This window comes from Maledivibacter halophilus, from assembly GCF_900167445.1.
Taxonomy (GTDB): Bacteria; Bacillota; Clostridia; order Peptostreptococcales; family Caminicellaceae; genus Maledivibacter; species Maledivibacter halophilus.
Window position 1 is genome coordinate 173,015 of record NZ_FUZT01000007.1, and the last position, 48,449, is coordinate 221,463.

Genomic DNA, 48,449 nt, shown 5'->3' on the forward strand with positions numbered 1-48,449 from the left:
CTTCATTTCTCCAATTGAAAGATATTCAGCTAAAGTATTGCAATAGGGTGGAAAATATGCATAGTTTTGTATATATCTTGACTGATTAGCTGTAGTTTTATCTTTAGATTCCATCTCTTTTATAATAAACTCTTGAGGTGGTAAAGCCTCCTTTGTTCTATCCTCTATGCATTTCATTTTATATTTTGTTCGTTTATCCAACTTATTTCCACCAAAGAAAATATAAAATAGTCCTCCAAAAATAGGAAATAACATTATAGGTATAATCCATGCAATCTTATATGCCGGATTCATATCATTGTTTATAATACCTAATACTGCAATAATACTGATGAGTATATTTCCTCCATAGAAAAAGATAAAATAATCGCTGAATTTTAAAATTACACCTATCAAAACCAACAGTTGGATTATTAATGCAATAGCCAAAAAAACAATTCTATGAAATAAAAACTTTTTAATAAATTTCATCTATTATCATCTCTCAAAAATTATTTTACTTCCTAATACCATTAATATAAATCTAATTTTTTATGGTGCTTGTATAAAACAGGAATTTCCCACTATAGCAAAACTTTAGCCCATATATGTCTAAAATCCCCAAAAGGGTTGAGTATTTGTACATGTATAAACTAACTTTTACTATACAAACCCTATATATATATTGAAAAATATATTTTGATGCTTCCTTCAAAGTTTAATAATATTTTTAGGCATAAGCTTTAATAGTAAACAAATAAATACAAATTGTAAAATAATATATCCTTAATAATAGTAAAAATAAAAATGCTGATATTTTTAAAAAATCCTATGCCAGCATATAGATATTTTAAATAGTTCATCTTCATTTTATACTATATTTTATATAAATACTTTTATATGTCAATACTTTTTTAAGACTTTAAATACATCTTAAAAAATAATCCTTTATATTTATAATGATTGATTTGAATTTCTGCTCTATATATCTCTGATGTTGTTTTATAAATACAATAGTCATTATCAATAAAATAAAACATAAAATTATGATTGAAAAAAGTAATAAAGACTGCCAATACTGAACAACTCTTGCTGCATTTTCCCAATAGGGATAGGCAATACCTTTTTTATGCATTACCATAGTATATGGCTTAACCACTAAATCCAATATATTTTTAACGCTAAACCGCTTGCTATTATTTATCACTTCTTTTTGAGAATGTTGAAATCCGGTGTCTACAAGTGTATATCCAAATCCCGAGATAAACTCAGGTATTATAATCTCATAGCTATTTATTCCTAAATTGCTTATCTCTGAAAACCTATTATACGACATATAAATCCGTCCATTATCTTGATCTGCTATATTATTAAATGGATCTAATTCACTTCGAATCACCCCTGAAATTATATATATTTTGTCATCGATTTCTACTTCCATTCCTTCAATATCGACGGAGCCATATAATCTCCATGCTACTTGCTCATCTAAAATAACCTGGTTTTGAGATAAGTCATCTTCAGAGATATACTGTCCACTCCTAAGATATAGTGGATGAAAAAAGAAATATTCTCCACCTACCCCAAAGACAGTTGTATTCATTGTACCATGTGTAGTTTTTACAGTAATTTCACTTTGTACAGAATAAGCATCTATCCATGAGACCTCATCCAGTGAACTTTCCGATAATTTTTGATTAACAACTCTACGGAAATTATTAATATCCTGTAGAGTTGCACGATAATCTGAAGAAAAAAAACAGGAGACTTGGGAAAACTTTTGTTGGTTTTCCCCCTGCCACCTCTGTGCCCCCTGCTGTGAAATGGGTAAAGTGGAAAGGTGATTATATCCCATAGTAAGGAAGAAACACAAAATTGTTATCATCACATAAATCACCAGAAAAAGGGTGCATTTTTTGTTTAGTTTATATCTCATATTCACTTACCTGCCTCCGATAATTTATTTATTCATCATACGAACCTGAATTCCAGACTCTATAAGCTCTGTCGATGTGGTAATAACATAATCACCCCTCATCAATGCTCCTGATACAGCAACATTCTGATCATTTTCATCTAAAATTTTGACATTCACTCGTTTTGCAATATATCTACTACCAAAGGGGGTCTTTTTCGACCTTACTGTAAATACAAAATCCCCTCGACTATCTGAATGTAAAGCACTCCTTGGTATAACAAAATCATAATCAGCACTTGGCTGCTCAATAGACAATGAAAAGACATCTCCAGACTCTATTTCACCTTCAAGTAAAAATGTAAGCACCTTATTTTCATCAGGATTTGAAGGATCATTTTTTATTTGCTTTAAAGTTGCAGTAATATTACTATCCTCTACATTGGCTATATCTCCTATAGATAACATTTTACTTTGCTCCTTGGTAACTGAAAAGGAAAGGGAATAGCCTTGATCTATAGTCTCAATAACAGCCATAGCTGCATTAGGCGAAGTCATTCTTCCTGCAGCAATATTTATAGATTTAATAATACCATCCTTATCTGCCACTACTTTTCCATTAGTGACATCTGTTCTCAATTCGTTTACCAATTCCCGCTGCTTTTCAATATCTTCCTTTAGTTTTTTTGAATCCAGTTCTGCAATAGAAGCGGCCCTTTTATCACTTTTTTTATTGTTTTCAACAGACAATAACAAATCCTCTAATTCGTTCTGCAGCCGGAAAGCCTCCTCATCGGCAGCCTTCCATTTATCATATTTTTCTGATAAGCTATTATGATTTTCTCTTAATAGCTCTAATGACTCTTCTACCTCTGATAAATCATCTTTAGTATCTTTCAATTTTTCTTTTACTCTATTATAGTCTCTATTTTTATCTCGCATATCTTTATAGTCTTCTTCTAATCGCTCAAGTTCAAGCTCCCATTGATCTGTATCTATAGCAGGACCTTCTACATATGGTTCATGGTCTTTAATTTCGTCTTCTTTATCTTCTATTCTTCTAACTAATGATGTCAGCTCTGAATAGCCCAAAAGCTTAGTTTTCAGTTCATTAACTTTATTTTCTAAGGATTGAATATTTTCCTTCAAGGTCTTTATTACATCTTCACTAGCATTATTTTTCTCGGCATCTGAAAGTTCCTTTTTCTTTTTATCCAATGCCACTTTACTATTATCCAAATCATTATTTACACTATCATAATCAGGATATTTAGCAACTAAAATCTCATAATCCTCTTTAAGTCTTTGAAGATTTAATTTTAAACTGCTAAGACTTACTGGATTCCTTTCTCTAGATGGTCTGGCATTATCAATCTGATTTTCCTTATCTTCAATTTGCCGCTTAAGAGACTTCAGCATTTCGTCAGTAGCTCCTGAATAATCACTGAGCTCAGTTTGAAGTTCATTTACTTCATCTGTCAAATCCTCAAGCTCTTCTTCTTTCATATTTATTAAATGCTCCATATTATCTACCTGGTACTTGGATACATTGTTTGCATCACGCTTTATCATTGCCTCTTCAAGTTCCTGTTTTGTTCTTTCAATATTCCTATCTTCTTGAGTATAGTCTGGAGAAGGCCAATTGATTAACATCTTCTGATGCTGTATTTTTAAATCATCTAATTTATCCAAAGCCATTTCTAATTCTTCGCTTTCTTCATCATCAAGTAAGAACAAAACATCTCCCTCATTTACTGTATCACCGGCCTGTACTAAAACCTCCTGAACCTTTCGAGATTGACTAATCATCACTTCATAATTACCAATTGCCTCAGCAATACCAGAGCCCCTTATTACAGTTCCTATTTCTCCTTCTTTAACACTGTAAACCGAGACCTGTGGCAGTGACATATTCATTATGGTATTGGAGAAAAAGGTTAGTATCAACATTATAACAAAGAAGATAAATGCTGCTTTCTTTGGCCAAATTCTTTTTATATTTTTTTCTTCATTCATAATTTTTGCTCCTTTATATCTATCCTTTTACGGAACCAGAATGTGTAATGCCTTCTACCAAATATTTCTCTCCGTGAAGGAAAAGCAACAAAGGAGGAATCATATATATGGTAGCTACTGCAAATGCCAATCCTATTTCTTCGGTATTAATATTTGACAAATACACTGATAAGGGATGCTTTCCAACATCGGACAACAAGATAATTGGCTGCTCCACCATATTCCAATTATCTATAAATGCTAAAATAGCAACAGAATAAATAGCGCTATAGCACTGGGGTATACAAATTCTAGTAAAAATCTTCCATTCTGTGGCTCCATCAATCTTAGCCGACTCAATTAATGCCTCAGGAATTCGTCTCATAAATTTTGTCAAAAGGAATACTGAAAAAGGCGCAAATATTCCAGGTAAAATAATCGACCATCTACTATCTAGAAGTCCTGTCCAATCAGCCACTAGATAATTGGGTACCAGCATAACCTGATATGGCATCAACATCAATATAATATATATAAAAAACAGAATCTGATATACTCTACCACGACAGCGATAAAAAGTATATGCTGCAAAGGTTGCCATCGCCACTTGTCCAACTACTATGGGGATTACAAGAAAAGCAGAATTCCAAAATTTAAATAGATAATCTGGACTTTGCAGCAATACAGAAAAATACTGTGTAAAGGAAACCATATCTGGAATAAGCTTTAAATTGACTTTTTCAAATATATATACATTATCAGAAGTAACTTCTGAAAATACTTTTCCATAATTTGCCGACAATTCCCATTGCGACATAAAAGAATTAGTTATTGTCAGAAGGGTGGGCAAAATAAACAGTACTGCAAATAGAAATGCAATTAGAAACAATATCCCACGAGAAAAATAATGTCTCTTTTTCACCCTTCCACATCCTTTCCAAAATAATTCTCAATAATAAACAAAATACCTATAATAACAATCATCACTATTCCCATTAGAATTGCAGCTGTAGCCAATTTTTGATAATCCAATGCCTTAAATGTATTGTTCATAAAATGCTGCAGCATATATAAGCTATCATATGGATAATCACCTGTAAGCAGATGTATCTCTCTAAATACCTTAAAGGAATTTATCAAAGACAATAATGCAACAAAAAGTATTGTGGGAGAAATGAAACGCAATTTAATTTGAACAAACTTAAACCATGGACTTGCATTTTCAATCTCTGCAACCTCTAATAAGGTCTTTGGAATACTATTTAGCCCAGCCATGAACAATATCATATTGTAGCCAAGATTTTTCCATAAAAATAATATTATAATTACAAGTTGAGAATAATCAGATTTTAGCCAATTAATTGGTTCTAAGCCAAACACTGCAATAAAGCTATTTATAGGACCATTAAAATTAAAAACCACCTTCCAAACAAGGACTACTGAAGCAACAGGCACCATCATAGGACTAAGAAAAAAGGTTCGAAACTGACTTTTATAAGGAATTTTAGATTCTAATAGAAGGGCTAGAGCCAATGACAAAATAACTGCCAATGGAACAGCTAATAAAGAAAATATGGCTGTATTTTTTGCGGCAAGAATAAATGCCGAATTATCAAGTAGTGCACTGAAATTATCTAAAAATACAAATTTCTGTTCCATGGGATTATTAATTAGTGAATAATATATAATCACAATAAATGGAATCAAAAAGAATAGGAGAACTCCTAGGAGACTGGGGAGTAAAAATATAGATTCAATTTTTTTATTTTTCAATTTATTCCTCCTTTTGCTGTACCTATTCTTTCTTATAAGATACAGCAATATAATTTATATAATTCTAGGTTAATATCTGCATTTTCATATAGTTCAAACACCATAATATTAACTCAAAACTTCCCCAGTCAAAATTATACTAGAAGCAATTTAACAAATAGTTACTGCGCTTACATATAATAAATATTATTCTTCTTTATATTATATTTACAGCTGCTTTTAACTCTATCTATTTTCAGAAACATAGATTTTCGCCCTACTTTGGATTGCCTTTGCCACTTCTTCAGCAGAACGTTCACCTTCGAAAAAGGCCTTTGTTTCTTCTGAAATAATTCCCATCAATGTACCATCATAAAAAGAAGTTTTAGTAACAGAATTTATAATTTTGTTATATTCTTCTTTTTGTTCTTCTATTACCTCTGCCTTATCTAGCATTTTATTGTATGAAGACAAAAGCACAGGCGTTTCAAATTCAGCTAGAGCATCCTGATAATCTTCTTCTAATAATGATCTCAAGAACTGCCATGCCCCCTCTTTATTTTCAGAATCTGCAAATATCCCAAAGGAAAATTGAAAATCTGCAACACTTCCACTTCCCTCTTCTGTAGGAAATCCTATTATCTTTAAGTCCCCATTTAATTCATTGTCTGCTTTAACAAAATGTTTAGCATTGGTCATATACATTGTTGCCAATAGTCCTTTATTATCTAAAAGCTCTTTATTGGGATCCTTATATTCTCCAGGTCCAGCTTTCGAGAACTTCTTCACTAATTCAAGCAGTTTTATAAATTCAGGTGAATCAAAACTACATTCTCCTCTTTCAGCATCTACAAACTGATCCATTGTATACATAGTCAAGGAATGTAGTATTTGCGAAGAAGGCATATTTACAAATGGCTGCCCTATATCTTCATTTGAATCTAAGAACTTTTGTAATTCTTCAAGATTCCATGAAGTTTTATCTCCTATCTTAGACTCTTTTCCATACAATGTAGTAATACTAAAGTGAGGAGATAATCTGTACAATCCATTCTCTGTTGATAAGGCGTTGAAGGCCCCTAAAACAAGATCATCTTTACTAATAGTTTCATCATTTTCTAAGAACTTATTAAGGTCTTCCAAAAGCCCTTTATTTGTATAAGTCTCCAATGGTGTTTTCCCTAATTCAATTATATCTGGAGTGTTTCCTGCAATAATATCTGTATTTAACTTTGTTTCCCCTGCTGAATAATCATCGGGATTATTGTACTTAGAATAGTCTAAAACTTCAATCCTGTAATCGGGATTTGTACGATTAAAGTCTACTATTTTTTCCTCAATATGGGGCATTAAAATAAATGATGCTAAAGTCAATGTAGTCTTCTCTGCTTTCTTTTCACCCTTTACAATATTTACAATCTCTGCATTTTTACCTTTTTTTGCCAAGCAAATAAATTTATCTTGTTCTAAACTAGCAAAAAGTCTAACATAATTACCTACTACATCCACATCAGAAAAAGAAAATAGCTCTTCAAATTTATTAGTCTTACTATTATATCCCCTTACCATATCTGAAGAAATGGCAAAGAAGCTGTAAGTATCATTTCCCTTTACTATACTTCTAAAATCCTCTTCACTAACTATCTTTTCTTTTCCATAATCCTTATTATTGACGTCTATACTTTTAAACTCATATCCACCATCACCAAAGGTTGATAGCCATACATTGCCCTGTGAATCAGCTGAAATTCTTGGCCTTTCAGCAGGAAGCTCAAATAATTTTTCTCCCAGTGGACTCAAAACTATAACTTTATCCCTTTCTGTCAAATAAATATTATTTTCTCCATCTGAACTCATATACCTTATATCATTTTCGAATTCTGTGCGGAATTCTTCTGTACCATCCTTGTTAAGTTTAACAAGAGTAAATATATTTGTTTCATTATTTATTCCACCTACAGCTATTGATCCATCCGATGCAATATCAAAAATATTGTATGCTGCAGAACCATCTTTAGAAAGATTGATCTTCTTAAAATCTGTCCCATCAATGGCCATAGAACCAACAAAATTTTCTTCACCTGATAAGAACCATATTCTATCATTACTTAATTGAAAATCATAAGCATTTTCTGGTACATTATCTACCTGTTGAAAACTGCTTTGATAAATTTGTTCTCCATCTGTAGAAACTTTCTCTCCATCTTTTCCACACCCAACAAGGGAAAAAATCATTGCACAAATCAATAAAACAGATAAGTATCTCTTCATATTATTCTCTCCTTTACGTTATCACTGCTTGTTTCATTATAAATTACTTTGCAACTTTTTTAGCAGGGGGTTTATCAAGCACCTTTATATCCTTCATATTGTCATTTTCTGATAGGGGTATTATTTTAATGCCCTCTAATAATTCTTTTTTAGCATCATCATCTAAATCATCAAATGTATCGGCATCAATTACAATCCTATATACACCACCACTACCATCATCTATGAAATACATATACAGAAATTTTACAAGTTCATATGTATCTTTATCATTCATATAATCCTCATATTCTCTATAATAGTCAATGAGTTTTAAAGACTCCACTTTTAAGTCACTCTCTACCTGCTCAAGCTCATCATCATATTTTCTAGCTTCTTGTAATTTCTCTTTTACAATCTCCTCTGCACTAAGATCATCCCAATGTACCACTGTCAAAAAATCATGTTGTTTCTCTTTGTCCCATAAGATAATATCATCCCAATCTTTGACTTTTATCAATTCAAATCTTTCTTTATCATAGTCAAAATACACACTGCCTATATTAGATGCCTCTTGTTTTTCTCCCAACTCATTTGTATCTTCTGATTTTGACAATTCCTTAGCATCAGTTGCATTTTTCTCCATTGAATTTACTTTTTCAGAACATGCAACAATACTAAACATCAATGTACTAATTAATACTAATATAATTATTTTTTTCATTAAATCCCTCCAAAATAGAATTAAACTTTCTGAGCAAAAGACCACCCTATTTACTATACAAAATAGTTGTATTGTTTTTATATTATACTTGTAAAAAAGTTGTAAATTCTGTAAAAAAACACTTCTACCCCGCTAATTCACAATAATAAATTAGCAGGGTAGAAGTATCCTTTCTATAATAATCTTATTTTCAATAGATTTTAATTCGTTATATCATCCTATACTTCTAAATTAACTAAATATTCTAGTTCCCATATCATTGATTCTAATCACAAACCTAGCATATCAAATACTCAAAAAAACTCCCCTAACAAATGGAAGTATTTTGAGTATTTGATATACTAGAATTTTTTAATATATTCGATGGATTATAATGACTTACTGATTTGTTTTTGTCCAAACATTGTTCCAATAGCCATTACGATTGCAAAAATAATTAAATAAGCAACAACAGCCATCCTATGTGAAAAACAAGCAGCAACTATCATGAAAACACATCCAGCTAGAGCAGCAACTGGCATAATATATCTATTAAAAAAGTTGAAATCCTTTTCTTTCTTTATTATATTAATAAAAATAGGAATATATAAGGCATAGATTGTAACTATTGGTAATTCAGAAGAATCAAAACAAAAAAATCCAAACCAGGGCTCCGTTAAATTAGCTCCATAAAAAAATAATAACCAAATCCCACAAAGCAATAAACCAAAAATAGAAGAATTTGTAGGCATATTTGTAATACTATCTATTTGCTTAAATATATTTGCTTTAGGACCAAAACCTCTTTCAGCTACTGAATAAAGACCACGGGTACATCCAAGCATTAATCCATTTAGGGTTCCTAAGCAAGAAATAATAACAAATACAAAAATTAACGAACCACCTATATCTGAAAATATAGTTTGAAATGCCAGTTTAGCACCGGCTTCACCACCAGTCATCATAACTTCATTAGTTACAGCTCCAGCTAAACCAACATAATAAAGAATATATACAAGCATAATAATAAAGGTTCCTGCAACAAGTGCCAAGGGAAGATTTTTCTTAGCATTCTTTAATTCCGCATTGATGCTTGTAGCAATAATCCATCCTTCATATGCAAAGGCTGTTGCAACTACAGCTGTAAATAATGCATTAGAAGTATTAACTTCTTTTACTATTGTTGTAAAATTATATACTGTCATACCATTACTAATGCCTACGATTGTACCAACTATAGCCATCAAAAATAATGGAATGAGCTTTATAACAGTTGTAGAAACCTGAAATTTCCCCGCCAAAATCGGTGATAGTGCATTAAGTGCATAGCTGCTTATCAAAAATAAACATGCTATAGTCATACATTCTCCACCGGTTATTGAAAATCCAAATAATACACTAGTATATCTAGCTGAAACCCATGCTAAAACTGATGTTAATGTTGGATAATAAATAAGTGCCATAAACCAGCCTACATAGTATCCATATTTTTCACCCATACTGGCTTCTGCATAATCTACTACACCATTTACATGCTCATATTTGGTTGCCATTACAGCAAAAGTATATGCACAAGAAATCATAATAATTCCGCCTATAATCCATGCTAAAATACCTAGAGTAAGATTACCTCCAGTTGCATTTAAAACCTTTTCAGCTTTAAAAAAAACTCCACTACCTATAACAATACCAACTACCATTGCTATGGCTGTAATTAGGCCATATTTCTTTTCTAATTTTGTCTCCATAATAACCATCTCCATTCATGCAATTATAATTTATCTTTTTTTAAGACTAGCTCCTATTTTAATATATTCAGTATATTTAGACAAGTATATTTTTTATAAGTATAAAAAAAATTTAGTAAATATTAATTTTTATTTTTATATATTAAAATTTATTTGATCTAATAATATACTATTTTGAAGATGGATTTGATTTAAAATATGTATATAAATCAGAGATAATTTGCATAATAATTTTCAGTATAATTATTCAAGAAAATCCCCTCTATTTATTTTTCACAAGGCAATTCAAGTGTATCCTGTAATTTTATCTAAAGGACATCTAAATTGATTATATAAATATTTCCATTAAAATAGGACAGCCCAACAGGACTGCCCCTATCAATATTAAATTTTACCCTTTAAATATTCCTAGCTACTTCGTAGGCATTCCAAATAGCATACATAATATTTTGAACCTTATTGGCATCTCCTATTAATTTTACATTTGGTATATCAAATGTAATCTCATTGTATAAATCTTTTTGAGATGAATATCCAATAGCAATAACGGCATTATCAGCATTAATAATTGATTCCTGTCCATTTGTATTAATAACAAAGCCTTTATCTGTTTTTCCGCTGATATAAGAACCAGTCTTAACGTCAATTTTATTGTGTTTAATCAGTTCATGAAGCATATCGTGGTTAGCATGACATAAAGGTCCTCCCACTTGAAGAATATCATTTTCCATTTCTATAATGGTAACCTCTTTCCCTTGCTGCTTTAACCAAAGAGCTGTTTCACATCCAACAAGACCGCCACCAATTATCACAACTTTTTCTCCAAGATTTTTTCTTCCCATAAGCACATCTTCTGCTGAATAAACATTGTCGGCTCCTTCAATAATTAAATTTTTTGGATTAGAACCAGTTGCTATAATTACCTCATCAGCTCCAAATTTTTCAATGCTTTCCTTTGATGCAGCCGCATTCAATTTTATTTCAACCTCCAAATCCTTCAATGCAAGTTCATACCACTTAACAAGTGCACGATCATCATCCTTGAAATCTGGAACCCCTCCAGGAACAACATTTCCGCCAAGATAACTATTCTTTTCAAATAGTGTTACTTTGTGACCACGAGTGGCTGCAACCCTTGCAGCTTCCATTCCTGCAACACCGCCACCTACAACAAGAACCTTCTTACTGCTTTCTGCTTTTTCTAATCCATAATCCTTTTCCCGTCCACATGCTGGATTTACTGCACAGGATACCGTTGCAAAGGTCTGTAATCTTCCCATACAGCCTTCCTGACAGGATAAACATGGCCTAATAGTATCACACTTATCTTCCAAAATCTTATTTGGAATTTCTGCATCGGCAAGAAGTGGTCTTGCTAAAGCAACCATATCTGTTTTTCCTTGTAAAATTGCCTCACTTGCCAATTCAGGATCATCCATTCTTCCTGCTGTAATAATAGGCACGTCAACTACATTTTTAAGAATTTCATTATATGGAAGGTATAGTCCCTTTTTTTGATACATTGGTGGATGACTCCAATACCATGAATCATAGGAACCAACATCTCCATTTAGTGCATCATAACCAGCTTCAACAAGAATTTTTGCTGCTTCAATTCCTTCAGGAATATCTCTTCCTTTTTCCTCAAAATCTTCATCTGGCAATCCGCCTTTACACCAATCCTTTATAAAACTCTTAATACTATATCTAAGTGATACTGGAAAATCTTCTCCACAGCGTCTCTTGATTTCTTGTACAATTTCACAAGCAAACCTTAAACGATTTTCTAATGATCCTCCGTACTCATCGGTACGATGATTAAAGAAAGAAATAGCAAATTGGTCTAATAAATAGCCTTCATGTACTGCATGAATTTCAACACCATCAAATCCAGATTTTTTTGCAATTAATGCTGATTCCCCAAATGCTTTTACATATTCTTTTACTTCTTGATTAGTTAATTCACGACATGTCACCTCTGGTAAAAATCTATGGGGTATTGATGAAGGCGCTACTGCCACTTTTCCTACAATAGCTGGTATACTTACCCGTCCAAATCCCGCCGATAATTGTAAAAAGATTTTTGACCCGTATGCATGAACTCTCTCTGTCATCTCATTAGCTGTTGTGATGAAATTTAGAGGATTGATTGTTGGACATGGCATGGATGGTAAAGCACATTTTTCAATATCGTTTTCCACCATTGTTACCCCAGTCATAATTAATCCAGTTCCGCCCTTTGCCCGTTCTACATAGAATTCAATTCCTCTTTCATTAAAACTGCCATCTGCATTACACATTCCCCCTGGCCCCATTGGTCCAAGAACAAATCTGTTTTTAATCTCTAGTTTTCCAATTTTAATTGGCTGGTAAAGTACCCTATACTTATCCTTCATTGTGGTCTCCTTTCTGATTCACCATTATGTTTGGATTTTTATTTCACATCTAAAGATAACCAATGTTAATTTCAGTATAAAGCATAAAGGAACTTTACTTTCAAGAGGATATTACTAAATTTTTAACGAAATCCATAATTCTATATATGGATGCAATTTGGCTCCCTTTTCAACTTCGACTAATAGGATCTTTCCCCAAGCAACTTCACCTAACTTAAGTCCTTTATCCTTGGCATATTCAAAGGGCTTTTCAAAAACCTTCTGAGGCTGCTGTGTGAAGTCCCCATCTGCCACTACAATTGTATGTAAGCAAGAAGTGCTTTTTAATTGTTTTGTATATAAATCCATGGGCAGCTTCAGTTCTTTTAGCTTCTTGGTTTTTACTAAATAACCAAAGTTACTCATTCCCATTCTTGCATCCATTACTCCTAGCTGAACTACCGGCATTGCTTTTACCCATTCATAAATTATTTTCTGGGAATTTCTATTTTTTGAAAGCCATCCGCATTCATCATCGCACATAATAGTTACTTCAGGTGACTGTGCAAATTCATATTGATTCAATAGCTGCTCAATTTTCCTTATGCTGACAAGATGTTCTTCAATAGCATCTGCTAAGTTCATATAATATTTCGCTTTTTTTAAAGCCTCTAATTTATATTTTGTTTCTCTTTCTTCTATTAATTTGTAATTATTTTCTTCTCCACCAAATTGTGTGATGATAGTTTTCATAGGTATTTCCATAGAACGATACTTTGCATAGGAAAGCAATCTAAATATATCCACAACATTATAATATCGATGACCATTTTTACCCTTTTCAACTTCAATTAAATGTTCTTTTTCATAATAATGGATAGCACTAGTGGTACATCCAAGAATTTCTGCCAAATCCGAAATACTATACCTCATAGCTTCTCCTTTCTACCTAAAGCTGCTTTAGGTATTTTATATTATCTTTATCTAAGTGGAAAGAGATATTTGATAGGATAATCTTATTTGTTAATTATATCACAATACTATATTTTTTAATCAAATTTTATTTCCCCCTAAAGGCAAAATTCCCTCAAACTGTAGTCTGAGGGAATCTAAACTAGCTATCCTATATATTATGTTTTTCTACCTTTTAAGATTTTTCCAATCTTCCTCTAAATTATCAGTCATCTTAGAAAGGAGAAGAAATATTATTTCTTTTTCCGAGTCACCAAATCCCTTAAAACAAATATCTACCTGTCTATTTTCTTCTTCTATGATTTTTTTATAGACTTTTTGACCCTTATCAGTTGGATAAAGCAAAAAAGCTCTAGCATCATTTTTATCTCTTGCTTTTGTAATAAATTCATTCTCTATTAATTTTTTTATACTCTTAGCAGCTCTTGTTTTATCCACTTTTAATAAATGTGAAAGTGTCATTTGATTAATACCTGGATTTTCACAAATTCTGCTGACATAAAGGAATTGACCTCTTTTTAATCCATATTCCTTAAATTCTGACTCTACTATAGCATTTATAGTTCTAGTTAAAGAGCCTAATTTCCTAAGTATAAAATGCTTTGGAGCATTCATTATAGCCCCTTCTCCTTTGATTGTTTTACTCTATTTAAAAATTCATCTACTTGTTCTATAGGTGTAGCCCAAGAAAAAACTAAACGAATACAACTATTTTCCTTATCTATAGAGGTCCAAGTATGAAAAGCAAAATCTTTTCTCAAATTTTCAATCATATTATCAGAAAATATGGGAAATATTTGATTTGTTGATGATTCTACTAATAACTTAAATCCCATACCTTTAAGCTTTGATTGAGCATTTTGAGCTAAGTTTCTGGCATGTTTTGCTAAATCTAAATATAAATCCTCTTCTAAAAGCGTCTCAAATTGAATTCCAAGTATTCGTCCCTTAGCCAGCATAGCACCTTTTTGCTTAAGCATATATCTAAAATCCGATTTAAAAACATCATTTTAAAATATAAGTGCTTCTCCTAAAAGGGCACCATTTTTTGTACCACCAAAAAAGAATGCATCAGTGTACTTATTTATATCCTTAAGTGAAAGCTGTGCTTCTGGTGCAACTAATGCAGAAGAAAGTCTAGCCCCATCTAAATAAAGTAAAAGTCCGTTTGATTTGCAAAATTCATAAAGGTCCTTTAATTCATCTTTTGTATAAATTGTTCCAAGCTCTGTAGGATTAGAAATGTAAACCACTCTAGGCTTTACTGCATATTCGAAACTATATTGTTCTAATACAGGCTGGATTGAATCTGGTGACAATTTACCTTGTGAATTTTCTATAGTAATTACCTTATGCCCAGTAGCTTCTATTGCTCCCGCTTCATGAGTAGCTATATGACCAGTTTTGACTGATATGCATGCTTCATGAGGTCTAAGGCAAGAGCTTATAGCCAAAAGATTTGTTTGTGTCCCACCTGAAATAAAATGAACGTCAATAGAATCATCATCTGTAGCTGCTTTTAAAAGTTCTATGGCTCTTTTACAATGAGAATCCATACTATATCCGTCTTCTTGTACAAAATTAGTTGATACTAAAGCTTCTAAAATTTTAGGATGTGCTCCTTCGCTATAATCATCTTTGAAGCTATACATAAGCAAAACCCCTTTCTTATATTAAAAATAGTTGAAAATTCTACTAAAAACAGTCTACACTAGGATAGCAGAAATTTCAACTAAAATAATAAATTTATTTTTAAAGACACAGGAACGTTTCATCTGTCTTTGCCGACTGCTTTCTCTACTATTCTAATTTATGAATTCTATTTATTATGTTTCTCCTTTAACCTCTTTTTAACAGTTTCTTTAAACAAATTATATAAAACAGAAGTAATAGGGATAAATATAAGCATACCAAACACCCCCATAATACTTCCACCCAATGTAACAGCCACTAATACCCACATAGGAGGCAATCCTACTGAAGACCCAACTATTTTAGGATAGATAAAATTACCTTCAATTTGCTGTATTATCAAGAAAAATACAATAAACCAAACAGCCTGCATGGGATTAGATACTAAAATCAAAAATGTACCAACTGCACAACCTATAAATGCTCCGAAAACCGGGATTAGTGCTGTAAATGCTATAAGTACTGAAATCATCATTGCATAAGGGAACCTAAAAATAGTCATTCCAATCCAAAACAGCCCTCCTAATATTAGTGCATCTACAAATTGTCCCGTAAAGAAATTGATAAAAGTTTTATTAGTAAGGGTTAGAACAGAGATTATTTGATTTGAACGTCTTTTAGATAAAAAAGCGTCAAGTACATATTTTCCCTGATTGGCTAGTTTCTCTTTATTTATTAGTACATAAAAAGAAAAGACAAGCCCCAAAAAGAAATTTAAAAGACTACTAAAAATTGAACCAATTATACTTATAAAGGAATCCACAACATAAATGCTAGCATTTTCAATAAATGTCAAGAAAGCTTTATTTATATTTTCTATATTAATCCCCATTAGTTCTGCCTGTTTTACAATGAGGGGCATCTTTATATCAATTTTATTCAAATATTGTTGAATACTTTGAATAGAGTTTGGAAGTATATCTTTGATTGATTTTATTGTACGACTAATTTCAGGAATAACTATAAACATAACAAGAAATATAACACATAAAAAGACAATCAAGGTCAAGACAATACTAATTGAACGTATTGACTTATAAGAAAACTGTTTTGATTGTTTCCTTTTTACTTTCTTTGTTTTTAATATCTTTATAATCCAGTTCTCAATAGGTCTCATTGGAATATTCAATATAAAAGCTATACATAAACCAATTAGAAAGGGTGATATATACCCTAAGGTTTTTTGCAGCATATTTGCTATAATACTTAAATTGTTAATACCCCAATACAAAAGAATTATGAAGAAAGAAATACCAATAATATTTTTAGCTGATTGTTTATCTATTTGCATACAAACGAATCCTTTCCTAAGTAAAAATAGTATAATCTATATCTTTTTCTGTTTTTCCTACGAAAAAATGTATTTAATTTGTAAAGCTTTTGTTGACTTACTAATAATTATACCTTTAATGGTTAATTATATCATACTTACTCGTTCCTTATAATGCATTTATGAACCTATATAAAAATAACATTGAAAAAAAGCTAAGGCATATTATTTTTCATTCTTTAAAAAAATATATGTATTTTTATCTGATAGCTCCTCTGCAAATGAATAGTTTAGTCTATTAAATTCTTTTATATCCTCTACATTTTCAATCTGTTTTTCTGCCATAAATCTTACCATTTCGCCTCTTGCCATCTTCACTAGTGTTCCCTTTTCAACTATCTTTTTTCCAATCATTTCGCCGAAAACACAAGTAATAAAACGTATTTTTTTGCTCAAATACTTTGAAATACATTTACTATACTCTTTAGATGCCAAATTTACAATACAGTGACTTTCCGAAAAAAGTTCATCTGCTAGCTTTCTATTCCAAATTTCATAAAGTGAGTTCAAAACATCACCTTTCAATTTTGCCTGCATTTCCAGCCTATAAGGAACAACACCATCAAATGGGCGTAGCATACCATAAAAACCAGATAGAATACGAAGATGTGTTTCAAGATATTCAAGCTCCTTGACTTCAAACACTCCTGGGGCCATATATTGATACTGAATTCCTTCAAATGAAAGGATGGCTGGAGTCAAATTACTATACAAACCCATCCTATGAATTCGCTCATAATTCAGAGTAGCTATTTTATCACTACAATTCCATATTGATTTTAGTTTTTCATAGCTCAATTCCTTTAAATATCCTAGTAAAGTTTCCGTATCCTTTATAAATCGTGGAAGTTTATTATAATCTAAGGAATCTGTATCTATTCTCATCTTTTTTGCCGGTGAAATAATTATTCTCATAATTTCCTCCTTCTAGTCTAAATAATTAGATAGTATAGTTTTATCCTCATTAATAATTCCTATCTTATAAATTTAATTTTAACATTATTAAAGGCCTAAGAGAAATACTAGTTAGTATTCTCCTAGGCCTTTGGTGTAAAATTCTAGTAGTAAGACTTGATTTATTTATTTTCTAATGGAAAATATATATGTACATAATAAACTGGAATTCCATCTATATCTTGTGATAAATAATAGACTTCATAATAATTCCCTTTGAGTCTATATTCATTTTCTGCACAATATGAATATATTTTTTGTATCACTTCATCTAAATAGGTATTGTCTGAAAATATATCTCCTATATAATTAAATCTAAGGGTATTAGTAAAATCCACCCTTTCTATTACATCACAATCACTGGAAACTATGTTTGCGCAATAAACCTTTCCTTTATTATCTAAATCACAGCCCTCAAGCTGATTCATATAGCCTAAAAAGGAAGTCCTAGTCCAAAATTCATCTAATACACCACTTATATCAATAGGTTTATCTATATTAACATCTTCATTGTAAACTGTAAGATCTAGATCATTACAAATATAAATAAAATCGTCTTTTTTATATTCAATAGCATTTGGATTTTTTTTAAAACTCTCCATCCAATTGTTAAACTCTTTAACATAGGATATCTTTTTATCAATCAGCATCCTTTGCATTTCAAGATTTTCAATATGTTCTAAATTAAAGGCTATCAAATCATTTAGATTATTATATTCTAACCAGCTTTTAATACTATTAATAGACACACCCACTTCTCTTAACCTTGTTGCAGAACTAAACTTTAACGTATCGTTTATATTATAATACCGATACTTATTGTTTTTAACAACGGTGGGCGTCACTAATCCTTCTTTATCATAATATCTAACTGTATCAGAAGATACATTATGAAATCTTGCAACATCTCCAGTTTTAAAATACTTACCAAACATATTATTACACCTTTCTCACCATATATTTCTTATAATTGTATCATAAAAATATATGCTATAAGGTTTAATACTATTTTTTATTATCGTAAGCATTTTTGCTCATAGTAAGTAATAATTCACTATAGCTAGGATAAGGATGGATTGCTTCATGCAATCTATAGAATGGAATTTTAAAGGATTTTACAATTTGCAGTTCTCCTAGCATTTCACATGCCCTTTCGCCTAAAATACTAGCTCCTAGAATATATCCCTCTTTATCACAAATTATTTTAGCCATCCCTTGACTTTTTTGATCTACAACAGCTCTGTCTATATCCCTATATTTATGTGTAAAAACTTGTATATTATCACCAAATTTAGCTCTTGCTTCTTCTTCTTTCATGCCTGTTCTTGCAAACTCTGGATGAGTGAAAGTACACCAAGAAGTATTACTATAATCTACTATCTCTTTAGTCTTTGTAAACGCATTTCTTACTGCTTGTTTTGCTTGAACAGCTCCCATATGTGAAAATAGATAAGGTCCTACAACATCTCCGACGGCATATATATTAGGAATATTTGTCTCAAAACACTCATTTACTTCGATTGCTTTATTATTGTACCTAACACCTATTTTTTCTAAATTGAAACCTTTTAGATTAGGTTTTCTTCCTAGTGCAAGTAAAATTTTTTCTGCCTTTATTTCATTTGTTTTTCCATCTTTATCTACTATTAAATTAACACCTTCTATTTCTTCTTTTACTTCAATACCTTTTGAAGATGTAAATACTTCTACCCCCTCTTTTTCTAAAATTGACTGTATTTCTAAAGCCATTTCTTTTTCTTCTCTAAACAAAATAGTTTCAGCCATTTCAACTATTTTCACAGAAACACCTAATCTATTAAATGCTTGTGCTAACTCAACTCCTATAGGTCCACCACCTAAAACAATCATACTCTTTGGAAGGTCATCTAATAGAAAAATATTTTCATTCGTTAAATAATCTATCCAATCTAATCCTTTAATTGGAGGAACTAAAGCTGATGACCCAGTACAAATAAATATTTTATCTGCTTTAATTTCTTTTCCGTCTACATCCAAAGTATTACTGTCTTTAAACTTTGCATATCCTTTTATATAATTAATACCTGCTTGATTTAATACTTCAACAGCCTCAGCTTGATGAGCTTCATGAATTAAAGTTCTAACTTTATTTAATATCTCTTTGCCATTTATATTGACTGCTCCATATTTTTTAGCAGTGTGAATTTCATCTGCAATATTAATCAAAGCCTTACTAGGTATACACCCTGACCAAGTACATTCACCACCAGGGGCATTTTTTTCAATAAGTACTACTTTTTTACCTAATACAAGTGCCTCAAATGCAGCATTCAGTCCTCCAGCACCAGCTCCTATAATAGCAATATCATATTTTTTCATTAAGATCTCCCCCTATCATTTTCATAGTTTATACTATACTTTTGATTATAAACTATGAAGTAACTCTAAGGTCAATACCTATATTTAAAATTATCCAATACCTTAAACATATACATCGTAAGAACACTACTAAAGGTTTATTTTATCTACTTCATTATATATTTTCTCATATAATATCCTTACCACTTTTCGCCCATTTTTCACAAACTTAAAATCCTCCAAAGCCCTTGTAAATACTGTTATTTCATAGATCATTTCCTTTGTATTCCTATAACGGTCTTCACATGCATATAGTGATATTATCTAATCCTCAATCTTTGATATGTTCCTTATATTTTTAGATATAACTGTAGGCTCAAACTCACCATTTATATCTTCCTTTTCATAACTCAGTTCCACATCTAACTCAGCTTCAAGCATTTCTTGTAAAGCATCTTTAAACATAGCTTTTAAGAATGAAGATCTCAGAGTGTTTTTAAATTTTCTAAGCACAAAGTTTTTTACATTATCTTTTATTTAGTTATTGATGATTTAATTACAAGATTTTTACTTGGTTTCAGTATATAAAAATCAATAAATTGCCTTAATCGAATTAATATAATTATTAACTTTTAAAAGCTTTAGACTTTATATAAATTATTACTGCTGAAATAACAGCTATAATCGCAAATAAATATCCTATTGGAATAAGAAAAAATGGTTCAGACAATGTTCCATCTGATAAGACCTCAGAACCAATCAAATTAAATACAATAAAACAACTTATGCTAATCACTGTTAAAACAATACTAAATAAATACTTTTTCATATCATTCACCCTCTTTATAATATCTAGTGTATATTCTAATATCATGTACCATTAACTATTTTTAATTATATTTTTATATCCAGTATAAGCAGCATATAAATATGAACCATATACTCCAATAACTATAATACCTGTTATAAGTATAGTTGGTCCTAACTTGAAAAGAAATGCTAGACCTACATTTCTGGACAATTTGCCTACTATTATCAATGCCATTATAGAATGTGATATTGCTAACATTAGAGGTGCCATAAAATGTATTAAAATTTGGGTAAATATAGTTTTATTTATCATATTATCCGAGACACCAATTTTCTTAAGCGTCTTATATCTACTTGAACTATCACTTGCTTCTGTCAGCTGTTGGATTGCTAATACTGCTGCACTAGCTATTAAGAATACAAATCCTAAATACATTCCTATATATAAACTTGTTCCTATAGCATTTTTAGTTTCATTATACATTTGAGTTTTGGTTTCTGCTCTTATTATAAAACCATATTTATTTAAAAGCTCATCATAGTTATAATCTATGTTGGCAAATTTTTGTCTTAACTCTTTAACATCTTCTTCTAATTCTTGTTTATTCACTTCATTTAGACTATTTATATGCATAGTTGAATAACTTTTAGTCATATTTTCTACAGCAAAGTCTGGTACTATTGCTATTAAATTATATTCAATATCTTTTAGATGTTTATCTATCTTTAGACTGTATTTATTTTCATTAATAATTATTTCTTTTTTATTATTTATTAAATTATTTAATGCTTGCTTTTCATCCTTATCTTTTGTTAGTAATAAAACCTCATTCTCTTTTAATTCTATTATTGAATCTCCCTTTAACTTTCTCATTGCATTGTATTGTGATACTCCTATAGTTCTTAATTCCCCAACATATTTTTTAAGTCTCTCTTTTAACCGTTCATTTGCATATTCATTTAAAAAATCAGATACTTTAATATTTGTGCTATATATATCTACTACAGCATACTCAGAAGGCTGTCTTAGTTTAAAATCCACCTTTTTTAAAGCCTCTTCTATATCTTTTACTTCTTGGTTATCACTTCTAATATTAAATTCTATATTAGCATCAAAGGGTGGTAGTTTTCCCAATTCCTCTTCTAGTTGAGCCTTAACGCTTAAGCTTGATGATGACATTACTATAGTGACAAAGAGCATAAGACATATTATTCCCATTGATATAAAGTTTGTATTTATTTTGTTGCTAAATTGTTTAATAACAAATATATTTAACTTTTTTAAATATATTTGTTTATTTTTCTTCAATATAAATAAAGTGAATCCAGCTAATCCAAAGAAAAATAATAGAGTACCCGCACCACCAAATATTATGGATAGAGGAAAGTTAATACTTTTAGGATTAGAAGCAAACTTCCATCCTAAATAATAAGCTCTTGATAAAATAGCTATAGATAAAATGAATATTATAACCGAAATTACAGAATTTCTAGTTTTTATTTCTTCACTTTTCTTTGATGCATTTATCAAATCAATTAGCTTATGTTTAGATACAACTACTATATTAAATACCATTACTAAAATAAACATTGTACCAAAATATATTATAGTTTTGATAATAGCATCGGTAGATAGAATAAATTTATACTCATCCATGTTAAACTCAAACAATTTACCTATAATTACTGAAATTCCTTGAGATAGTATTACACCTAGCAATAATCCTGTCCCTAATGAAATTATACCTACTATAAAAGTTTCATAAGTTAATATTTTAGATACTTTTCGTTTTGACATACCTAATGTAGCATATATTCCAAACTCTTTTTTCCTTTTCTTTACTAGAGCATTATTTGCATATATAACTAATCCACCAAAAACAACTGAAATAAATATAGATATATAAGATATTGATTGAATTAAGATATCTATATCCATTTCCTGCATTACTGTTTGAGAGTTCATTGAGTTAAAATTATAAAATATTGACACTGCTAATGTAAGAGTTATAAAGTATATTGCATAATCTTTAAAGCTCTTTTTTAGATTGTTAGTGGCTATATTAAAATACATTATTAACATCACCTCCCATGAGTGTCATTACTTCAATAATTCTATTGAAAAATTCTTTTCTAGAGTCACTCCCTCTAACTATCTCATTAAATATTTTACCATCTTTTATAAATAGAATCCTATTAGTATAGCTTGCAGTGAAAGCATCATGGGTTACAAGTAATATAGTAGCTTCCAAACTTCTATTTAATTTCTCAAAAGATTCTAATAGTAATCTTGCAGACTTGGAATCTAAAGCACCTGTAGGTTCATCTGCCAATATTAGTGATGGATTAGTAACTATTGCTCTAGCACATGCTACCCTCTGCTGTTGCCCTCCTGACATTTGGTATGGATATTTTTTTAAAACATCTGAAATGCCAAGTGTTTCTGCAACTTTTTTTATTAAACTATCTATTTCTTTTGGCTTTCTTTCTTGTATTGTTAAAGCTAAAGCTATATTTTCATAACCAGTTAATGTATCAAGTAAATTAAAGTCTTGAAATATAAATCCTAACTCATCCCTTCTGAATTTATCTAGCTTTTTAAATTTTAATTTTGTAACCTCATGATTATTTATAGTAATATTACCAGTTGTTACATTATCTATTGTTGCAATACAGTTAAGCAAAGTAGTTTTGCCACTTCCTGATGGTCCCATTATTCCAACAAACTCAGCTTTATCTACCTTAAAGCTTATACCATCTAATGCCTTAGTTATAACTTCTTTTTTTCCATAATATTTTTCAATATTTTCTACACTTAATATATTTTTCATGTCTATAACCTCCATTCAACTCCATTAAGATTACTAATTGTTTTTTGAAGTTGTCTTATAATTTTATTATATTGAATTATTAAGAGACTACATATCGAATTAGCTTTCATTAAAGTTGCATTTTTGTAAGATAATCTTTTGTTATACATTTCCCATTGATATGAATCCTATTACAAATTCATCAAAAAACTTAAATAAAAAAAGTGTAAGTATTTCAACTCACACTTTTCAAATCCCTAAATTAAACTTACTTAAGGGAAATATTATATTAACCTTTGTTCCCACTCCTAATTCAGATTCAATATTTATTTCTAAGCCTAGCTTGTCACAAAGTTTTCTGCAAAGATATAATCCCATACCTGTAGATACACTGTATTTTCTTCCATGCTCTCCTGTAAAACCTTTTTCAAAAACTTTATTAATATCTTTGTCTGAAATTCCTATTCCATTATCTTGAATTGTAAGCACCACATTATTTTTATTGCTAGTTGAATATATTCTTATATTTCCTTCTTTAGACTTAATATACTTGATTGAATTACTTATGATTTGATTGAGTATAAATTGCACCCACTTTATATCACTATATACAATAGCATCTATTTTATCTAATTGTAAATTTATCTTTCTACTTATAAAATCCTTAGAGTTTCTTCTAATAGCATTATTTACAGCCACTGATAAATTAAACTTCTTTATTATATAATCTTTACTAACATCATTACTTCTTGAATAATATAATACCTGTTCTATAAATCCTTCTACCTTCTTTATTTCTTGACCTATATTATCCATAATAGGACTTTTATTATTCTCTATAATCAATATACTTGATGAAATAGGTGTTTTAATTTCATGAACCCAGGTCTCAATATATTCTCTATATTCAGACTGAAGATTTTTATAATAATTTACATGCTCATGCATTTCCTTATTACATACTTTTAGTACATCATAAAAAAGTTTTCCTTCTAAAAAGTCTGGTTTTTCCATGATTTCTGGCAGTAGATACTTTTTATCAAGACTTTGTAATGTTTCTTCCATATTATTATAATATTTTTTATGCTTAAAAAACTCTATACTAATATAGATTGCTAATGGCAAAAACCATATAATAAAAATTAAAAATATGACAATAGTTTTTATTTCTAGTATGGTTAAGACAAAAGCTAAAATAAAATATCCCATAACATTTATAAAAATGAATAAAAATCTTTCTTTTAAATACTCCTTTACATTCATGGCATTATATACCCCAAATCTCTTCTTGTCTCTATTACATCTTTTACACCTATGTCTTCAAGTGTTTTTCTTAGTCTTGTTATATTCACAGATAGTGTATTATCATCGATGAAAACATATGAGTTCCATAAATGCTCCATTAATGCTTCTCTCGATACTATAGTTCCCTTGTTCTTTATGAGATAAGAAAGTATTTTTATTTCGTTCTTAGTTAATTGATCTGTATTTCCTTTATAGATAATACTACCATTTAATAGATTTAATTTAATATCATTATACGCTAATATATTACCAAGATTACTTTTGGAAGTTCTCTTTAAAACTGCTGAAATACGTGCTAAAAGTATTTGCGTATTATAAGGCTTTGTGATAAAATCATCTGCACCTAAGTTCATACTCATAAGTTCATCTGTTTCACTATCTCTACTTGTAACTACTATTATTGGTACATCTGAATTTTTTCTAACTTCTTTACATATATGATATCCATCAAAAACAGGTAAATTTATATCTAATAAAATTAAATTAGCATTGGATTTATATATATACTCAATTATATTTTTAAAATCATCTGGAGCATCAACCTCATAACCATATTTAGATAAAAATATTTTAAGTTCTTCTCTTATAGTTTCAGTATCCTCTATTATAATAATTTTTTCCATATCTATCCTCCAATACAATTTACTTAAAGCTATATAACTAATTATCAAATATTATACCAAAATATAATCATTTTATAAAATCTAAGTATCGCCTCACTGAATACACAAGATATGGAATTACACAGGTATAGATATATCCTATCTATATTAAAATCTAGTAGTTTCCTATTTGAGATTTTCAAAAGTACTGTAATTACAAGTGATATAGCTATAAGTAAAAAAATCGTTGAAATAATTTCCAAGATTACAAGCCCGTTTAATAATTTTGAACTTATTTTATCTTTCATAAACATTACCTTGGCTAGAATATATTATATCATCTATATTTTTCTCCTTAAAACATGGCCAAAAAACGGTGTTTTCACACTTATTTTTGTCCCAAAATTCACCCTTAAGCCACTACATATTGTGCCTAAATCCTATTTTTTATCCTTAACATCATAATCGTCATCATTATTTTACTCTACACGTGCATAGAGTGGAAGATAATGTTTATATCTCAGCCATATGGGGCGCTTACAGGCATTATTGGGTACCAAATAGGTGAGAATCACCTTTATCCCCAAAATATCCTACGACTTCAAAACCCATCTGCTCAGCATAATTAAAGAGCTCTTTTTTCTAATTTTTTAAGCTACCGTGGACATTTTTAGGAACATCAATATGACTGTAAGTCCAAGCACGTTTCTGTATGTTCATGAATAATCTTCCTTTCTATTTCTAAAAAAACAGTCGAGAAGAAAAGCACAGTTTTATAGGAATATTTACTGAACCATATCCCAAATCGATACGAAAGCATTAATAGTAACAGTCCCACAGGATTCACCCTGCAGGACTGTTACTGTTTCAGAACGTTTTATTCCGTTTTCTTACACCGTTTTCATCGACTTCATAGTTGTCGGTTTTGGTGCTTTTGTTCAAAGTTACTCCAGTTACCGGTGTTACACTAGCCGGAATATCCTCGTAGGCTGCCGTAACCTCCACTGCATTAGCAGGCATTGTAAAGGTTGTGCTTGCCGCTGTCTGGAGCATTTGCGGTAATGGTTACTGTTGCACCCGATGCAACGGTTATAGGCGAGGTGAATGTGACACTGGTCGCTGTGCTGTCCGTGCTTGTCAGAGTTTCCTCAGCATACGACAAAGCTTCGTTGCCAAAAGTGACGCCATCACCAAAGGTGGCGCTGGCAGTGTATTTGCCGTCGCTGCCCATCAAGGGACTTATCGTCTTCCTCTTTTTTCAGTGATGTCTGTGCCGGTGGTGTCTAAAAGCTGTATTTCTATCCCTCACAGCATTGGGGGAACAGGCTCATTCACTGTTATGGTAATCTGCGGGGTGGTAATGCCCTGCGCCACGTTCATACCCTCTGGCAGCTCAAGGGTTGGCGTAAAAATATAGTCTCCCTCCGTATCACCGTCATAAGCTTGGTCAGATGTCCAGCCAGATCCATAAAGGTGGCTGCGGTAATCTCCAGCACCTCGTTGCCGTCCCGATAAAAAATCAGGCGGTATCCATCTGTTGCCACACTTCTGAATACATCTTGATTGCTCAGTAATCCGAACCGCACCGATTGCTGCCACCGGTGCATATCGAAACAAACCATGCTGCCAGATTCCATTTCCACTTGAAAACAACCGTCTTCCATGGGCGTCACTGCACGAAAGATTCTGCTGTTTTGCATAATAAGCCTCCTTTCCAACCTTTTTGCATAGTGGCATACCAGATTTCCAGCATACCGCGTCTTTTCGGCATGAATATATCCCCCATCGGGTATTTATTTACACATAACTAATTTTGACGCAATGCAGTCAGTTTCTGCTGATAATTGTTTCGACCAGTGCATTTTCCCCAAGTTCTCCATGATTGTTATAATAGTCCATCAGGATTGTTCCAACCTTTTCGTTTCCCGTCTGTTTCTTTAGATATTGAAGCAGATTTTTATTTATCTCTTTGGAATGCCCGTACGGGGTATTATCCGAAAGATACGCCAAACTGCTGAAAGTCAGGTAGTAGTGTGAGGAATCCGTATCTTTTATAGCGTTGTCAATGTTTTTTTGTATCTGGTCAATTTTTTCACTTTCGTTCGTATTATAATGATCCTCAATTTCAAAGGTATAATCGTCTGTTGAAATAGTAAATTGTGTATTATCTTTCCAGCCGTCATAGAGTTGAATACCGTTGCCTGGGAAATTAATACGGCAGAACAGGACAATTTTTCCTCTTGATTCCTCAAGTGTCGGGATAATTTTGGTTTCTAAGAATAATTTTTTGTAATTATTTATTGTCGTGCGGAATGCGTCACAGATATCCCCGCCTTCTGACTTCACACTCATCAGAATTGTCTCATTTTTGAATTCCTGTAAGTACTGACTGCACCAATCTAACACTTGTGTAAAATCGAGGTCACACCTGAAATTATCATGAAACAACTTCAAAGAACTATTTTCGTATTTTAGGCGGATATCGAAGAAGCGGATGCCGTGATACAATTGTGCCCTAATCGAAAAGTTTTGGCATCGTGCCAGACTTGTGCTCACAAGCTTTGTTCCGGAATCGTGTGTGCCAGGGATGGAAAGCTGGCTAAGCATGAGATTCCCATCCATCTTTTCCATCCAGTTTGGCTGAATCTTTTCCACTGATTTGATTTCATATTCGTTTACATCATTCCCTCCTCTTCTTACCATAGCGCAATAGTAAGTTCCGTCATCTGCCTTACCAATAGCATGAACACAATTATTATCATTTGTATTAAAGCAATTACGTCCGCTAAACCACCAATTATTCCGTCCCGTCGTGTGCCCTTGTGCAATAGCAATATCTTTAAACTCAATAGTTGTCTCCATACTGGAGGAAGGCAGATTTTTCAGTTTTAGCCGCAATATTCCCATAAAAGCAAAATTCAATTCGCCAGCCGAATGACCAAAGGTTGAATTGTCTATCGTAATCCTTTTGTTAAACCATTTAGCAACGTCTTCTGAGGCTTTACGCCCCAGCCGAAAGCTCATCTTTCCATCTGATGAAAAGTTATATATGTTGCCTGGTTTAACATTTTTGTCAGGATCTTGCCCATCCGTTACGCTGCATTCGCTGATTTTATATGTACCATTTTCCAAAGTAAAATTTGCATTTGAACCACAAGAAAAATAAACCTCATTATTATGATATTTCATCTCAAAACTCCTTTCATTATTTAAATTTTCTTTAGATAATTGTGAAACTCAAAAATGTTACTATTGTATATGCAACAGATACATGTTCCGGAGCGGAAGTTAAGCGTTTATAGCGTTAGAGAGTTGGAATTTTATGTGTTGTATGAAAAATCAAAACAATTTACTAGTTTCGCAATCACCTATTTAATTTGTTTTACATTTTTTCTTCGGGTGTTACTTGTCTGTCAAATTCTACTGTTTTAAACGATAAGCCTCCTTTCCAACCTTTTTTGTGTGGCGGTATACCACATTTTAAGCATACTATGTCTTTTTGACCTAGTATATCACCCATTGGGTATTTATTTTTAGAAATCTGCTTTATGAAAAATAAAAAAACGCCGTACCATCAGTGTACGACGTCTTTCAATGTAAGTATTCCCCCATCGGGTATTTATTTTTAGATTTTCTCTGCATCCTTTAAGCCCTGAAGCTGGACGCGAGAACGTATTCCTAGCTTTCGAAAGATACTTTTCATAGTTGTCTTGACCGTTTCCTGTGAGATAAGCAGCCGAGAGGCAATGTCCCGGTTGGTCAGCCCTCCGGCGGCAAGATGCGCAATCTCCCACTCCCGCGGCGTCAACTGACCGTATATGGTGGCTTTTCGGATTTTTTCCACTCCCAACATGTGTCGTTTGCACAGAGCTGTAAGTTTGGTCATGCCAGATTTCTTCTCCTTTAACTTAAGCAAGGGGGCAAGTATCTCACCATATTCGGCAAAGGGAAGATAAATGCCATCAGGAAGGGCAAGGGAAAGGGCACAGTCCAGAGCCTCCTCCGCTTCCTTCTTTTGCCTCAATCGGTGGTGAGCAATGGCAATAAACAAATAAAAATAGACCTGAGGCAGGAGAAAGTGATGCTGCTCTACCGCAGGAAACGCCCCCTGCGCAATCCCAAGCAGCTTTGCATCCTGTCCTTGGGACAGCAGCCAGCGTAGATATGTCAGCACTCCGAAAGGAATTGCCACATTGTATAAAATCCCTGTGATCCGATCCAAATCCGTGAGCCATTCGGGTACATCATTCGCTCCAGTCATGACAGATACAAAGGACAGCGCCAAATCAGCCATTCTTTTTACCGCAGGTTCAGTGCCGGTTTTGGCTCGTCCTAGAATACTCTTCCTAACGTTCTCAAAGCCTTCCGTGTCCCCACGAAGCAGGGCAATCCGTAAAAGGGTCATTTCAGCGGCAATGCTGATGCTGTCCTGCTCCTGGGAGCCTGCAAGATAAATCGCCTTATGGCACAGAGTTTCTGCGGCAGTGTCCTCTCCCCGCATCAAAAGAGCCTCTGCCCGCATGGCGCAGTCCGCTCCGGTTCCGTGTCCCTCCGTCAGGCGGATATAGTAGGGAAGGCATTCATCCATGCAGGTAAGCTCCCGATCAAGCGCCCCACTGGCACTCCAGAATAGATACAGCACAGAGGGCTGACCGAAGGTCCATGAATCATTCCAGTCGGTACGGTTGGAAAAGGGACCGTCCAGCACCTCCCACGCCTTGCGATGCAGGGCGCTCATTTTTTCAATGTCGTTAAACGCAGCGAAGGATTGCAGCAAGGCAAGCTGCCCGGTCAGTATACGAGTGTCCTCTTCATGAAGCCCATTCTGCTTCGGCTGAGAAATCATCTCTTCCATCAGAGAACAGCCTTTCTTAAACGCCCTATAGCTGCCCGCGCGGAACAGCTCAAAGGTAATCATGGCCAACGTCTGAGGATGACGGACGAGAATTTCCCTGTCACATTCCCTGAACACCCTCTCCAGTATCTCTACACTGCCGTCCTTCGGATACAGAGAAAAATCCGAGGCTTTGAGTGGCAGAGAAAGCAGAGCTTCCAACTCGCCTGCCTCCAGATAGCCGCACAAGGCATAATAACGCTCGCTTATCGCCGCGTAAGCGTCGGCTACCAGCTTTTTCATCCCACGTATTTCCTCGGCGGGCAGTCTCCTAAGCTCCTGTCTCAGAAAGCTTTGCAGCAAACTGTGCAGTGTATAGGCGCCGCTGTTCCGTTCATAGTGGAGAAAAGAACCACCTCCCAACAATCGGACGATGTTGGTTGGAAGCGTGTTCTTTCCAAATAGTATATATGCCTGCTCCATCGTGAAGCGTTCCAGTAGGGAAACGGCAATAAAGAAGCGCCGCTCTTCCGGTTCTAGGTTCTTCCAGATGACAGCGCGAATCAGGTTGTCCATGCTGTCAGTTGCCTCAAAATCTCCCTCCTGCAGATAGCGAATCAACTGAAGGTTCAAGGCGGCCACCCATCCCTCGGAAAGCATCTGAAGCCTATCAAGCTCGTCCCGGGACAGTGCAACCCCATTAGCGCGGAAATAGGCGTCGGTATCCTCTTTCTGAAAAAAAAAGACATCATTTTGAATGAGAACCGCCTGATCCACCGGTATTCCACTGATGTCTATCGGATCGATGGATTGGGTGATGACCACAAGATGAATCCGTGAGCACCCATAGCGGGAGAACGCATAGAGAATACGCTCAGGCAATTCACCTTGTATATATTGAAAATTGTCAAGGATGAACCATGCATCCCCATTGACGTTGCACCTGCTCATAATCTCTGCGATATCCACAAGGTTTTCCTGCGTCGGATATTCCAGCGTCTCCAATTGCTTTGCTACGCTTCTGTCAATATGGGAAAAGGTCTTGCAAATGCCGTTCCACGCCTTGCGAATCGGCTCTCCCATACAGGTGTACCAATAAACCTGATGCGCGTCCGATTGGCAGAGATATTCACTGATGACCGTGGTTTTTCCAAAACCAGAGGGCGCCTGCAGGACGATAAGGGGATAACTATGGATGGTTTCCAGCCGTTTTTGCAACGCAACTGGGATATATACAGTCGGTTTGAAGCTTTGGATTTTATTCAGTGGCATAATTTCTCTCCCTTCGATTGGATAGATAAATATATTATACCAATAATTTCATTATCATTCAATATTTAGATATTTTTACTCTTTTTGCATTTCAGAAATTTAGACTCTTTACTCCATCAAAGGAATAATTTCTAACCAAAGTAAACCCATCGATTTCTATATCTGAGATTCCCATTGCAAAGTAATCATCCTTTGCTGTAGCATTTTCATAACTACCTGGATACAGTTCCAAAAGGTTTCAAACACAAGTGCATTGTTGTTTGATTTACCAATGACATAAGAAATAATGCTCTTATCTCCAATATCTAAAATGGCATTAAGGTATGCTTTTTTCCCATCACCATATTTGAATTCAGTAACATCAGTTAGCCATTTTTCATTGATGTTATTTGCATTAAAATCCCTTTTTAATATGTTTTCTAGCTGTTTCATTATAGCCCCTACCATTTTTTATGCATTCAACGATTTCAATTCGTTCTTCTATTGTTGTTGCTCTTCCTTTAGTCATGATTTGATTTCCCCTTGCTCCTGATGATCTTATCTCTTCATGACCATTATACTTTTTTGGATTTATATGAAAACAGAGGCATCAAGATTTTTTTATCTGAACACCTCTGAATTTTCTTTATTATTTTTATGAATATAGTTAATCATAACCATATAGCAAAATTATTGTATTTAAAAGTACCACTTCCATGGTTTAATTTATCATGGGCTTTTAGTTCAGAAAATGCTTTCTTCATATCTTGAAGGATAGAAGGCTTAACATTTAAATCATGGTGTGCGGGAAGCACCCTTTTTACCGGCAAACTTGCAACTCTCTCTATGGACGATAAATATGCTTCTGGGTCGGTTGATGGAAAATAAGCAAATAATGTTCCTTTGTAAACCAAATCGCCAGTAAAAAGATATTCCCGATCTTTTTCATAGAAGCACATATGACCCGGTGAATGTCCCGGTGTGTGCAGCACTTGTATAGTACGTCCTCCAATATTAATAACATCATTATCCTTCAAAACTCTTGTGGCAGTACCTTGAAAGAACCTGTAATCATCAATGTTAAAACTTTCTGGCAACTCACAGTCCTCAACAACAAAAGCTTTTATTTGTTCCATTGTTAATGGGAACTCACCTGCAAGCCAATTCACCTCATCTTCATGTACATAAAAATCCGGAAAATACTCATGTCCTCCAATATGATCCCAATGTACGTGAGTAGCAACAGCTATTATAGGTTTGTCCGTTAATTTAACAACTTCGTTATAAATATTCATAATACCAAGACCGGTATCAATTAGCAAACTAGAAGTTGTCCCATTTAGGAGATACGCATGAGATTCTTCCCAGTGTTTATACTCACTAATGATATAAGTATCTTTCTCAATTTGTTCAATGGTAAACCAATCACTCATAATTTTCCTCCTTATTACTATTGTTCTATATTAATTTGTTTTCTATCGCAAAAGCTAATTAATCTTATCACCATGTTAAGAATACATATAATCTTATTCTTGATTACATATAGTAAAACTGTCAATAAACCCACAAACCGTCTTAATATAAAGATCTATTTTAAGCAACAAGGCTAGATGTCCTCCATTTATATCGGTACAGATGACTGGATTTGGCATCATTTCAATCAATGCCCTATTTACTGCATCGCCAAATGTATGATCATCCTCAGAAAGTAAAAGAATAACCTTTTTATCCAAATAAGCTAAATCACTTCTTGTAATATTCATTTCATTGATAAGATCTGCCATCAAGGAACACATATGTCGTTCATGTCTATTGCTTAGCTTAGAAAACATAGACCTTGACAAGTCGAGCAGATACTGTTTTTCATCAGGAGTACATTGCTCAAAATGCTTCTCCATCCGCTTTAGGAATACACCTTTGAACAGTGACATAGGAATAAACCTTGTTAGCAAAATAGTTTTCCTCAGTCCCTTCATCCTATTCATCATTAGCTGTTTTGCGCCTTCATCCATGCCTTCATCAAGGCAGCCTGTGTTGGACAATATAAGCCCTTTCATTATTTCAGGGTGCCTTTTTGCAATGATCTGAGCGATTAGTCCGCCGTAGGATTGACCGACAAGAAATGCTTTCCCCAATCCCAAGCTCTTTACAAGAGCTGCGATTCCGTCTGAAAGCACGGAATTACGATCGGATTCTATTGGATAATCAAATGTCAATACAGTGTAATACTTTGCAAATTCCTTAAAATGATTATAAAAAGCATCAGAAATCCCAAGTCCTCCAACTAACAAAATCAAGACTTCTTTCCCTTTCCCCCCAAGCCTGTAATGAAACGTCAGCTCTCCAATCTTTTTGCTTTTCAAAGGATATTCCCTATTAAAGCGTTCAAATTCCATCTCAAAGTTCATAACAAACCCCCAATCTCTTTCAATAACTGTTTGGTATCTGTTTCCAGCAGCTTATCAAAACAATCAAATAATTCCTCAAAATAGTCCGTTTCACTTATCTCAATGTGTCGCATTCCATAAATCCCGAAAACAATAAAGCGGGCACGTGCTTCTGGATTTTTTACATGGAAATGACCTGCTTTGCATCCGTCCTGTATGAATACTCTCATTTTATCTGCTAAATAGTGATATCCTTTCATAGCAATCATATCATGAATATGTATGTTCTCGGCACTTTTTAGATTTTCCCTCAAAGGTTTCTTAATATGATTATAATTTTCTATCCAAATTTTAATCATCTTTTGAAAGCGTTCTTTTACAGAAAGTCTCTTATCTGCCAGAATATCTGCGATTTCCTTAATAAATGAATCGGTAAGTAATTCTAAACATGCGTCGAACAATTCTCTTTTTGAACTGAAATACCTATAGCAAAGGCCTTTGACTACACCAACTTCATTGGCTATATCAAGCATAGTTGTTTCAGAAAAACCTTTTTTTAGAAACAACCTTGCAGCGGCTTCCATAATTTCTTTTTTACGCTCTTCTGGTGATTTTGACACTCGCATATTTTTACTCCTTTTAATTATGATAAGTTATTTGTGCTATAGCATATTTGCTGTTTACAAATATATCCTATCATGCGAATGAACAAAAGTCAATGAACAATAGTCATTCGTTACTGTCAAGTAAACGAAAAAAGCCGACAAGATATTAAAATCCTATCAGCTTTGCTTTACTTACAAATTCATCTAAACCCTATTATTCTACTTAATTGACGTATGCTTATATCTGTTTCATTTGCAACTTAGTTTACTGTATTTACATCAAAAGCCAACACATCTGAAATAGATGCATAAGGTATTTCAAATTTTTGAGGTCCGGCCGCTCCATCTGCTAAAGCGTACTTAGGATAGAAAACCACTAATGAATCTTTTGAAAGATAAAAGTTATTTTGGTCAAAGTCTCGAATACTTTTGTAACCATCACTATTATAGGCATCCTCAAACATATAACAGCTACCGTATCCTGCTTGTTTGTTACTGTTAATTTCATTCATAATTTTTTTAGATACAAAGTCGTATATGATATTCATATAGTCGTCTTCACTAACCTTAAATATATCTTTTAGACTCAGTTTTCTTCCAGTATTTAAATCAAATGAATCCCCTTCTATACCAGCCCATCCTACACCACCAGCTCCACCATTTAAATCTGCTGATACTGAAATGATATTTCCAAACACAGCTTCAAGCTTGTAATCAGCACTTCTATACCAATTATCTTTCTCACCCTCTACTTTAATATTAACTTCTTTTAAACTGTCAATTGGAAGCTCGTTGTAGAAAAACTGTTCTTTACCAACAAAATATTTATTTATCTCAGGTATTCCATCGTAATTTCCATCTAGTCGTGGTAATTTTAATTTTAATTCTGCAAAACCTTTTGCGTCATTAAAATATTTTTTATCAATATCAAATGTTGAAAAGTTAATAGTTTTTTTGACAAGTTTAGGTTTAGAGTGAGTGGATAATGTAAATGATTGGTCTTTAATAACTTCCAGACCTTCTTTCTTAAGGTCGTCTAAATTTTCTTTAACTTCGGTTTTTGGTGATTGAGCTAAATTAGGAAAATCATTCCATACTTCATTTTTAGTTTTAATATTATTTTCTATATCCTTATATTTTAATTCAAATTCTAAATGGTCTCCATATACATGAGGAAAACTTATACTAATACCTAAAGAATCTTTAGTAAAATAACTATAGGTACCAGAATAATATTCACTATCATTGGAGTCAGCATAATTTAAATTCTTAAGCATCTCATCTATTGAAAGATTATCAAATTTTTCTTTTATAGCAATATCTAATTCCGGTGCTTCGGGACAACTTCGTGTGCACTTACTTTTTCTAATCTTTTTTATCAAAGCTTCGTTAATTTTAACAACATCCTTTAATCTTAACCTAACACCATTCTTTATATCAATATTGCTTGTATAATACTCATTATTTGGATGTGGGGCATCTTTATCATAGCCTACGCCATAGTATTCAATACTCAATAGATTAATACTCTTCCATTTGACATCATAATTAATTTCCAAACTGTAGTTTTCATATATATCTTCGTTAAAATTGCTTAATGCATCTTTCTTTATTATTTCATTAATCACTTTCTGCTTAGCTTTATCGCTTAAATTGCTGACTTGAGGATAGTTTATTTCAGTCTCTTTATTTGTAAATGTTGCCTTGTTTATTTCATAATTTATACCGTTTGGATTGTTTTTATCAATGTCATCGGACAAATTCTGCTGAATATTTGGGATATTAACAGCATTCATTTCTACAGCATTACATGATGTTAGTATTAGAGCTAACACCATCAATATAGTTATTACAGTACTTTTCTTCAACATATCATTCCATCCTTATCTTCAAACCCTCAGGTAAATAATGCCTATTAATAAACTGTGTTTATTGGGCACACAATAAGTAAGTTTAACAGGCAGATAAAAATCATCTGCCTGTTAAACTTTTTAATTATAACTTTATTAAATTCCTATCTATAAAATATACTAATCTAGGCTCTGGCTTTTTCTCTAGATATTTTCTGAACTGCCAGTAATGTTCCAATCATTAAAATAATGCCTATTGGCAATGCTATTACACTCTGTGTATAACCTGCGATAATGTATGTTACAAAGGAAACACATGCAACAGTTATAGCGTAAGGTAACTGAGTTGATACGTGATTAATATGGTTACACTGTGCTCCTGATGAAGCCATAATCGTAGTATCTGAAATAGGTGAACAATGATCACCACAAACAGCACCTGCGAGACAAGCTGAAATTCCTATAATAAGCATATCCTCAGATATAGTTCCCCCCAAGTTTACAACAATTGGAATAAGAATTCCGAAAGTTCCCCATGACGTTCCTGTAGCAAATGCAAGGAAGCAAGCAACTATAAAAATAATTGCAGGTAAAAGAATTTTAAAGCCTGCAGCACTTCCCTCTACAAGACCTGCTACATAAGGAGCAGCTCCTAATGCACCTGTCATTGATGACAATGTCCATGCAAAAGCTAAAATAAGAATTGGTGGAACCATTGCATTGAATCCTAAAGTAATACACTCCATAAAGTCATTAAATGACAATACCTTTCTTGCAACAATCCATATAAATATAAAAATTAATGATACCAAGGATCCAGTTGAAAGCCCAACTGAAGCATCTGAATTCGCGAAAGCCTCTATAAATGATGTGCCTGAAAAGAAACCACCTGTGTAAATCATGCCAATTACACAAAATATAATAAGAATAACTACAGGAAGCACCAAGTCCATAATTCCACCTTTGTTTGAACTTACTTCCGGAACTGCATTCTCGAATGGTCGATCATCAGTTGTGAATAAATCATTGTTTTCTTTAGCATTTTTTTCATGTTTCCGCATTGGACCATAATCGATACCAGTAACTATAATGAACAAAATCATTACTATGGTAAGTAGTGAATAAAAATTATATGGAATAGCTCTAATGAATAAGTCTAAACCATTGTAACCTTCTACAACACCTGATACAGCAGCCGCCCATGATGAAATGGGAGCAATCATGCATATTGGAGCAGCAGTAGCATCTATCAGATATGCTAATTTAGCTCTTGAAATATTGTGCCCATCTGTGACAGGCCTCATAACACTACCAACTGTCAGACAGTTAAAATAATCATCCACGAAGATTAAGCAGCCAAGACCAAAAGTGGCACCCATTGCACCTCTTCTTGTTTCAATTTTCTTCTTGGCCCATTCACCGTAAGCTTTTGAGCCACCAGCTTTGTTCATTACCGCTACTATAATCCCAAGCACAACGAGAAAAATAAGAATACCTACATTCCAAGAATCGGCCAAACTCGAAATAAATCCATCTTTAACCATTGTATTTAGCGCGTTAACTGGATTCCCATTTGCTACAAGTAAAGCCCCTACTACTATACCTATAAACAGTGAACTATAAACCTCTTTTGTAATCAATGCCAACCCAATAGCAATAATTGGTGGAAGCAATGCCCAAGCTGTTGAATATACAGCAGGAATCGTTTCTTCTGCTCCATCTGCGAATACTATGACAGTGAACAACATGCTGATTATCATAACTAATGTAGTCAAAATAAAAATGTGTTTTTTGTTAAAATTCATTTCCTCATCCTCCTTTTGATAAATATATATTGATATATTAATAAAATATGCTAATATCATACCATAATATAGAAAATTTATTCAAGCTATAATTGTTATATTTTTACTATAATAAAAAGTTATTAAAGAATAATGAAATAAAACTTTTACCATGTGTACCAGAATCTACATCTTTGCATATTTTTTAGAATGTCCAACCCTTTGTTGATATATATTTTATGAACATATTTTGTTGGTTTTCTAGTAAATATTTTTATTTGGTCCAGTAAAATACCTAAAGAACTAAAAATTCAACCTAAAAAAATAAGGAGCATAAAAGTAATTGAACTTTTATGCTCCTTTATCTATATTTAAAGTGGTTATTATTCGTGTCTAATAGCTTCAATGGGGTTAAGTTTTGCAGCCCTTGATGATGGATAAAGCCCTGCAAATACAGTAATAATGATGGAAAATAATATAGTGATTACACAGATAGACACTGGTGATATGAAAATATCTTTTAAAAACTCTATATCTTCTATGCCTTTTGATTTTAACATCATTATCGCTATAGTTTTAACTAGCTGAATATTTATTATTGAAAAGACAGTTCCTAAAATGCCTCCAAGAAATCCAATTGTTCCAGATTCTACAAGAAAAATTGATTTAATATCACTGCTTGAAGCTCCTACAGCTTTCATAACCCCTATTGATCTTGTCCTTTCATAAATTGCCATAAACATTGTGTTTATAACACCTAAAGAAGCAACTAAAAGAATAATAACACCGCCAATTGCCAAAAAGGTTTTTATAACAGTAAATACTACTTTTATAATCTCTGCAATACCTTCCATTGAGAAAGTATCGTACCCAAGTTCCTCTTTTATATAATCATTAATGGTTTTTACATCTTCTGCATTTTTAACATTAACAGACACATTCGAAGGACCGGTTTTTTCATATATATATTTATCGTTTCTATTTAAAAACTTATTAACTTCATCAGAAACCACTATACTTGTAAATAAACTTTCTGAAGAATCCACTTTACCATTCACAACACCCACAATTTCCACCTTTGTTATTAATGGATCTTCCTTAATTCCACTTTGACTTCTGTCGGATATAATATCAATTTCTTTTCCTAAGATTTCATCCGCCTTATTAAAACCAAGTTTTTTCATGAGAGATTCAGTCACTACAGCTTCATTGGACTGGGGATTTTTAATTAAATCTCCTCCAAGTAATAGTGGTAATTTTTCATCATTTTCTTTTTTCCTTGCCGATTGTAAAGTTAAATCTGAATAAATATTATAATTCATATCTATTCCGCTAAAGCCATTTATCTTAACCCTTTTTTCTCCAATCCTCAGTTCTTTAGCATCAGCACTAACTTCAACAACTATATCTTTTATTTCTTCCCTTTTTGCAATCTTTTCTAATACATCCTCCGTAATAACTTTATATTCAGATTTTAAATTAATATCATCATCTGCATCTAAGGTGGATTCATCACCTTCTTTTGGTTTTTCATAATCCTTTGGTAATAATGAGATTTTATTTACAGTATTAAATTCTTCTAAAGAATTAATAATTAAATTTTCAACACCTTTTCCTAGGGATAACATAGTTATAATTAGCATAACACCAATTGAAACTGCAAATGCCGTCAAAAAAGTTCTTGCTCTTCTTTTACGTAAATTTGAAAATGCCATTATTATATACTCTTTAATTTTCATTTTTGCTTACCTTCTCTATCTTTCCATCCTTTATTGTTATTACTTGGTTTGCTTTTTTTGCTTGTTCAACATTATGAGTAACCATTATTACGGTATAACCTTTATTATTTAAATCCTTTAATAGCTCCATTATTTGCGTCCCTGAATTAGAATCTAAATTTCCTGTAGGTTCATCTGCAAATATAATTTTAGGATTATTCACAAGGGCCCGTGCAATAGCTACACGCTGCCTTTGCCCTCCTGATAGCTCAGTTGGTTTATTATTCAATTTATTTAACAACCCAACCATTTCTAATGATCTTTTTGCCATTTCTATTCTTTTACTTTTAGAAACTCCAGAAAAAATCAAAGGCATCATTACATTTTCCAGAGAACTTTGAGTTGGTTCAAGATTAAAATTTTGAAAAATAAACCCTGTATGTTGGCTTCTATATTTAGCCATTCTTTTGTCTTTAAATTGGCTTATATCATTGCCTTCAATTAAAACATTTCCTTTGGTTGGTTTATCTAATCCACCCATGATATGCATCAGTGTTGATTTTCCAGACCCAGAAGGACCAACAATCGCTACAAAATCACCTAAATTGATATTTAAATCAATATCATTTAAAGCATAGAACTCTTCTTTACCCATTTGATAAATTTTACTAATATGCTTAAGTTCTATCATTTTATTTATTCCTTTCATTAATCATTTTAAAAAACATTTCTTCTGTTATATAGTAAAATGAACAATATTACTGGCAATACCAAAGCAAATAGCAAAGGCTTTATCTGGAAGCTATTTTGTATAGCCAACATAGTCACATTGATTGCAGTAATTGGAAAATATAAATACATTCCAATTCTATTTTTACTCAAAATAAGAATTAATCCCAAAATGGCAAGGATTGATAAACAAATTGTTATCATTACTTGTTGGTTTGAAATAGCGTTCATAATATTACTTTGACCTATTTTTTCTAACCATAAACCAATATCTTCTTTTTTTAGTAATACGACTACTGCTAATGACAATTGAAAAAACTTACTAATTAATTCAAGAATACATATTGCTGTAACTCCAGCACCTAATTTTTTATGATTTGTAGTCATCTTAAAATTCCTTTCTTTTTTTTGATTTACTTGGAACTCTCTATAGATATTCCAGTAAAACATTAATTTATACACATCAAAACTCCTTAGAAACACTGGATATTTTGATATGTATAAATTAAGTTTTACTATGGGAAATCTATATAGGTATTCGCTTTTGGAATTTAAATTTGATAATTTGTTAATAATATGGTAAACTAATCAAAAAATAATTTGCAAACCAACTAGCTCATACCTTTAAATATATAATATAATCAGATGCTGTAATTAGACTTATCTGATTCTTACAATAACCTTTCACTTTTAATTTGGCTTACATTAAAATATTAAAATATTATTTTAAATGGAGGTTTATATGAATTTATTAATTGTAGAAGATGAAGCAGATTTAAGAGAACTCTTAAAATATCATTTAGAAAAAGTAAATTTTAAAATATTCGAGGCTGAAGATGGTGAAAAAGCCTTAAACATTATAAATAAAGAAAAGATTAATTTAGCAATACTTGATATCATGATGCCAAATATGGATGGCATTACTCTTTTAAAGCAAATTCGAAAGAATTCCTTTATTCCAGTTATCTTTCTGACTTCAAAAATGAATGATCTAGATAAAATAAAAGCTTTTGAAAATGGTGCAGATGATTATATAATAAAACCCTTTAATCCATCAGACTTAATATTAAGAGTTAATTCAAACTTAAGAAGATATTATGATTATACTAATAATAACTCAAAGGATATTTTAACTCTTGGAGCTCTTAAGCTTGATCTTACTAGATGTCTATGTATTAAGAACAATAATGAAATTTATCTAAAGAACAAAGAATTCAAAATTTTAGAAATGCTAATGAAATCTCCTGGTAGAGTTTTTACAACAAAACAAATATATGAAAATGTATGGGGTGATTGCTATTTAAATGATTCAAATCCTGTTATGGTACAAATAAGTAGAATTAGAGAAAAAATTGAAGATGATCCTAAAAATCCTCAATATTTAAAAACAATTCGTGGGCTTGGATATAAAATGGAGTGATTAAATGAAAAACAGTAAAATAAAAAATATGCTTTTAAGAAATTATTTATTCTCTTATATTATTATAATTCCATCATTCTTTACTTCTATAATTATTATCTTATTAACTACTAAAATCATTAGGGAAGATACTTATAAGATTTTAGGTTTATTCGAAGTTAACATTGGAAGTGTTTTTTTAACTATTGTAATTATAACATTTTTAATTAATGGATTTATTTTGTTTTTTTATGCTAAATACACATCAAATAAATTTATTCTCCCAATAGAACATATTGTCCATGTAATAAATACTTTTAATAACGATGATAAGACTATTAGAATGAAAAATACAACAAATAATGAATTTTCAATTATAACCACAACCTTTAATAATATGGCTGATAAAATTCAAGAAAGCGAACTCAAAAAAGATCAATTATTAGAAGATAAACGACAATTAATGGGAGATATTGTCCATGATTTGAAAACTCCTATCAGTAGTATAAAAGGGTATTCTGAAATTCTTATAAATGATGATTTAGATGAAAACCAAAAAATAAATTATCTTAATATTATTTATAAAAGCTCCTTAAGATTAAATGAATTGATAGAAGATTTAAATCAATATTCAAACTTAAATATAAATGAAAAAATATATTCAAAGGAAAAAAGAGATATTGTTAGCTGGTTTCGAGAGCTGGTAATAGAATATTATGATATATTTATAACCAATAAATTTATTTTAGATATAGAAATTCCTGATATCAGTGTTAATTTTCAGTTTGATCCAAGGCTTTTAAAAAGAGCAATTTTTAATATATTTGAAAATATTATTAAATATAATCCTCCTAATACAAATGTTAAAATTAAGTTTTCTGTATCTGATGATAACATAGTAATCAACATAAAAGATGACGGAATTGGAATTTCACCTGAATATAAGACGAAAATTTTTCAGCCATTTTTTAGTATCGATAAATCTCGTAATTCAAAATCAAAAGGTAGTGGTTTAGGTTTAGCTATTACTAGTAAAATAATAAAACATCATAAGGGTAAGATTTTTTTAGAAGATACAAATACCAAGGGCACTTCTTTTATAATAATACTTCCTTTATAAAACACAGATAATAAAATACAGGAACGCTTTATAAAACGTCCCTCCAGTCTTATACATTTAAAGCATGTAAAAATTTATAGAATCCAATATTCTCAAAAAACTCCCTTTCATACAATGATGGTATTGCTTTTTTTGTAATGGCTTCAACAAGTTTTTTATTAAATGGTATCTTTAAAACAATTTCTAAATTCTCTTTATTACAATAATCTTCAATTTTCTTTAACTCATCCTCAGATATATCATATTTATTTATTACAATATATTCTGACAATCTAAATCGTTTTACCATTTCATGAACCTTCTTTAAATCATGAAGTCCAGATAAAGTTGGCTCTATAACAATAATCACCTGGTTTACTCCTGTCAAGGATGCTATTACATTGCAAGCTATTCCAGGGGAACCATCTATAATTATATTTTTCATTTTCTTCTCAGTGGCAATTTTTTTAGCTTTTTTTCTAACCTCAGCAACTAGCTTTCCTGAAGTTTCTTCTCCTGGAATTAATCTAGCATGAACCATATCTCCATATTCTGTATTAGATACAAATATCTTTCCCACAACGGAATCCTTCATTTCTACAGCGTTTACAGGACAGACATACTCGCAAACTCCACAGCCCTCACATTTAGTTGTATCTATTATGATTTCTTTAGCTATTGCATTAAATTTACATCTTTTGTGACACTTTCCACAGTTGATACAAATATCTTTATTAATTACTGCTCTTTGTAAGCCTACAAAATCTTGCTTATGTTTTATCTTGTCACCAAATAGAATATTAAGATCTGGGGCATCAACATCACAATCGGCAATAACTAAATCCTTTAAAAAAGGTACTATTGAAGAAACCAAAGTAGTCTTTCCTGTACCACCTTTACCCGATATGACTACAATCTCATTTATATCCATATTTAAACTTTTCCTTTCTTTAAAAAAGATTATATTATTTTATCTTCTTTAAAATAGTTTCAATTTTTTCTTTATATACCTTAAGTTCATAACTTAAAATATTACCCGAAGCATATAATTTTGCTATTTCTTTATCAAAGGGTACCTCCTGTAAAATTTCTATATTCTCCTCATCGCAGTACTCATAGATTTCATTATCTCCGAGTCCTGCTTTATTAACTACCACTCCGAAAGGAATATTCATATTTCTTAGCATTTCTACTACCATCTTCATATCACTTACTCCAAATGGTGTAGGTTCAGATACTACTATTGCATAATCTACACCCGTGGCAGCAGCAACAGTTGAACAAGATGTTCCAGGTGGAGCATCAATTATAACCATTTCTTCGTCTTTAACTAATTCCTTTAATTCCTCAATAATTTTTACTCCCGATACTTCTCCAACATTTAAATCTCCGTATTTCATCTTTACACCATATTTAGAAACTCCAGAATATATATTTCCTATTTCCCTTTTTATATATTTTATTGCATGGGCAGGACATACCAGCTCACAGCCTCCACAATCATGGCACATTTCTTTAAATATCAGAACTTTATTTCTCGCAGGTAATATAGCATTATACCTACAGAAGTCACCACATTTTCCACATAATATGCATTTATCCATATCTACATCAGGGTAATCCTTTGTAACTGGAATAGTATCCTCTATCTTTGGATTTAAAAAAACATGACTATTGGGTTCTTCTACATCAGTATCTATCAATACAGCATTTTTGATATTTACAGCTAAGTTTGTGGATATTGTAGTCTTTCCAGTTCCACCTTTTCCGCTTAAAACTACAATCTTCATATATTTTTCTCCTTTAATCTTATTATGCTCTTCTCAATCCGCCTTTTCCTTTTATTTCATCCATCTTTAATTCTTTTAAATCTCCATTTTTATATTTTTCTATTGCTTCTTCTACAGTTTTACTTTCCCCTAGGCTGTATACTTTTATTTCAAATGCTTTAAATGCATCTACAGCTTTAGGTCCCAATTGCGGAACAATTGCAACTTCAACGTTATTATCATATAGGTTTTTAACTGCTTGTCCGCCAGCTCCAACCCCTTCATTTTTAGCACTATTTTCAATTGTTTTTACATCCTTTGTTTCCACATCATATATTACAAATTTATCTGCCCTTCCAAATCTTTCATCAACCAATGCCTTTAATCCTTCATTCTTTGAACAAACTGCTATTTTCATACTTTAACCCTCCTCATTTTAATTTACTATTAACCCTAATGATTACAGGGGCAAAATTCGCCCCCGTTTTTAATAATTATTGAATTTTTGATAAGTAAAATCTTAATGATCATGGTGATGATCACAAGCAGAACCCTTTGAGCATAATTCTCCTCCCAAATATTCATTTAAGTTGTCTTCAATCCTTCCTGTAGCTCCAAGTATAACCTCAACACCCTGATTTTTAAATAAATCAACTGCCATTTGTCCCATTCCGCCAGTAATAATAGTTGTAGCTCCATATTTTCCTAGGAACTTAGGTAATACTCCTGGTTCGTGTTTTGGAGCATCTAAATATTCCTTAGATACAATCTCATTATCTTTCACATTATAAATTGCAAATTTTTTACAATGTCCAAAATGCTCCTCTACATTTTCTCCATCATTTGTTGGGAAAGCTATTTTTAGCTCTGCAGATAAATTATTTTTCATAAATATTCTCTCCTTTTTATATTACATTATTTAAATTATTAATAAAGATAAGCAACTTTGAAAATTAATAAATTGAAAATCCTTTATAAATTAAAAATATTAAACTATAGCAAAAATACTTCTTCTAAAATTTTATCAAAAAATTAAAGGTATAAAGTCCTACTTTATTTCATTTTAAGCATATACATTTTTCATTATAATTATACTCCGTTATTGGCATATGTCAATAACTATTTAGAAAAGCATTTCTATCACCTTTTGATTAACATTTAACTATTTTTTTCTAAAACCGCAAAAGAACAGGGTTTGATCGGTATAATCAAATCCTGTCTTCTATTTATAACATGTCTACTTTTTCTAGGTACCCACTGCAAAAATTGGAAGCTCGTTGTAGAAAAACTGTTCTTTACCAACAAAATATTTATTTATCTCAAGTATTCCATCATAATTTCCATCTAGTCGTGGTAATTTTAATTCTGCAAAACCTTTTGCGTCATTAAAATATTTTTTATCAATATCAAATGTTCCATATATCTAATTGATATGATCTCCCTCCTTGTGATAACTCCTTGAATTAATATCTCAAACAGGGATAATAGATTTACCGCTATTTTAGATAGTAGGTAATTAAAGTGGTGTTTTGGCTTTAATTTTATAGTTATTCATCAAGCATAATTGAAACAAGTTCATATTCTTTTTGACTCTCCTGTACTTTCTTTTCTTTAAAAGGGAAAATCTTATCAAATTCTTCTATTTTCTCTATTCAATTATGCCAAGTAATAATTATGAAATATTCTTAACTTACAACAAAATCATAAAATTTATATTTATAATTTCTATTCTCGTGTTTTTATTGAATCTTTATATAAATACTTGTTATAATTATAATGAATGTATATTTTTTAACTATTGAATTTTTTTACAATCAATGACATTATATTTCTTAAATAAAACAGGAAATATCTAAGGAGGATATTTTAAATGAAAAAGGGAAATAGATATTCAATAGGTGAAGTGGAAGAAATTTGTAATGTTCCTAAGAAAACATTACGATATTATGATGATATTAAATTGGTTGTACCTGAATTTAGAGATGAAGATAGTAAATATAGGTATTATAGCAAAGATCAAATGGTAACACTATGTATAATTCGTAAGTTAAGAATGTATGGATTTAAGCTTAAAAAGATTAAGGAAATCATAGATGATAATAGCACTGAAACGTTAAGAAAAAATATTGAGCATAAATTATTAGAGATATCTGAAAAAATAAAAACCCTTCAAAATAGCTACTACGATGGTCACACTTTTTTAAAACGGCTTAAAGAGGGAGCTGATTTGACATCTTACTGTTCTAATGAAAACGTTGTAGACAATAGACAAACTGTACAGATAGAAGAAATACCTGAAATGCACTTGGTATATACTAAAAAAGTTATGAAGAAGTATTCAAACTCAGAAGTCTCTATAAAGAGATGGGTAGAAATTGTTAATTTATGTAATAAACTACACTTAAAGAGTAAGGGATTAATTATAGTTACATATCATTCAAACCCACTTGAACAGTTTTTATTTATGGACTCAGAAATTGAATTTGGCATGTTAATTGATTCCCCAGTAGATAGTAATACTAATGCATACAATTATAGAAAATTTGGAGGCTTCACTGCCGCTACTACTACTCACATAGGTAATTATTCTAACATTATTAATACACATATTAAGCTTATACAATGGATCAATAAAAATGGATATAAAATTTCTGGTAATGTCTCAGAAGAATTTATTATATCTCCACTTGATGTTAATAATGTAGACGAGCATATTACCAAAGTAATAATTCCAGTAGTTAAGATGGATAAATCTAAATCATAAATAAATAGGAAACTCTTTTAGAGTTCCCTATTTATTTATGATTATTAATATATTTTAATATGCTTCATATACAAACTGTACTACAGTTGATAATGGTGGATCAGGTAGTACATCTATAGAACTTGGGAATGGTGGATTCTCAGGAACTTCAATAATCTTGAAGGAACGAACCTCTATTAAAGCACGTTTTCCATCTATCTCCTTAATTCTAGCAATATACTCCATATAATCTCCTGCAAATGAAGGAACATATAAACGAACCTTTTTTACTTCTACACAATGACCTGTATTACCAAATACCTTTGCCATAAGACGGTTAGCTGCATCATTCATAAGTGTAATATTTCTTGCACCATTTACAACTCCACCACCATAAAACACATCACGATCTGACATTCTATAACGGTATGTTACTGTCTGTTGTTCATTCATAAGACATTCTCCTTTATTGTTTAATTTTCAACTCTACTAATCATCAATCTATTCTGGAAAATCTTCTAGCGGACGCCATGGATCTTTTACTAATCCGTCTGGCTGAGCTCCACGTTGTAAATGCTTCTTAACTACTAGACGTACATATCCTTCTGTACAAAGTACAGGCTCATTAAACCAAACCATATCTCCTGGTTTACAGTCTTCCTTACTTTCACGGAAAGCTGGTGTAGCAAGCTTGAAAACTTCTATCTTACAATCACGAGATGAATTTCCTACATGAGTAAGAGTTGCTTTAA

44 protein-coding genes and 2 pseudogenes (1 of these 46 cut by a window edge) are annotated in these 48,449 nt (G+C 31.9%); 4 read left to right on the forward strand and 42 right to left on the reverse strand.

All coding sequences use genetic code 11. From position 1 onward, the window contains the following. From cls to B5X81_RS14760, 23 genes are all read right to left on the reverse strand, one after another. Positions 1 to 471: the start of a cardiolipin synthase gene (cls, locus tag B5X81_RS14660; protein WP_079492722.1), read on the reverse strand. 1,068 nt of this gene lie to the left of the window's left edge; the window shows 471 of its 1,539 coding nt (coding positions 1–471); it begins with the start codon at positions 469 to 471; the stop codon falls past the left edge of the window. Between the two features lie 430 nt (positions 472 to 901). Further along, positions 902 to 1,834, reverse strand: a complete 933-nt coding sequence (locus B5X81_RS14665) for an ABC transporter permease (protein ID WP_208985069.1) — start codon at positions 1,832 to 1,834, stop codon at positions 902 to 904. A gap of 105 nt (positions 1,835 to 1,939) precedes the next feature. After that, entirely contained in the window at positions 1,940 to 3,910 is a 1,971-nt protein-coding gene (locus tag B5X81_RS14670; RefSeq protein WP_079492725.1) for a biotin/lipoyl-binding protein, read from the reverse strand. A gap of 19 nt (positions 3,911 to 3,929) precedes the next feature. After that, positions 3,930 to 4,811: a carbohydrate ABC transporter permease gene (locus B5X81_RS14675; protein ID WP_244282109.1), complete on the reverse strand. Its 882-nt coding sequence runs from the start codon at positions 4,809 to 4,811 to the stop codon at positions 3,930 to 3,932. After that, positions 4,808 to 5,581 carry a carbohydrate ABC transporter permease gene (locus B5X81_RS14680; protein WP_330397391.1) on the reverse strand — a complete coding sequence of 258 codons (774 nt, stop codon included), beginning with the start codon at positions 5,579 to 5,581 and terminating at the stop codon, positions 4,808 to 4,810. The genes B5X81_RS14675 and B5X81_RS14680 overlap by 4 nt, the downstream gene beginning before the upstream one ends. A 306-nt stretch (positions 5,582 to 5,887) precedes the next feature. Further along, positions 5,888 to 7,912: an extracellular solute-binding protein gene (locus B5X81_RS14685; RefSeq protein ID WP_079492727.1), complete on the reverse strand. Its 2,025-nt coding sequence runs from the start codon at positions 7,910 to 7,912 to the stop codon at positions 5,888 to 5,890. Positions 7,913 to 7,955: 43 nt separating this feature from the next. Then, on the reverse strand, positions 7,956 to 8,615 hold the full coding sequence (locus B5X81_RS14690) for a hypothetical protein (RefSeq protein WP_079492728.1): 660 nt from the start codon (positions 8,613 to 8,615) through the stop codon (positions 7,956 to 7,958). A 368-nt stretch (positions 8,616 to 8,983) separates the two neighbouring features. Continuing rightward, positions 8,984 to 10,342: an APC family permease gene (locus B5X81_RS14695; RefSeq protein WP_079492729.1), complete on the reverse strand. Its 1,359-nt coding sequence runs from the start codon at positions 10,340 to 10,342 to the stop codon at positions 8,984 to 8,986. A 398-nt stretch (positions 10,343 to 10,740) separates the two neighbouring features. Continuing rightward, positions 10,741 to 12,738, reverse strand: coding sequence for an FAD-dependent oxidoreductase (locus tag B5X81_RS14700; RefSeq protein WP_079492730.1), 1,998 nt, complete (start codon positions 12,736 to 12,738; stop codon positions 10,741 to 10,743). A 114-nt stretch (positions 12,739 to 12,852) separates the two neighbouring features. Beyond that, positions 12,853 to 13,650, reverse strand: a complete 798-nt coding sequence (locus B5X81_RS14705) for a MerR family transcriptional regulator (protein WP_079492732.1) — start codon at positions 13,648 to 13,650, stop codon at positions 12,853 to 12,855. Positions 13,651 to 13,857: 207 nt separating this feature from the next. Continuing rightward, complete coding sequence (locus B5X81_RS14710) at positions 13,858 to 14,304, reverse strand: MarR family winged helix-turn-helix transcriptional regulator (RefSeq protein WP_079492733.1); 447 nt, start codon at positions 14,302 to 14,304, stop codon at positions 13,858 to 13,860. Further along, positions 14,304 to 14,669 carry a hypothetical protein gene (locus tag B5X81_RS28605; protein ID WP_330397392.1) on the reverse strand — a complete coding sequence of 122 codons (366 nt, stop codon included), beginning with the start codon at positions 14,667 to 14,669 and terminating at the stop codon, positions 14,304 to 14,306. The genes B5X81_RS14710 and B5X81_RS28605 overlap by 1 nt, the downstream gene beginning before the upstream one ends. A 30-nt stretch (positions 14,670 to 14,699) precedes the next feature. Continuing rightward, complete coding sequence (locus B5X81_RS28610; protein ID WP_330397393.1) at positions 14,700 to 15,341, reverse strand: threonine aldolase family protein; 642 nt, start codon at positions 15,339 to 15,341, stop codon at positions 14,700 to 14,702. Between the two features lie 167 nt (positions 15,342 to 15,508). Next, entirely contained in the window at positions 15,509 to 16,672 is a 1,164-nt protein-coding gene (locus B5X81_RS14720; RefSeq protein WP_079492735.1) for an AI-2E family transporter, read from the reverse strand. A 204-nt stretch (positions 16,673 to 16,876) separates the two neighbouring features. After that, a complete protein-coding gene (yaaA, locus tag B5X81_RS14725; RefSeq protein ID WP_079492737.1) occupies positions 16,877 to 17,626 on the reverse strand; it encodes a peroxide stress protein YaaA in 750 nt (249 codons plus the stop codon). A gap of 161 nt (positions 17,627 to 17,787) precedes the next feature. After that, on the reverse strand, positions 17,788 to 18,600 hold the full coding sequence (locus B5X81_RS14730) for a MerR family transcriptional regulator (RefSeq protein WP_079492738.1): 813 nt from the start codon (positions 18,598 to 18,600) through the stop codon (positions 17,788 to 17,790). 70 nt (positions 18,601 to 18,670) lie between these two features. Next, the gene (locus tag B5X81_RS14735; RefSeq protein WP_079492740.1) at positions 18,671 to 20,023 is read right to left on the reverse strand and encodes a dihydrolipoyl dehydrogenase family protein; all 1,353 of its coding nucleotides are present in this window, start codon (positions 20,021 to 20,023) and stop codon (positions 18,671 to 18,673) included. 303 nt (positions 20,024 to 20,326) lie between these two features. Then, positions 20,327 to 20,467: a hypothetical protein gene (locus tag B5X81_RS27100; protein WP_208985070.1), complete on the reverse strand. Its 141-nt coding sequence runs from the start codon at positions 20,465 to 20,467 to the stop codon at positions 20,327 to 20,329. Positions 20,468 to 20,627: 160 nt separating this feature from the next. Continuing rightward, positions 20,628 to 20,831 carry a DUF3955 domain-containing protein gene (locus tag B5X81_RS14740; RefSeq protein ID WP_079492742.1) on the reverse strand — a complete coding sequence of 68 codons (204 nt, stop codon included), beginning with the start codon at positions 20,829 to 20,831 and terminating at the stop codon, positions 20,628 to 20,630. A gap of 51 nt (positions 20,832 to 20,882) precedes the next feature. Next, entirely contained in the window at positions 20,883 to 22,886 is a 2,004-nt protein-coding gene (locus tag B5X81_RS14745) for an FtsX-like permease family protein (protein WP_170917437.1), read from the reverse strand. Continuing rightward, positions 22,876 to 23,643 (reverse strand): ABC transporter ATP-binding protein, encoded by a 768-nt coding sequence (locus B5X81_RS14750; RefSeq protein WP_079492744.1) that lies wholly within the window; start codon positions 23,641 to 23,643, stop codon positions 22,876 to 22,878. Before B5X81_RS14750 ends, B5X81_RS14745 begins: the two co-directional genes overlap by 11 nt. Before the next feature lie 228 nt (positions 23,644 to 23,871). Further along, a complete protein-coding gene (locus tag B5X81_RS14755; RefSeq protein WP_079492746.1) occupies positions 23,872 to 24,885 on the reverse strand; it encodes a sensor histidine kinase in 1,014 nt (337 codons plus the stop codon). Beyond that, positions 24,882 to 25,550: a response regulator transcription factor gene (locus B5X81_RS14760; protein ID WP_079492747.1), complete on the reverse strand. Its 669-nt coding sequence runs from the start codon at positions 25,548 to 25,550 to the stop codon at positions 24,882 to 24,884. Before B5X81_RS14760 ends, B5X81_RS14755 begins: the two co-directional genes overlap by 4 nt. 1,040 nt (positions 25,551 to 26,590) lie before the next feature. On the opposite strand from B5X81_RS14760, the gene B5X81_RS27500 reads away from it, so the two are divergent. After that, a complete protein-coding gene (locus tag B5X81_RS27500) occupies positions 26,591 to 26,794 on the forward strand; it encodes a hypothetical protein (protein WP_170917438.1) in 204 nt (67 codons plus the stop codon). 111 nt (positions 26,795 to 26,905) lie between these two features. Here the strand turns inward: B5X81_RS27500 and B5X81_RS14770 are convergent, their stop codons facing one another. The 13 genes and pseudogenes from B5X81_RS14770 to B5X81_RS14825 form a co-directional block, all read right to left on the reverse strand. Then, a complete protein-coding gene (locus tag B5X81_RS14770; RefSeq protein WP_139380348.1) occupies positions 26,906 to 27,229 on the reverse strand; it encodes a hypothetical protein in 324 nt (107 codons plus the stop codon). Between the two features lie 127 nt (positions 27,230 to 27,356). After that, a complete protein-coding gene (locus tag B5X81_RS14775; RefSeq protein WP_079492752.1) occupies positions 27,357 to 28,718 on the reverse strand; it encodes a phosphatidylinositol-specific phospholipase C in 1,362 nt (453 codons plus the stop codon). Between the two features lie 436 nt (positions 28,719 to 29,154). After that, positions 29,155 to 31,635 carry a helix-turn-helix transcriptional regulator gene (locus tag B5X81_RS14780; protein ID WP_079492753.1) on the reverse strand — a complete coding sequence of 827 codons (2,481 nt, stop codon included), beginning with the start codon at positions 31,633 to 31,635 and terminating at the stop codon, positions 29,155 to 29,157. Positions 31,636 to 31,726: 91 nt separating this feature from the next. Then, complete coding sequence (locus B5X81_RS28815) at positions 31,727 to 31,810, reverse strand: DUF3737 family protein (protein ID WP_244282120.1); 84 nt, start codon at positions 31,808 to 31,810, stop codon at positions 31,727 to 31,729. 44 nt (positions 31,811 to 31,854) lie between these two features. Continuing rightward, positions 31,855 to 32,055: pseudogene (locus tag B5X81_RS28155) on the reverse strand (IS3-like element ISEnfa5 family transposase); the annotation flags it as partial. Between the two features lie 230 nt (positions 32,056 to 32,285). Next, complete coding sequence (locus B5X81_RS14790; protein WP_079492756.1) at positions 32,286 to 33,047, reverse strand: MBL fold metallo-hydrolase; 762 nt, start codon at positions 33,045 to 33,047, stop codon at positions 32,286 to 32,288. A 93-nt stretch (positions 33,048 to 33,140) separates the two neighbouring features. Continuing rightward, the gene (locus B5X81_RS14795; RefSeq protein ID WP_079492758.1) at positions 33,141 to 34,022 is read right to left on the reverse strand and encodes an alpha/beta hydrolase; all 882 of its coding nucleotides are present in this window, start codon (positions 34,020 to 34,022) and stop codon (positions 33,141 to 33,143) included. Next, positions 34,019 to 34,627 carry a TetR/AcrR family transcriptional regulator gene (locus tag B5X81_RS14800; RefSeq protein WP_079492759.1) on the reverse strand — a complete coding sequence of 203 codons (609 nt, stop codon included), beginning with the start codon at positions 34,625 to 34,627 and terminating at the stop codon, positions 34,019 to 34,021. The genes B5X81_RS14795 and B5X81_RS14800 overlap by 4 nt, the downstream gene beginning before the upstream one ends. A gap of 239 nt (positions 34,628 to 34,866) precedes the next feature. Further along, positions 34,867 to 36,477 carry a DUF3298 and DUF4163 domain-containing protein gene (locus B5X81_RS14805; RefSeq protein WP_079492761.1) on the reverse strand — a complete coding sequence of 537 codons (1,611 nt, stop codon included), beginning with the start codon at positions 36,475 to 36,477 and terminating at the stop codon, positions 34,867 to 34,869. A gap of 164 nt (positions 36,478 to 36,641) precedes the next feature. Continuing rightward, positions 36,642 to 38,204 (reverse strand): Na+/H+ antiporter NhaC family protein, encoded by a 1,563-nt coding sequence (locus tag B5X81_RS14810; protein WP_330397394.1) that lies wholly within the window; start codon positions 38,202 to 38,204, stop codon positions 36,642 to 36,644. Positions 38,205 to 38,623: 419 nt separating this feature from the next. After that, the gene (locus tag B5X81_RS14815) at positions 38,624 to 39,979 is read right to left on the reverse strand and encodes an ABC transporter permease (RefSeq protein WP_079492764.1); all 1,356 of its coding nucleotides are present in this window, start codon (positions 39,977 to 39,979) and stop codon (positions 38,624 to 38,626) included. Then, complete coding sequence (locus B5X81_RS14820) at positions 39,969 to 40,667, reverse strand: ABC transporter ATP-binding protein (RefSeq protein ID WP_330397395.1); 699 nt, start codon at positions 40,665 to 40,667, stop codon at positions 39,969 to 39,971. Before B5X81_RS14820 ends, B5X81_RS14815 begins: the two co-directional genes overlap by 11 nt. Positions 40,668 to 40,675: 8 nt before the next feature. Continuing rightward, the gene (locus B5X81_RS14825; protein ID WP_079492767.1) at positions 40,676 to 41,149 is read right to left on the reverse strand and encodes a hypothetical protein; all 474 of its coding nucleotides are present in this window, start codon (positions 41,147 to 41,149) and stop codon (positions 40,676 to 40,678) included. 280 nt (positions 41,150 to 41,429) lie between these two features. Here B5X81_RS14825 and B5X81_RS14830 point away from each other — a divergent pair, with 280 nt between their 5' ends. Then, the gene (locus B5X81_RS14830) at positions 41,430 to 42,107 is read left to right on the forward strand and encodes a response regulator transcription factor (protein WP_079492768.1); all 678 of its coding nucleotides are present in this window, start codon (positions 41,430 to 41,432) and stop codon (positions 42,105 to 42,107) included. 4 nt (positions 42,108 to 42,111) lie between these two features. After that, positions 42,112 to 43,206, forward strand: a complete 1,095-nt coding sequence (locus tag B5X81_RS14835) for a HAMP domain-containing sensor histidine kinase (RefSeq protein WP_079492770.1) — start codon at positions 42,112 to 42,114, stop codon at positions 43,204 to 43,206. Between the two features lie 49 nt (positions 43,207 to 43,255). On the opposite strand, the gene B5X81_RS14840 is transcribed toward B5X81_RS14835, so the two are convergent. The 4 genes from B5X81_RS14840 to B5X81_RS14855 all read right to left on the reverse strand — a co-directional run bounded on the left by B5X81_RS14840 (position 43,256) and on the right by B5X81_RS14855 (position 45,843). Beyond that, positions 43,256 to 44,116, reverse strand: coding sequence for an ATP-binding protein (locus B5X81_RS14840; RefSeq protein ID WP_079492771.1), 861 nt, complete (start codon positions 44,114 to 44,116; stop codon positions 43,256 to 43,258). Positions 44,117 to 44,150: 34 nt separating this feature from the next. Further along, on the reverse strand, positions 44,151 to 44,975 hold the full coding sequence (locus tag B5X81_RS14845; RefSeq protein ID WP_079492773.1) for an ATP-binding protein: 825 nt from the start codon (positions 44,973 to 44,975) through the stop codon (positions 44,151 to 44,153). Positions 44,976 to 44,997: 22 nt separating this feature from the next. Further along, positions 44,998 to 45,372 (reverse strand): NifB/NifX family molybdenum-iron cluster-binding protein, encoded by a 375-nt coding sequence (locus B5X81_RS14850; RefSeq protein WP_079492775.1) that lies wholly within the window; start codon positions 45,370 to 45,372, stop codon positions 44,998 to 45,000. 102 nt (positions 45,373 to 45,474) lie between these two features. Next, positions 45,475 to 45,843, reverse strand: coding sequence for a NifB/NifX family molybdenum-iron cluster-binding protein (locus tag B5X81_RS14855; RefSeq protein WP_079492776.1), 369 nt, complete (start codon positions 45,841 to 45,843; stop codon positions 45,475 to 45,477). Positions 45,844 to 46,824: 981 nt separating this feature from the next. Here B5X81_RS14855 and B5X81_RS14860 point away from each other — a divergent pair. Continuing rightward, positions 46,825 to 47,718 (forward strand): MerR family transcriptional regulator, encoded by an 894-nt coding sequence (locus B5X81_RS14860; RefSeq protein ID WP_079492778.1) that lies wholly within the window; start codon positions 46,825 to 46,827, stop codon positions 47,716 to 47,718. A gap of 54 nt (positions 47,719 to 47,772) precedes the next feature. On the opposite strand, the gene B5X81_RS14865 is transcribed toward B5X81_RS14860, so the two are convergent. Further along, positions 47,773 to 48,150, reverse strand: coding sequence for a hotdog fold domain-containing protein (locus B5X81_RS14865; RefSeq protein WP_079492779.1), 378 nt, complete (start codon positions 48,148 to 48,150; stop codon positions 47,773 to 47,775). 48 nt (positions 48,151 to 48,198) lie between these two features. Continuing rightward, positions 48,199 to 48,449 (reverse strand): annotated as a pseudogene (locus B5X81_RS14870) (beta-alanyl-CoA:ammonia lyase); the annotation flags it as partial.

Coding starts and splice junctions, on each gene's coding strand:
- B5X81_RS14665 (WP_208985069.1), bottom strand. CDS start 1,834: ATGGGATATAATCACCTTTCCACTTTACCCATTTCACAGCAGGGGGCA.
- B5X81_RS14670 (WP_079492725.1), bottom strand. CDS start 3,910: ATGAATGAAGAAAAAAATATAAAAAGAATTTGGCCAAAGAAAGCAGCA.
- B5X81_RS14685 (WP_079492727.1), bottom strand. CDS start 7,912: ATGAAGAGATACTTATCTGTTTTATTGATTTGTGCAATGATTTTTTCC.
- B5X81_RS14690 (WP_079492728.1), bottom strand. CDS start 8,615: ATGAAAAAAATAATTATATTAGTATTAATTAGTACATTGATGTTTAGT.
- B5X81_RS14695 (WP_079492729.1), bottom strand. CDS start 10,342: ATGGAGACAAAATTAGAAAAGAAATATGGCCTAATTACAGCCATAGCA.
- B5X81_RS14700 (WP_079492730.1), bottom strand. CDS start 12,738: ATGAAGGATAAGTATAGGGTACTTTACCAGCCAATTAAAATTGGAAAA.
- B5X81_RS14705 (WP_079492732.1), bottom strand. CDS start 13,650: ATGAGGTATAGTATTTCGGATTTGGCAGAAATTCTTGGATGTACCACT.
- B5X81_RS14710 (WP_079492733.1), bottom strand. CDS start 14,304: ATGAATGCTCCAAAGCATTTTATACTTAGGAAATTAGGCTCTTTAACT.
- B5X81_RS28605 (WP_330397392.1), bottom strand. CDS start 14,669: ATGCTTAAGCAAAAAGGTGCTATGCTGGCTAAGGGACGAATACTTGGA.
- B5X81_RS28610 (WP_330397393.1), bottom strand. CDS start 15,341: ATGTATAGCTTCAAAGATGATTATAGCGAAGGAGCACATCCTAAAATT.
- B5X81_RS14720 (WP_079492735.1), bottom strand. CDS start 16,672: ATGCAAATAGATAAACAATCAGCTAAAAATATTATTGGTATTTCTTTC.
- yaaA (WP_079492737.1), bottom strand. CDS start 17,626: ATGAGAATAATTATTTCACCGGCAAAAAAGATGAGAATAGATACAGAT.
- B5X81_RS14730 (WP_079492738.1), bottom strand. CDS start 18,600: ATGTTTGGTAAGTATTTTAAAACTGGAGATGTTGCAAGATTTCATAAT.
- B5X81_RS14735 (WP_079492740.1), bottom strand. CDS start 20,023: ATGAAAAAATATGATATTGCTATTATAGGAGCTGGTGCTGGAGGACTG.
- B5X81_RS27100 (WP_208985070.1), bottom strand. CDS start 20,467: ATGTTTAAAGATGCTTTACAAGAAATGCTTGAAGCTGAGTTAGATGTG.
- B5X81_RS14740 (WP_079492742.1), bottom strand. CDS start 20,831: ATGAAAAAGTATTTATTTAGTATTGTTTTAACAGTGATTAGCATAAGT.
- B5X81_RS14745 (WP_170917437.1), bottom strand. CDS start 22,886: ATGTATTTTAATATAGCCACTAACAATCTAAAAAAGAGCTTTAAAGAT.
- B5X81_RS14750 (WP_079492744.1), bottom strand. CDS start 23,643: ATGAAAAATATATTAAGTGTAGAAAATATTGAAAAATATTATGGAAAA.
- B5X81_RS14755 (WP_079492746.1), bottom strand. CDS start 24,885: ATGAATGTAAAGGAGTATTTAAAAGAAAGATTTTTATTCATTTTTATA.
- B5X81_RS14760 (WP_079492747.1), bottom strand. CDS start 25,550: ATGGAAAAAATTATTATAATAGAGGATACTGAAACTATAAGAGAAGAA.
- B5X81_RS27500 (WP_170917438.1), top strand. CDS start 26,591: ATGGTTACTGTTGCACCCGATGCAACGGTTATAGGCGAGGTGAATGTG.
- B5X81_RS14770 (WP_139380348.1), bottom strand. CDS start 27,229: ATGCAAAACAGCAGAATCTTTCGTGCAGTGACGCCCATGGAAGACGGT.
- B5X81_RS14775 (WP_079492752.1), bottom strand. CDS start 28,718: ATGAAATATCATAATAATGAGGTTTATTTTTCTTGTGGTTCAAATGCA.
- B5X81_RS14780 (WP_079492753.1), bottom strand. CDS start 31,635: ATGCCACTGAATAAAATCCAAAGCTTCAAACCGACTGTATATATCCCA.
- B5X81_RS28815 (WP_244282120.1), bottom strand. CDS start 31,810: ATGGGAATCTCAGATATAGAAATCGATGGGTTTACTTTGGTTAGAAAT.
- B5X81_RS14790 (WP_079492756.1), bottom strand. CDS start 33,047: ATGAGTGATTGGTTTACCATTGAACAAATTGAGAAAGATACTTATATC.
- B5X81_RS14795 (WP_079492758.1), bottom strand. CDS start 34,022: ATGAACTTTGAGATGGAATTTGAACGCTTTAATAGGGAATATCCTTTG.
- B5X81_RS14800 (WP_079492759.1), bottom strand. CDS start 34,627: ATGCGAGTGTCAAAATCACCAGAAGAGCGTAAAAAAGAAATTATGGAA.
- B5X81_RS14805 (WP_079492761.1), bottom strand. CDS start 36,477: ATGTTGAAGAAAAGTACTGTAATAACTATATTGATGGTGTTAGCTCTA.
- B5X81_RS14810 (WP_330397394.1), bottom strand. CDS start 38,204: ATGTTGTTCACTGTCATAGTATTCGCAGATGGAGCAGAAGAAACGATT.
- B5X81_RS14815 (WP_079492764.1), bottom strand. CDS start 39,979: ATGAAAATTAAAGAGTATATAATAATGGCATTTTCAAATTTACGTAAA.
- B5X81_RS14820 (WP_330397395.1), bottom strand. CDS start 40,667: ATGAAAGGAATAAATAAAATGATAGAACTTAAGCATATTAGTAAAATT.
- B5X81_RS14830 (WP_079492768.1), top strand. CDS start 41,430: ATGAATTTATTAATTGTAGAAGATGAAGCAGATTTAAGAGAACTCTTA.
- B5X81_RS14835 (WP_079492770.1), top strand. CDS start 42,112: ATGAAAAACAGTAAAATAAAAAATATGCTTTTAAGAAATTATTTATTC.
- B5X81_RS14840 (WP_079492771.1), bottom strand. CDS start 44,116: ATGGATATAAATGAGATTGTAGTCATATCGGGTAAAGGTGGTACAGGA.
- B5X81_RS14845 (WP_079492773.1), bottom strand. CDS start 44,975: ATGAAGATTGTAGTTTTAAGCGGAAAAGGTGGAACTGGAAAGACTACA.
- B5X81_RS14850 (WP_079492775.1), bottom strand. CDS start 45,372: ATGAAAATAGCAGTTTGTTCAAAGAATGAAGGATTAAAGGCATTGGTT.
- B5X81_RS14855 (WP_079492776.1), bottom strand. CDS start 45,843: ATGAAAAATAATTTATCTGCAGAGCTAAAAATAGCTTTCCCAACAAAT.
- B5X81_RS14860 (WP_079492778.1), top strand. CDS start 46,825: ATGAAAAAGGGAAATAGATATTCAATAGGTGAAGTGGAAGAAATTTGT.
- B5X81_RS14865 (WP_079492779.1), bottom strand. CDS start 48,150: ATGAATGAACAACAGACAGTAACATACCGTTATAGAATGTCAGATCGT.